At 59.3% G+C, this 49,792-nt stretch carries 41 protein-coding genes; 25 read left to right on the top strand and 16 right to left on the bottom strand.

Going from position 1 to position 49,792, the window contains the following annotated elements:
* The coding region (locus B3C1_RS16945) for a family 43 glycosylhydrolase (RefSeq protein ID WP_008486323.1) at positions 1-1,442 on the top strand (1,442 nt) is incomplete at its 5' end.
* Between the two features lie 208 nt (positions 1,443-1,650).
* Positions 1,651-4,464, top strand: a complete 2,814-nt coding sequence (locus tag B3C1_RS16940; protein WP_008486322.1) for a TonB-dependent receptor — start codon at positions 1,651-1,653, stop codon at positions 4,462-4,464.
* Positions 4,465-4,551: 87 nt separating this feature from the next.
* Here B3C1_RS16940 and rdgC read toward each other — a convergent pair whose 3' ends face one another.
* Complete coding sequence (gene rdgC, locus B3C1_RS16935) at positions 4,552-5,466, bottom strand: recombination-associated protein RdgC (protein WP_008486321.1); 915 nt, start codon at positions 5,464-5,466, stop codon at positions 4,552-4,554.
* A gap of 184 nt (positions 5,467-5,650) precedes the next feature.
* On the opposite strand from rdgC, the gene B3C1_RS16930 reads away from it, so the two are divergent.
* The 4 genes from B3C1_RS16930 to B3C1_RS20325 all read left to right on the top strand — a co-directional run bounded on the left by B3C1_RS16930 (position 5,651) and on the right by B3C1_RS20325 (position 10,193).
* Positions 5,651-7,117: an alanine/glycine:cation symporter family protein gene (locus tag B3C1_RS16930; RefSeq protein ID WP_008486319.1), complete on the top strand. Its 1,467-nt coding sequence runs from the start codon at positions 5,651-5,653 to the stop codon at positions 7,115-7,117.
* Positions 7,118-7,202: 85 nt separating this feature from the next.
* On the top strand, positions 7,203-7,976 hold the full coding sequence (gene yaaA / locus B3C1_RS16925; protein WP_008486318.1) for a peroxide stress protein YaaA: 774 nt from the start codon (positions 7,203-7,205) through the stop codon (positions 7,974-7,976).
* A 166-nt stretch (positions 7,977-8,142) separates the two neighbouring features.
* Entirely contained in the window at positions 8,143-9,393 is a 1,251-nt protein-coding gene (locus B3C1_RS16920) for a hypothetical protein (RefSeq protein WP_008486317.1), read from the top strand.
* Positions 9,394-9,407: 14 nt separating this feature from the next.
* Positions 9,408-10,193, top strand: a complete 786-nt coding sequence (locus tag B3C1_RS20325; RefSeq protein WP_156804611.1) for a hypothetical protein — start codon at positions 9,408-9,410, stop codon at positions 10,191-10,193.
* A gap of 45 nt (positions 10,194-10,238) precedes the next feature.
* Here the strand turns inward: B3C1_RS20325 and B3C1_RS16910 are convergent, their stop codons facing one another.
* Positions 10,239-11,813, bottom strand: coding sequence for an endonuclease (locus tag B3C1_RS16910; protein WP_035482595.1), 1,575 nt, complete (start codon positions 11,811-11,813; stop codon positions 10,239-10,241).
* Between the two features lie 233 nt (positions 11,814-12,046).
* Here B3C1_RS16910 and B3C1_RS16905 point away from each other — a divergent pair, with 233 nt between their 5' ends.
* Positions 12,047-13,999, top strand: coding sequence for a bifunctional 2',3'-cyclic-nucleotide 2'-phosphodiesterase/3'-nucleotidase (locus B3C1_RS16905; protein WP_008486314.1), 1,953 nt, complete (start codon positions 12,047-12,049; stop codon positions 13,997-13,999).
* Positions 14,000-14,027: 28 nt separating this feature from the next.
* Here B3C1_RS16905 and B3C1_RS16900 read toward each other — a convergent pair whose 3' ends face one another.
* Positions 14,028-14,405 carry a DUF6491 family protein gene (locus tag B3C1_RS16900; RefSeq protein WP_008486313.1) on the bottom strand — a complete coding sequence of 126 codons (378 nt, stop codon included), beginning with the start codon at positions 14,403-14,405 and terminating at the stop codon, positions 14,028-14,030.
* Between the two features lie 222 nt (positions 14,406-14,627).
* On the opposite strand from B3C1_RS16900, the gene B3C1_RS16895 reads away from it, so the two are divergent.
* Together B3C1_RS16895 and B3C1_RS16890 are read left to right on the top strand one after the other, a co-directional pair.
* Positions 14,628-14,987: a YkgJ family cysteine cluster protein gene (locus B3C1_RS16895; RefSeq protein WP_035482592.1), complete on the top strand. Its 360-nt coding sequence runs from the start codon at positions 14,628-14,630 to the stop codon at positions 14,985-14,987.
* Positions 14,988-15,169: 182 nt separating this feature from the next.
* Positions 15,170-15,553, top strand: coding sequence for a hypothetical protein (locus tag B3C1_RS16890; protein ID WP_156804610.1), 384 nt, complete (start codon positions 15,170-15,172; stop codon positions 15,551-15,553).
* 32 nt (positions 15,554-15,585) lie between these two features.
* Here the strand turns inward: B3C1_RS16890 and B3C1_RS19530 are convergent, their stop codons facing one another.
* Positions 15,586-16,077: a hypothetical protein gene (locus tag B3C1_RS19530; protein WP_008486307.1), complete on the bottom strand. Its 492-nt coding sequence runs from the start codon at positions 16,075-16,077 to the stop codon at positions 15,586-15,588.
* Positions 16,078-16,198: 121 nt separating this feature from the next.
* Entirely contained in the window at positions 16,199-17,548 is a 1,350-nt protein-coding gene (gene srmB / locus B3C1_RS16880; RefSeq protein WP_008486306.1) for an ATP-dependent RNA helicase SrmB, read from the bottom strand.
* Positions 17,549-17,685: 137 nt separating this feature from the next.
* On the opposite strand from srmB, the gene B3C1_RS16875 reads away from it, so the two are divergent.
* Complete coding sequence (locus tag B3C1_RS16875; RefSeq protein ID WP_008486305.1) at positions 17,686-18,330, top strand: tRNA1(Val) (adenine(37)-N6)-methyltransferase; 645 nt, start codon at positions 17,686-17,688, stop codon at positions 18,328-18,330.
* Positions 18,331-18,412: 82 nt separating this feature from the next.
* Entirely contained in the window at positions 18,413-19,726 is a 1,314-nt protein-coding gene (gene brnQ, locus B3C1_RS16870) for a branched-chain amino acid transport system II carrier protein (RefSeq protein ID WP_008486304.1), read from the top strand.
* A gap of 27 nt (positions 19,727-19,753) precedes the next feature.
* Here the strand turns inward: brnQ and B3C1_RS16865 are convergent, their stop codons facing one another.
* Both B3C1_RS16865 and fldB read right to left on the bottom strand, forming a co-directional pair.
* Positions 19,754-21,220: a phospholipase D family protein gene (locus tag B3C1_RS16865; protein ID WP_192813399.1), complete on the bottom strand. Its 1,467-nt coding sequence runs from the start codon at positions 21,218-21,220 to the stop codon at positions 19,754-19,756.
* On the bottom strand, positions 21,178-21,699 hold the full coding sequence (fldB, locus tag B3C1_RS16860; RefSeq protein WP_008486302.1) for a flavodoxin FldB: 522 nt from the start codon (positions 21,697-21,699) through the stop codon (positions 21,178-21,180). The genes B3C1_RS16865 and fldB overlap by 43 nt, the downstream gene beginning before the upstream one ends.
* Before the next feature lie 34 nt (positions 21,700-21,733).
* Between fldB and xerD the strand changes: the two genes are divergently transcribed.
* The 8 genes from xerD to msrA all read left to right on the top strand — a co-directional run bounded on the left by xerD (position 21,734) and on the right by msrA (position 30,558).
* Entirely contained in the window at positions 21,734-22,621 is an 888-nt protein-coding gene (gene xerD / locus B3C1_RS16855; protein ID WP_035482605.1) for a site-specific tyrosine recombinase XerD, read from the top strand.
* An 84-nt stretch (positions 22,622-22,705) separates the two neighbouring features.
* Positions 22,706-23,413 carry a bifunctional protein-disulfide isomerase/oxidoreductase DsbC gene (gene dsbC / locus B3C1_RS16850; RefSeq protein WP_008486300.1) on the top strand — a complete coding sequence of 236 codons (708 nt, stop codon included), beginning with the start codon at positions 22,706-22,708 and terminating at the stop codon, positions 23,411-23,413.
* An 80-nt stretch (positions 23,414-23,493) separates the two neighbouring features.
* Positions 23,494-25,230, top strand: a complete 1,737-nt coding sequence (gene recJ, locus B3C1_RS16845) for a single-stranded-DNA-specific exonuclease RecJ (RefSeq protein ID WP_008486299.1) — start codon at positions 23,494-23,496, stop codon at positions 25,228-25,230.
* A 69-nt stretch (positions 25,231-25,299) separates the two neighbouring features.
* Positions 25,300-26,398, top strand: a protein-coding gene (gene prfB, locus B3C1_RS16840; RefSeq protein ID WP_156804609.1) for a peptide chain release factor 2 whose coding sequence is annotated in 2 segments (ribosomal slippage) — positions 25,300-25,374 and positions 25,376-26,398 — 1,098 coding nt in all. Because the reading frame shifts where the segments join, the coding sequence is not laid out codon by codon here.
* 54 nt (positions 26,399-26,452) lie between these two features.
* Positions 26,453-27,961, top strand: coding sequence for a lysine--tRNA ligase (gene lysS / locus B3C1_RS16835; protein WP_008486297.1), 1,509 nt, complete (start codon positions 26,453-26,455; stop codon positions 27,959-27,961).
* 176 nt (positions 27,962-28,137) lie between these two features.
* Positions 28,138-28,842, top strand: a complete 705-nt coding sequence (locus tag B3C1_RS16830) for a hypothetical protein (protein ID WP_008486296.1) — start codon at positions 28,138-28,140, stop codon at positions 28,840-28,842.
* 340 nt (positions 28,843-29,182) lie between these two features.
* Positions 29,183-29,878: a hypothetical protein gene (locus B3C1_RS16820; protein ID WP_035482585.1), complete on the top strand. Its 696-nt coding sequence runs from the start codon at positions 29,183-29,185 to the stop codon at positions 29,876-29,878.
* Between the two features lie 170 nt (positions 29,879-30,048).
* Positions 30,049-30,558, top strand: a complete 510-nt coding sequence (msrA, locus tag B3C1_RS16815; RefSeq protein WP_035482583.1) for a peptide-methionine (S)-S-oxide reductase MsrA — start codon at positions 30,049-30,051, stop codon at positions 30,556-30,558.
* A gap of 44 nt (positions 30,559-30,602) precedes the next feature.
* Here msrA and B3C1_RS16810 read toward each other — a convergent pair whose 3' ends face one another.
* The 5 genes from B3C1_RS16810 to B3C1_RS16790 all read right to left on the bottom strand — a co-directional run bounded on the left by B3C1_RS16810 (position 30,603) and on the right by B3C1_RS16790 (position 37,111).
* On the bottom strand, positions 30,603-31,142 hold the full coding sequence (locus tag B3C1_RS16810; RefSeq protein WP_008486292.1) for a phosphatase PAP2 family protein: 540 nt from the start codon (positions 31,140-31,142) through the stop codon (positions 30,603-30,605).
* Positions 31,143-31,327: 185 nt separating this feature from the next.
* Positions 31,328-31,873 carry a hypothetical protein gene (locus B3C1_RS16805; RefSeq protein WP_008486291.1) on the bottom strand — a complete coding sequence of 182 codons (546 nt, stop codon included), beginning with the start codon at positions 31,871-31,873 and terminating at the stop codon, positions 31,328-31,330.
* A gap of 165 nt (positions 31,874-32,038) precedes the next feature.
* Positions 32,039-34,153: a multicopper oxidase family protein gene (locus B3C1_RS16800; protein ID WP_008486290.1), complete on the bottom strand. Its 2,115-nt coding sequence runs from the start codon at positions 34,151-34,153 to the stop codon at positions 32,039-32,041.
* 22 nt (positions 34,154-34,175) lie between these two features.
* Entirely contained in the window at positions 34,176-35,270 is a 1,095-nt protein-coding gene (locus B3C1_RS16795) for an NAD(P)/FAD-dependent oxidoreductase (protein WP_008486289.1), read from the bottom strand.
* Positions 35,270-37,111 carry a LodA/GoxA family CTQ-dependent oxidase gene (locus B3C1_RS16790; RefSeq protein WP_008486288.1) on the bottom strand — a complete coding sequence of 614 codons (1,842 nt, stop codon included), beginning with the start codon at positions 37,109-37,111 and terminating at the stop codon, positions 35,270-35,272. Before B3C1_RS16790 ends, B3C1_RS16795 begins: the two co-directional genes overlap by 1 nt.
* Before the next feature lie 383 nt (positions 37,112-37,494).
* Between B3C1_RS16790 and B3C1_RS20320 the strand changes: the two genes are divergently transcribed.
* The 3 genes from B3C1_RS20320 (at position 37,495) to B3C1_RS16780 (ending at position 39,777) form a co-directional block, all read left to right on the top strand.
* Positions 37,495-38,094 carry an FAD-dependent monooxygenase gene (locus B3C1_RS20320; protein ID WP_051012947.1) on the top strand — a complete coding sequence of 200 codons (600 nt, stop codon included), beginning with the start codon at positions 37,495-37,497 and terminating at the stop codon, positions 38,092-38,094.
* 15 nt (positions 38,095-38,109) lie between these two features.
* On the top strand, positions 38,110-39,033 hold the full coding sequence (locus B3C1_RS20315; protein WP_051012946.1) for an FAD-dependent monooxygenase: 924 nt from the start codon (positions 38,110-38,112) through the stop codon (positions 39,031-39,033).
* Positions 39,034-39,135: 102 nt separating this feature from the next.
* Positions 39,136-39,777 carry a glutathione S-transferase family protein gene (locus B3C1_RS16780; protein ID WP_008486285.1) on the top strand — a complete coding sequence of 214 codons (642 nt, stop codon included), beginning with the start codon at positions 39,136-39,138 and terminating at the stop codon, positions 39,775-39,777.
* A gap of 32 nt (positions 39,778-39,809) precedes the next feature.
* Here B3C1_RS16780 and B3C1_RS16775 read toward each other — a convergent pair whose 3' ends face one another.
* Complete coding sequence (locus B3C1_RS16775) at positions 39,810-40,274, bottom strand: Lrp/AsnC family transcriptional regulator (RefSeq protein WP_008486284.1); 465 nt, start codon at positions 40,272-40,274, stop codon at positions 39,810-39,812.
* A gap of 145 nt (positions 40,275-40,419) precedes the next feature.
* Here B3C1_RS16775 and B3C1_RS16770 point away from each other — a divergent pair, with 145 nt between their 5' ends.
* Positions 40,420-41,385, top strand: a complete 966-nt coding sequence (locus B3C1_RS16770; RefSeq protein ID WP_008486283.1) for a hypothetical protein — start codon at positions 40,420-40,422, stop codon at positions 41,383-41,385.
* Positions 41,386-41,525: 140 nt separating this feature from the next.
* Positions 41,526-43,454: a HAMP domain-containing methyl-accepting chemotaxis protein gene (locus tag B3C1_RS16765; RefSeq protein ID WP_035482582.1), complete on the top strand. Its 1,929-nt coding sequence runs from the start codon at positions 41,526-41,528 to the stop codon at positions 43,452-43,454.
* A gap of 25 nt (positions 43,455-43,479) precedes the next feature.
* Here the strand turns inward: B3C1_RS16765 and B3C1_RS19515 are convergent, their stop codons facing one another.
* Both B3C1_RS19515 and B3C1_RS19510 read right to left on the bottom strand, forming a co-directional pair.
* A complete protein-coding gene (locus B3C1_RS19515; protein WP_083858381.1) occupies positions 43,480-45,090 on the bottom strand; it encodes a GGDEF domain-containing protein in 1,611 nt (536 codons plus the stop codon).
* Between the two features lie 104 nt (positions 45,091-45,194).
* Positions 45,195-46,331: a GGDEF domain-containing protein gene (locus B3C1_RS19510; RefSeq protein WP_156804605.1), complete on the bottom strand. Its 1,137-nt coding sequence runs from the start codon at positions 46,329-46,331 to the stop codon at positions 45,195-45,197.
* Between the two features lie 173 nt (positions 46,332-46,504).
* Between B3C1_RS19510 and B3C1_RS16750 the strand changes: the two genes are divergently transcribed.
* Positions 46,505-48,829 carry a DNA polymerase II gene (locus B3C1_RS16750; RefSeq protein ID WP_035482580.1) on the top strand — a complete coding sequence of 775 codons (2,325 nt, stop codon included), beginning with the start codon at positions 46,505-46,507 and terminating at the stop codon, positions 48,827-48,829.
* 74 nt (positions 48,830-48,903) lie between these two features.
* On the opposite strand, the gene B3C1_RS19505 is transcribed toward B3C1_RS16750, so the two are convergent.
* Positions 48,904-49,713: a tetratricopeptide repeat protein gene (locus tag B3C1_RS19505; protein WP_008486277.1), complete on the bottom strand. Its 810-nt coding sequence runs from the start codon at positions 49,711-49,713 to the stop codon at positions 48,904-48,906.
* Positions 49,714-49,792 lie beyond the last annotated feature (79 nt).

The following is a 49,792-nucleotide window of genomic DNA, read 5'->3' as shown; positions in this document are numbered from 1 at the left end:
GGGCCTTTGAATTCCCCCGCCTCAAGGGGCCCAAGGGGTATCGTTGGTATCTGATGTTCACCTCCGGCAAGCAGGAAAACCTGGACGGCCAGCATCTGTCGGTGCTGGAAAGTGCCGGTGACGATCCCATGGGGCCCTACAGCTACAAAGGCTCACCCATGCCGGACAGCTGGAATATCGACGGCTCCTACCTGGAGCACCAGGGCAAGCTTTACCTGCTGTGGTCCGAATGGGTGGGCGATGAGCAGCTCAATTTCATCGCCCTGATGCGCGACCCCTGGACCCTGGCGGGAGACAAGGTGGTGCTGACCCGCCCCTCACAACCCTGGGCGCAGTCTGGCCGCAAGGTCAATGAAGGGCCTGAAGTCCTGAAAAAAGATGGCCGCACCTTCGTCATCTACTCCGCCAGTTTCTGTGACACCCCGGACTACAAGCTTGCCCAGATTGAACTGACCGGCCAGGACCCGCTGGATCCCAAGGCCTGGACCCATGCCGCCCAGCCGGTTTTTGAACGGGGCAACGGTGTTTTCGGCCCTGGCCACAACGGCTTCTTCAAATCGCCGGACGGCAAAGAGCATTGGCTGGTCTACCACGGCAACAGCAAAGAAACCGACGGCTGCTCTGCCAGTCGCAGCCTCAGGGCCCAGCCTTTTGGCTGGCATGGGGACGGCACCCCGGATTTTGGTGAACCCGTTTCCGAGCAAACCCCGGTCGCGGCGCCGTCCGGTGAGAACGGCCCCCTTACCCTGGTGCCCCAAGGGGCTTTTTGGCAACTGAACGGCCAGGGTCGGACTTTGGGGGAGGGCAAGCTGGTATTGGATCCCACCCGCCACGGCGCCTACCGGCTGGCCAACGCCAAAGGCCAGTTTTTGACCGGTCAACAATGCGGTGCCTCCTGGCAACCATGGCAAAACCAGGCCTGCCAGGAATGGACCCTGGCCAGCCAGGACGACGGCCAGTTGGCGTTAACCAACCAGGACAGTGGTGAGTCCCTGGGCAACTGGCAGGCACTGCCGGCCCAGGAGGTGGCGCTGGTGTCTGCGCAAAGCGGCAAGGTGCTGAGCCTAAGCCAGGGGCACCTGCAGGGGCGCCCGCAGGGGCGCCTGGTGCAGCGCGCTTACGACCAGGGCCAGGACCAGCAGTGGCGTTTCCAGGCAGCCGAAGCCGGCTTTGTCACCCTGGCGCCCAAGGGCAGCAACCAGTGCCTGGCAGTACAGCATCGGTCTCTGGCCGCAGGTGCCCCTGTGGTATTGGCAGACTGCGGCGCTGCCGAGAGCCAATGGCGATTGAGCCCGCAGGGCGACGGTGCCGTGCAGCTGATCAACAGGCATAGCCAACAGAGCCTGGATCTGGCCAGCTGCGGCCTTGCCGATGGAACCACCGTCAACCAGGCCCCAGTCCAGGACAACCGCTGCCAGCACTTCTTCTTAAGACAGCCCTGAGCGGCAGGACGACACCGATAAAACAAGGCAGCCGGGTGGGACCCGGCCAGCCTTGCTACGCTCGTTTTTCAATCAATTAAGCTGTTGATTTTTTTAATGAAAATGTCTTGATTGGTTAAAAGTAATACAATAAGTTTTAACTCGATGCAGTACAGATGATCCACAGGCAAGGACCTGTGCAGACAAGAAAAATACTTGGGGGAACACCATGTTCAGAAAAAGCCTATTGAGTGCGTCCATCGCCCTGGTGCTGGCGTCCACGGGGTCAGCCTTGGCCCAGGACAATGAACAAGACCTGGCCCGCCAGGCCCTGCCTGCCGACACCAGTACCGACAGTGCCGCCACCACAGACGATGTGGAGGTGATTGAAGTCACCGGTATCCGTGGCAGCTTGAACAAAGCCATGAATATCAAGCAGCAAAGCGTGCAGGTGGTGGACTCCATCGTGGCCGAGGACATCGGCAAGTTTCCCGACAACAACCTGGTGGAAGCCCTGCAACGGGTAACAGGGGTGCAGGTCACCGACCGGGCGTCTGGCGAAGCCAGCACCATTACCATCCGGGGCCTGACCGATGTCACCACCACGGTCAACGGCCGCCGTATCTTTACCTCCACCGGCCGGGCCGTAGCGGTCCAGGATATTCCCGCCGCCTTGCTCGAAAGCGTCGATGTCTTCAAAACCAGGGGCGCCCATCAGCTGGCCAGCGGCCTGGCGGGCCAGATAGATATCCATACCCAGCGTCCCTTCAACTTTGAAGGTGGCAAATTTGTGCTGGCCGCCCGTGGCATCTATGCCGACCAGACCGACAAGACGGATCCGCAGATCAGCGCCCTGGTCAGCAACCGCTGGGATACCGCCATAGGTGAAGTGGGTGCCCTGGCCAACGTCGCCTACACCCGCACTCATTACCGCGACCAGAACCTGACGGCGGGGGCTTTGGTGCCTTTCCGTGCCGACAACCTGGAGCGTATCTTCGAAGGCTGGCCCCAGGGCCTGGAAAATGGCCTGCCCAATGCGCCAGGCTCAACCTTTGACCTGGTCGACACTAACGGCAACGTCACCGAGGCCGACGTGCCTTATGTGCTGTCCCGGGACGCCATCTTCCAGAATGACCTCAACGGTGAGCGCGAGCGCCCCGCCTTCAACCTGTCCCTGCAGTGGGCCCCCAACGACAGCTCCGAGTACCTGTTCGAAGCCTTTTACAACGGCTTTCGTAACAAGAGCTTCAATTCCATGCTGTTCAGCTATGTGGACTGGTGGGGCGACTTGGCCGACGTACCGCCGCCCACCTTTTATGAAGGGACCAATGTCATCAAGTCCCGGGTGGTCGGCAGCCCGGCGGTATGGAGCAGCGGCGACTACTCGGAAAGCAAGACCGACAGCTATGTCTTTGCGCTGGGAGGCAAGTGGGACCTGACTGATGCCCTTCGCTTGAAGTCGGAGCTGGTTTACCAAACCAGCGAATACAAGACCGACTTTGTGGCGTTGCGGGCCGACGCGGTCGGTATCCCCAATGTGCGGGTGGATTTCAATGCCGACGACGGCCTGCCCGCCTGGGGCTTTGTGGCAGACGACTACAGCACCCCGGTCGATTTGGCGGCCGTGCAATGGAACATGGGCCAGTACTTCGACAACGGCGGCAAGGACAAGGGCGATTCCCTGGCCTTCACCCTGGACGGCGAGTACTTCCTGTCCAGCGGCTTTATCAGCCGTATCAGCGCCGGCCTGCGCTATGAAGACAGGGGCGGCGAGTCCCATACCAGGGGGGCCGATGCGGTGCTGCTAAGCGCCCAATCCCTGGACAGTGACCTGGTCTATCACAACCCCTACTTCTTTGACGGTGAGGCCAATGTGCCGACCAGTTGGGTGGTGGCCAATGGCTATGGCTTGATGGGGTCGCGGGATCATTACCGGGAGCTTTACAACATTCCCGGTGAGAAGCTGGTGATGAAGCAAACCTTCGACATCAGCGAGAAGTCCTGGGACGCCTACCTGGAAGCCGACTTTGACAGCGAGCTGTTCGGCAGGCGTTTCGACGGTCAATTCGGGGTGCGCTATACCACGGCCGATACCGACATGACCTTCTACAACTACCCGGAAGTGGACCCGACCATTTTCGACCTGGGCGGTACCTCCAACTCCAGTGACAAGCTGTTGCCGAGCATCATTGCCCGTTATCACCTGACCGATAACCTGATGGCGCGCCTGGCTTACACCGAGACCCTGCGCCGCCCCGACTTTGGCCAGCTCAACCCCTTTATCACCTACAACAAGGATCTGACCGGCAACAAGCGCGGTACCGCCACCGGCGGCAACCCGGCCCTCAAGCCGGTCGAGTCCAAGAACTTTGATCTGTCTTTGGAATGGTACTTTGGGGAGGGTAACGCCCTTTACGGTACCTACTTCAAGCGGGAGATCGACGGCTTTGCCTACGACTCGCGGCAACTGGTGAGCTATCGCCAGCCGGGTGAGTCGGAGACCCTGGATTACATCCTCAGCCTGCCGGCCAATACCTCCAACGGCACCCTCGAAGGGGTGGAGCTGGGTACTGTTTACTTCCCAGAAGGCCTGCCTAGCCTACTCGATGGTCTTGGCATCCAGGCCAGCGCCACCTTCTTGGATTCGTCCCAGGACATTCCCGAGTACAACTCCGAGACCGGTGAGTTGATGGGCTACACCAGCCGCAGCATGTTCGGGGTATCGGACAGCTCCTACAGCGCGGTGCTGATCTATGACCACGGCCCGGTAGACATGCGCCTGTCCTATGTGTGGCGGGAAGACTGGCTCAACAACTATGAAGCGCCAACCTTCGCCAACCCCCGTGGTGTCTACCGTCGCCCCGAGCAGAGCCTGGATTTCCAGCTGAGTTACGACCTCAGCGACCAGCTGATGCTGACCTTTGACGCCACCAACCTGACCAAAGAGATCTATCAGTCCTACTACCAGGACGAGGACCTCTACAACTTCAGCAACTCCCTGTATAGCCGCACCTTCGCTCTTGGTGTCCGCTATTCTTTCTGATCCAGTGGTTTGCCCCGGCCTTGGCCGGGGCTTTTTTCATGGCACAAAAAAGCCGGGCATTTCCCGGCTTTTCCAATGCTATTGGCCTCAGGCCAGGGCTTCGGCCTCGCCCCCCAGGGCATTGATGAGCTCGGGTATAAAGACTTCGAAGGTGCGGGCCATCAGCACGAAGTCGGCGTCGAGGCGGGCAGCCTTGTCGGCGCCATCGATGTCGTCGTTCTCTTCCCGCAGCAGGTCGGCAAACTTGACCCGCTTGATGGCCAGGTTTTCGTCCAGCACAAAGGACAGGTTGTCCGGGTAGCTGATGGCCAGCTTGGACACCAGGCGCTGGTTGTCGAGGATGGTGTTGATCTCGTCCATGTTCAGGGCCTGCTTCTTGGTGCGGATCACCCCACCTTCTTCCAGCAGGGATTTGAACTCGGCCTCGTCATCCACCTCGAAGGGCGCCGGGGCCTGGGTCTTGAGCCAGTCGGTCAGGGTCACGGCCACAGGGGTGGCGGCGGCCAGGGGGGTGACCGGCAGGGAACCGATGGATTTGCGCAGCAGCCCCAGCACTTCTTCGGCGCGGGCGGCAGAGGAGGTGTCGACGATCACCAGGTTCAGTTTTTCGCTGATGTAGGCATAAGTGAAACGGGAGCGGACAAAGGCGCGGGGCAACAGATCGGTGACGATCTCTTCCTTGATGGTCTGCTTTTCCTTGCGGCCCACGGCGCGGCCCTGGGCCTGTTGGATCTCGGCCACTTTCTCGTCCAGCAGCTCTTTGATCACGCCGCCGGGCAGCAGTTTTTCTTCCTGGCGCACACAGAGCAGCCAGTTGCCGTCGGCCTGGTGGGTCAGCTCGCCGTCTTCGCGGCGGGTCACCGGGTTGACGAAGCCGTAGCGGGCAATGTCCTGGCTACCGCAAGGGGTAAAGCGGTTGTCGGCCAACTGGTTGGAAAAGGCCGTGCTTTCCAGCGTCAGTGGCTTGGTCAGACGGTAGAGCAGCAGATTTTTAAACCACATGGCAGGTCCTTGGAAGCGAGGGAAGGGCAAGAGTATATGAAAGCTGCCGAGGGTGAAAAGCGTTTCTAAATGTCGCTTTGGTCACAGTTTTGCGGTTTGGCGGTCTAGCCGTCGATGCTAGACTCCCGCACTTTGCTCCAGCCAGTGCGGCTGGGGCCGTTGTTTCACAACCAAGCTGACAGCCATGACAGACAACCAAGATTTGCTGGGCCAGGCGCTTACCGTCGCCAACTCAGCCGTAAACTGGCTTAGTGGCCTGCTCTGGGACTCCGTACTGATCTACCTGCTGATCGGAGCCGGCCTCTACTTTACCGTTCGCCTCAAGTTCATCCAGCTGCGCCACTTCGGCCACATGTTCACCATACTGCGCCATTCCCGCCATGCCGATAAGGCCGGTGTGTCTTCCTTCCAGGCGCTTTGTACCTCCCTTGCCGCCCGGGTGGGCACCGGCAACCTGGCCGGTGTGGCCCTGGCCCTGAGTGCCGGCGGCCCCGGTGCCATCTTCTGGATGTGGCTGATCGCCTTTATCGGCATGAGCACCAGCTTTGTGGAAAGCACCCTGGCACAGTTGTTCAAGGTTAAGGACAACCACGGCAACTTCCGTGGCGGCCCGGCCTATTACATGGAGCGTGGCCTGGGGGCCCGCTGGATGGGCATCCTCTTCGCCTTGTTCCTGATTTTGGCTTTCGGCCTGGTGTTCTGCGCCGTGCAATCCAACTCCATCTCTGAAGCCATGAACACCGCCTTTGGCCTGCCCCGTTGGCTGGTGGGCGTGGTGGTGGTGGCCCTGACCGGCCTGGTGATTTTCGGCGGCCTGCGCTCCATTGCCGGTGTGGCCGAAGTGGTGGTGCCCTTTATGGCGGCCGGTTACCTTGGGGTTGCCATAGTGGTAGTGCTGATGAACGCCAGCGAACTGCCGGCGGTGTTCAGCCTTATCATCAAGTCGGCTTTTGGCCTGCAGGAAGCGGCGGCCGGTACCGCCGGTTATGCGGTGTCCAAGGCGCTGATGGAAGGCATGAAGCGGGGCTTGTTCTCCAACGAGGCGGGCATGGGCTCGGCCCCCAACGCCGCTGCCACCGCTACCCCCACTCCGCCGCACCCGGCTTCCCAGGGCTATGTGCAGATGCTGGGGGTCTTTATGGACACCCTGGTGATCTGCACCGCTACCGCCTCTATTATCCTGTTGTCCGGGGTCGATCTCAGTGGCAACGCCGAAGGGGTATCCTTGACCCAGAGCGCCCTGAGTTCCCAGGTGGGCGGCTGGGGTAACGGCTTTGTGGCGGTGGCGCTGTTCTTCTTCGCCTTCACCTCCATCATGGCCAACTACTACTACGCCGAGATCAACGTCAGCTTCCTGCGCCCCGGTTCGGACAATGCCATTCGCATCTACCGGGTGATGGCCCTGGGCATGGTGATGTTCGGTGCCGTGGCCAAGCTGCAGATCGTCTGGGATCTGGCCAACCTGGCCATGGCGCTGATGGCCATCGTCAACCTGGTGGCCATACTGCTGCTGTCCAACATCGCTTTCAAACTGGCGCGGGACTACAACTGCCAGCGCGCCGCCGGCAAGACGCCCTTTTTTGACGTGCGTAAGTTCCCCGAACTCAAGAGCCGCCTGGCCCCTGGGGTTTGGGAGCAGGACAAGTCCTGACCGAACGGCACAATCGATGCAAAGCGGCCCCCCGGGGCCGCTTTTTTGTTAGAGTGGCAGACCACCGATTCGAGGAGTTTTGCCCATGCTGATGCTGGTGTCCCCGGCCAAATCCCTGGACTTTGAAACCAGGCCCGTTACCGACCAGTTCACCCAGCCCGACCTGCTGGACCAGTCTGCCGAGCTTATCGACACTTGCCGCCAGCTGACCCCTGCCGCGCTGTCCAGCCTGATGCACATCTCCGACAAACTGGCCGGCCTCAATGCCGCCCGTTTTGCCCAGTGGCAGGCTCCTTTCAACCCGGATAATGCCAAGCAGGCGCTGCTGGCCTTCACTGGTGATGTCTACACCGGCCTGGACGCCACCAGCCTTGACGATAAGGGCTTTGCTTATGTGCAGCGCCACCTGCGTATTCTCTCCGGCCTCTATGGCCTGCTCAGGCCCCTGGATCTGATGCAGCCCTACCGCCTGGAGATGGGCACCAAGCTCGACAACCCCAGGGGCAAGGATCTTTACGCCTTCTGGGGCAACCTGGTCACCGACAAGGTTAACCAGGCCCTGGCCGACAGCGGCAACGACGAACTGGTGAACCTGGCCTCCAACGAATACTTCAAGTCGGTCAAGCCCAAGCAGGTCAAAGGCCGGCTGATCACCCCGGTGTTCAAGGACGAGAAGAATGGCCAGTTCAAGATAATCAGCTTCTACGCCAAAAAAGCCCGGGGCATGATGGTGCGCTTTGCGGCCGACAAGGGCATTAGCCGCGCCGAAGATCTCAAGGCCTTCGACTACGGCGGCTACTTCTTCAGCCCCCAGGAGTCCAAGGGCGATACCTGGGTCTTCCTGCGCCACGAGCAATAAAGCAGTGTAAGAAATCTGTAATGCTGATGTGCCTTTGCCAAGTCACTAACTGGTCACTAGGTTTAACCTTGGCAAGGAAGCCATTGTCTTAACGCCGCAGCAGCCAGCCTGTCTCTTGCTCATTTGGCTTCCTATCTCTTCTATTCAAGGATGAAAGGAAGCAACAATGAGCTACCAAATTACTAACCCACAAGAGGCCTTTAAGCGCGCTTTTCAACGCTATTCTTGGTTTGAGGCAAAACAGGCCTGGAAAGAAATCAAGCAAAGTAGCGACAGCATGAAAGAGCAACGTTTAGCGGAAAAAGTGGTGCTGACTGGCCAGGCAGCAACCATGCTGGCCTCTCTTAATGAGTTTGACCGTAGCAAAGTCCAAGACGAAATTTTATACCTCACCTATAATCCGCTGCCACTGGATGTCTGTAAGCATTGGAATAACCCTGCGAAACGACTCTTTAAATCCCGCTATCCTTTCAGTCAGTACCACTATCTTATCAACTATACGGCAGAGCCGGGTGGGGTACTGCTGATCAATGATATATTCTTTGATAGATCCTTGCATGGAAATAAAAACACAGGTTTTAAAGAAAGGAATATGATGTATGAAGTGGATAGATATGAAAACGAATCCATATCTGGACGCTTTGATGAGGAAATGAATAAATTAGTTAGCTCATCAACGACTGATATAAAACAAAACAAACGTAAGTTTAATAAGTTCATCAGCGATGTTACGGCCTCATGGGATATCAGAAGGCCCGTTTCCCGGGTCGAGTCAGAGCATGTGGCTGTTAACGGCATGCAAAACGATCTTAGGAAAGCCACTTGGTTAATGGCTACTCATGTGGAATCGGCTTATCCACAGGACAAAATAGATCTATATACCCTATTCCATAACCCAACAGAAGGTTTTATTCAAGATATCGCCGAATGCCTTTGGGATAGGAATCAGGATAGAAACTCATCCAGCAATGCTGCCCACCTGGCCGCCGTGCTTCACCAATGCCAACAGGCAGGAAAAGTGAAGAAGTGGACAGTGCATAGCCAAGGTGCCATTATTTTTTTAAGGGCAGTGCAACTGCATATGGCAACGAAAGGCACGCCCCTGGATAAGCAGAAGGTGGCTTTACATGGCAGTGGTGCCCATGTTGCCCTGTTTGAAAACACCATGGCCTCGGCTGGAATTAAATTAATCAATGTTAACAACAACCCGTTTGATGTAGTGCCAAATAAGGCGGGTAAAGCAGGTGGGAAAAGCAGCTTGCGGTTTATCTTGTCGGTGATGTTGGGTGGACCAGGCAGCAGTGCTCATACACTACCCTTTTTGGGTATAGAAACGTACTATAAACAGTTATTGTTTTTAGGTAAGAATGGCATGGCGAAATCGGTTAAGAAATTTATTGATAACTCCGTTAGGTAATAAAGGGGATTGCAGTGAGCATATTGACGCGGTTATGGGGATTAGTCGGTGGCCCTGATTTTCGTTCTGCCATCGACTATCATTTTAACCTTGAAGGGAAGTTTCTATCATTCCGCGTTCCCGTCACCCATATTGATCTCGATGATATGATGCCTGTTGATATCAATATCAATGACGAACAATTTATTGGGCAATACATCACATCATTTGGCCCTGTTATCTTTATCCCTATTAATACATGGCGTTGGAATTATTCCAGTCGTCTTTTATACAATAATGCTGCTGCTTCAGTATCTCTATCAGTGCGAGTAAGAAAAGTTAAAAGTAAATGTCCAATTCCTAATGAGCAAGCGATGAAAGAGTATCTTACCTGGGAATATGATGACTACTATGAAAATGGGGTGAATCAGGGTAAAAAAGGTTTTAATCGATATCAAAGGGAAAGAGTGCTAGATTTTTTTCAGCGTAAATATGGTTATGGGCATGAAAAAATTGACTTTTCGCAAGAAATGAAGGAACACTTGGATGGCTTGTTGAAAACAGTCCCGCAAGAAAGCGACTACCATCACTACAAAGGTGTCGATAATACTTGGGTCTATTTTTTCTTGAAAAAAGAAATGAATTTTCCTGCCAGCCATTACTGTTTCAGGCTTGATGACTATAATATTCTCGACTTTGTATTCACCTACATGTCTGATGAATATGCCCTTGACGAAAAGATATTGGATGTTCGCCACGATCTTGAAAAACGAATTATGGACACGGTGTCAATAACTTCAGGTGTCATGCTAACGAATTGACTGCTGCTCTGTTGGTAAAAAGCCGCCCTGAGGGCGGCTTTTTATTTAGTTGCAGCTGGCGCCGAAGATGGCTTGGGCCCACTCGGGGTGGTCGATAAAGGGGTTGCGGTTGTGCTGGCGCTCATAGACCCGCTCGTTGCGGCGCTCTTCCCAGGCCGAAACCGGATCTTGGGCGTTCCATTCCAGCAGGGTGCAAAGATCCCCCAGTTGGGCGCCGCTGGTACCTGTGCTGTGGACCAGGGTCAGGTCCGGTACCCCGGTGCTGTCGTTGCCTTCATAGCGCACGTCCATGTAGAACAGCATCCGCGCTACGTCACCCTTGACGGTATCTGCCGGTTCGAAGCTGTCGCTGTCGGTCTTGTTGTCCGGTGACTCGGACAGGGGGCTGCCGCCCCAGTCAAAATCCTTGTTACCACGACTGCTGTTGATGGACACGTCGGCCGGGCGCAGGTGGTGGATGTCGGTATAGGCCCACTGGCTGGAGGACGGGAAGCCGTGGCTCTTGGCCCAGACGTGTTCGCGGTTCCAGGCGTCTTGGTCGTTGGTCTGGCCGGCGCGAAAGCTTTTCGCTTCAGAGCGGCCGGAGTAGAGCAGGATCACGTTGTTGCTGTTGTTGGGGTCTTCGTCTGTGTACTCCAACTGGTCCCAGACCTGGGAGTAGGTGAAGTTGACGCTGTCTTGCAAGATGGTATTGAGCGCCGCCTTGAGGGCGCTGCCGGTCTTGCCAAGGGCCGAGGCATAGTAGCTGTCGGTGTCGCCGTCACCGCCGCCGTTATCCGAGCCGGTGTCGAAGCTGGCGCTGAGGATGACACCGCTAAAGGCGCTGTAGCCGTAGAGGTCGATATAGACGCGGCCTGTGCTGTTGACCACACAGCTTTCACCGTTGCCCGAGTTGATGGAGCGGCAGTCGTAGTCGGCGGTGGACGGCGCGCTGCCGGCTTTGACATAGAGGTCGGCATCGCCGCTGCCGCCGCTGCTGGTAACGGTCAGGGGCGCCTGGGCTACGTCAATATAGAAGTGCAGGCTGGCCTGGGCGGCGGTACCCAGGTCGGTTTGGGCCACGCCATTGGCCAGGGCCGTGGCTGGGGTCTCGTTGCCGCCACAGTCGCTTTGCAGGGGGCCGCTGCCGGGGCTACCGGCATTGGCGGCCACCTGCCAATCGTTCTGGTTGCTGGCGCTGCTGAAGGTGGCGCGGGCCAGGGCGACGTTGGTGGCGTTCAGGCTCCAGCCCGACAGGCCGCCTTCCCAGGCTACCTGATCCACCAGGCTGGTGCCGTTTTTCAGCTGCACGTAGTCGCCGGAGTTGCCCAGGGCCAGGGTCATGCCGCTGATATCGGGTTGGCTGCCAAAGAGGGCGGCAAAACCACTGGCGGAGCGGGCTACCGTCAGGTACTGGCCGGCGGCCAGCTGGCCGGCCAGGGCGAAGCTGCCGGCGTTGTCGTTGATGCTGTAGCCACTCAAATCCACAGTGGTGCAGCCAGCGTTGAACAGCTCTACGAACTCTTCGGTGCTGTCGTTGTTGGGAGCGTCGTACAGCACTTCGCTGATCACCAGCTGTGCCTGGGCGCTGCCCATCAGGGCGCTAAGGCCCAATCCCAAAAGCCATTTTGTTCTCATCATGCTCTTCCTGTGTTGACCAGTGCAAAATGCACGGGCACTTGATAAAGAGTTGTTAAAAGGAACGCAATGGCATTGGTTGCATAGTGACCAGCTTATTGGCTCTGATCTTCAAAAATTCATATAAGTCGGCATCTTAGACATAGGTCGCAGCTCAATTGCCTTTGGTATCAGACCCTGGGTCAGGGCCTGGGGGCGGTGGTAGCATAGAGGGGCTTTTGACACAGGATAAACTCATGCATAAGAAGATCGTCGCCAGCCTGGTGCTGCTGGCCCTGGGTGGCTGTGGTTCGGCCGAACAGGCGGCAGCGCCGCTGCACTTGCGGGTGATGGAGACTACCGATCTCCACGCCAACATGATGAACGTCAACTACTTCACCGGCCAGGAAGACGACACCCTGGGCTATGTGAAGACCGCCACCCTGATCCGCCAGGCCCGCAGCGAAGTAGCCAACAGCGTGTTGGTGGACAACGGCGACCTGCTCCAAGGCACCGCCCTGGGTGACTATATCGCCAAGGTCAAGGGCCTCAAGGACGGCGCCGTGCACCCCATCTACCAGGCCATGAACCCCATGGGCTATGACGTGGGCAACGTCGGCAACCACGAATTCAACTTCGGCCTGCCTTTCCTGCTGGACAGCTTGCATGGCGCCGCCTTTCCCTATGTCAGCGCCAACCTGTTCAAGGACGACGGCGACGGCAACCCGGCCAACGACCAGCCGCTGCTCAAGCAGTACCTGATCAAGGACTACCAGTTCCGTGACCAGGCTGGCCAGCCCCAAGCCGTCAAGATCGGTTACATCGGCTTTGTGCCGCCGCAGATCCTCGAGTGGGACGCCGTCAACCTCAAAGGCAAGGTCACGGTGCGGGACATGGTGGACATGGCCAAGGAACTGGTGCCGCAGATGAAAGCCCAGGGGGCCGATGTCATCATCGCCATTCCCCATGCCGGCATGACCGCCTCCCCCCGCCAGGGCATGGATGAAAACGCCGCCTACTACCTGAGCCAGGTGCCGGGCATCGACGCCCTGATGCTGGGCCACTCCCACAGCTACTTCCCTGGCGAGCGCTACCAGGATCTGCCCAACGTGGACATGGCCAAGGGCACCGTCAACGGTGTCGCCGCCGTAATGCCGGGCTTTTGGGGCAACAACCTGGGGGTGATCGACCTGGAGCTGACCAAGGGCGAGCATGGCTGGCAGGTGACTGGCAGCCAATCGACCCTGCGCCCCATCTTCAAGCGGGAAGAGGGTAAGGTGGTGAGCCTGGCCAAGAACGACGCCACCGTCGAGGCGGCCGTGGCCCCGGCCCACCAGGAAACCACCGCCTGGGTCAGCACGCCTTTTGCCAAGATCAACGGCGATATCCAGAGCTTCTTCGCCCTGGTGCAGGACGATCCGGCGGTGCAGGTGGTCAACAACGCCCAGCGCTGGTACCTGGAGCGTTATATCCAGGGTACCGAGTTTGACGGTATGGCGGTGTTGTCGGCGGCGGCGCCGTTCCGTACCGGCTACGGCGGCGCTGGCAACTACACCTTCGTACCCCAGGGAGACATTGCCTATCGCAACGTGGCCGACCTTTACCTCTACCCCAACACCGCGACCGTGGTGAAGGTAAAAGGGGCGGTGGTACGGGAATGGCTGGAGCGCTCCGCAGGCCTTTTCAACCAAATCGATCCCAAGGCCAAGGGCCAGCAGGAGCTGATCAATTCCAAGTTCGCCAGCTATAACTTCGACGTTATCGACGGTGTCAGCTACCAGGTGGACTTGGCCCAGCCCAGCCGTTACGACGGCAATGGTCAGTTAATCCACCCCGAAGCCCACCGTATCCAGCAGCTGACCTACCAGGGCCAGCCCCTGGACGCCGAGCAGGAATTCTTGGTGATCACCAGCAACTATCGCGCTGGCGGCGGTGGCCATTTCCCCGGTGTCGACAGCAGCGCCATCGTCATCGCCAGCCCCGACGAGAACCGTCAAATCGTGGCGGACTTCCTGGGCAGCCAAAAAGACGGCTACAACCCGGCGGTGGACAACAACTGGCAGTTTGCGCCCCTGGCCGGTGAGCCTCTGGTGACCTTCTGGTCTGCTGGTGGCGACCAGGCCAAGGCGGTGGCCAAAGACTCGGCCAAGGTAGAGCCCACAGGGCAAACCAACGCAGAAGGGTACGCTCAGTACCGGTTGCGCTTCTAAATCGCCAAGGCCCCGAAAGGGGCCTTTTTTATTTGAGCAAGCCGTCCTGGCGCATGCGGCGGATGTCCAGATCCTGGATCTGTTGAATGGGGCAGCGCTGGCCGCCGTAGAGCACGGCGTCCCGGTGGGCCCTGACCGAGGCCTGGCCTGAGGTGAACTTCAGTACCGGCTGGCTGGGGTCGAAAAAGCAGCTGCCAAGCACCGACATCAGCACGGCGCGGTTAGGGCTTTGCCAAAGCACCACCTGGGAGTGGTTGACGATGTCAAAGCTCATAAAGCGCGGGTTGAACAGCTCCAGGGGCCTGCCCTGGGTGTACTGCTGCCAGGGCAGGGGCTCGCTGCTTTGGCTGGCACAGCCGGCCAGGGCCAACAGGGCTGCCAGGGACAAGGATCGCAAGGCTTTCAAAACCGCCTCCTAAGAATATGGGGGTTACAGAGGTTAGACGCCAACAGGCGCCCTGGCGTGACAAAAATTCCTCTGGCCCCCGCTTCTCGGGGAGCCTTTGGCTAGTGCATAATGGCGCGCCTTGCCGTGGTTCCTCCGCTGCCAGGCGGCCGTCCGGCCTTGTCTTTTGTGTATTCAACAATATCAGACCTTTACCTGTATCAGGTGCGGAGCTTTTGCAGCATGACTGTGGCTAATCCGTGCATTACCTGTGGTGCTTGCTGTGCCTATTTTCGCGTGTCCTTTTACTGGGCCGAGGCGGAGATAGGTGGCGGCCTGGTGCCCGACGAACTGACATCCCAGGTCAACCCTCATCTTAGCTGCATGAAGGGCACCGAGAGCCGTAACGGCTGTCGCTGCGTTGCCCTTGGCGGCGAGATAGGGCAGGCCACCGCCTGTACCATGTACGAGAAAAGACCCAGCCCTTGCCGGGAATTCGAGTACTCGGGCTACCTGGGCATTGCCAACCCCGACTGTGACAAGGCCCGTGCCCACCACGGCCTGGCGCCGTTGCCCATCATCTATGTGGCACCGGCTGCGTGAATATCCCAACCCGCTTCGGCGGGTTTTTATTGTTCAAAGCCCCTGGTTATGGTTTGCTTATCAACAAGTTGTATTCCCCAAAAGGCCATTTGATGAAACGGATTGCCATCATAGTTGCCATTGCAGCCCTGTCCCAAGGTTGTAGCTCCCCTCTAAGCTTCAGGGCCCAAGCCCCCAGTTTGATGTCGAGTCAGGTTGCGACCTACCGGCTGAACGACGTCGAGAACATGAGCAGGGAAGACTTGGGTACCCTGACCAGTTCCGATTGTGTCAACGGCCTGTACGGCGAGCACCTCAGCCAGGTGGACAGCTCAGGCGCCATCGAGAAGCTGAAAGCCGAGGCCTACAGAAGAGGGGCCAACGCGGTGTCGCCACCTGTGTGCCGGGCCCGCTTTGATACCGGCAGTTGTCAGCAAGAGCTGTCCTGCAGCGCCCAGGCCTGGCACGTTGAACAGCTAACTGGCCCCAATCCGGTCAAGGATGCCCCCAACAACCTGGATGCCATGTTCAACAAGCCCATCACCAAACGTTTCCACCTCCCGCATAGCGCCACCGGCGGGCAATAAAAAAGGGCAGCCGTTGGCTGCCCTTTTTGTTGTTACACGGCTTGATAATTATCAAGAACGAACTTTTTATTTCGCTTGCAGCTGGGACAATTCACATCGAACTGTCGGTTGTCTTGCCCGCAAACGCATTGCCAACCATCATCGACTACTGAGGCATAGCGGACTGCATCGGCACCTATTGTATTCTTGATGTCTTCCTTCTCTAAAGAAGGGATTTGAGAAGCTTCCTGCTGTTGAACGGCCACTTCTTTCCCACAGAATCTGCATAGCACTGCCTCTGCTTTGATTTCTTCTGCGCAATAAAGGCACTTCTTCAATTTCCCCGAAGGATTAGGACTAACAGCCTGGTGTTGAGTTGGGTATTGGGGATGTTGGTTAGAAAGCATCAGCGAGGCTATCAGCCCAAATATGCCAAATACCAAGCCGATGAGAAACCACAACCCTGCATTATGCCCCCGGCCTGCCGCAATACTGGCTGAGATAACGCCGCAAAATACCCAAACAATGAGAACTAAAAAAGTCATTTTCTCCTCCTTGAGATGAATATCGCTTTAGGTTTAGACAATACTTTCGTAATAGGCAAATCAATCAATCGCGAAATAAAAAAGGCAGCTTAAGCTGCCTTTTTTGCGTGTTGATATGTTCTTATTCGTCGGCGGTTTTGCCACGGGCCACGTCGCTGCGCTGGCGGGCTTCGCTGCCACGGGGGGCGCCTTTGTTTTTCAGGTCGCGCTGGCGCACCTTTTTGCGCTCGGCCTGCTTGGCGTCCTTCTTAGCCTTTTTCTTGGCCAGGGCCTTTTTGGCGCTGGGCTTGAGGGTCTTGTCCTTTTTCTTTTTCACCGGCTCTTTGAACTTGGACTTGGGCCGCAGTTCGTCGATCACCCGCGCCTTGATGGGGTCTTCCTGGTAACGCTCTACCCGGCGCAGCATGGACAGGTCATGGGCTTCTACCAGGTTGATGGCCGTGCCCTTGGCGCCGGCGCGGCCGGTGCGGCCGATGCGGTGCACATAGACGTCGGCGGTGCGGGGCATGTCATAGTTGATGACATGGCTGATGTCGTCGATATGCAGGCCCCGGGCGGCCACGTCGGTGGCCAGCAGCACCGGCACCTGGCCGCTCTTGAAGCGGGCCACGGCGTTGTTGCGCTTGTCCTGGGCCATTTCCCCCTGCAGCCAGACACAAGGCAGTTTTTCGCCGGCCAGTTGGTCACGCAGTTCCGCCAACTTTTCGCGGGTCTTTACGAACACCAGGGCCTTATGGGTGTCGGGGTGGCGAAGGTGGGCCAGCAGCAGCTTGAACTTGTGTACCTTGTCGTCGCAGTAGTAGACCCACTGATGGATTTTCTTGCGCTCGCGGCGGGACGGATCGGCGCTCAGCTCTACCGGATCGGTCAGGGCCTTTTCGGCGAACTGCTCCAGGTTGTGGCCTTCGAGGGTGGCGGAGAACAGCAGGGTCTGGCGGCGCTGCTCGCACTTTTCGAGGATAAGCTCCATGTCTTTTTGGAAGCCCATCTCCAGCATGCGGTCTGCTTCGTCGAGGATCAGCAGCTCAACGGCGATGCAATCGAACAGGTTCTTGTCGATGTACTCCACCAGGCGCCCGGGGGTGGCCACCACCAGGTCAACTTCGCCCCCCAGGGCCTTGCCATGCACCTTGTAGTCGACACCGCCGATCACCGAGCCGATGCCGATGGGGGTCTTGCCGGCCAGGGCCTTGGCGTCCGCTTCAACCTGCAGGGCCAGCTCACGGGTGGGGGTGAGGATAAGCACCCGGGGCGGTTCCTTGCGCTTTTTGGGGTAGTCCAGCAGGTGCTGCAGGGCCGGCAGCAAAAAGGCGGCGGTCTTGCCGGTGCCGGTGGGGCTCATGGCCAGCAGGTCATGGCCATCCATGGCGGCGGGAATAGCCTGGCTTTGGATGACGGTGGGTTTCTTGAAGCCCAGTTCAGCGACGGCTTCAAGCAGGGCCGGGTCCAGTTCCAGATGTTCAAATGCCATGGGGGTTCCTCAGGTTGGCCTGCCATACAGACAAGGGGGCGCTGATTTTAGGCAAAGTGGCCTTGGGGTACAATCTCGCAGCTATGAGTAAAGGTTTCCAGTTCAAACAGTTTTTTGTGGGCCATGAGCACTGTGCCATGAAAGTGGGCACAGACGGGGTGGTATTGGGTCTTTGGGCTGCCTTACCCCAGGGGGGGCGGGTGTTGGACATCGGCGCCGGTACCGCCCTGGTGTCCTTGATGTTGGCCCAGCGCGGCCCGGCCCTGGCATTGGATGCAGTGGAGATTGACCCCGGCGCCTGCCAGCAGGCCAGGGACAACGTCGCCGCCAGCCCCTTTTCGGCGCAAATTTCCCTGCACCAAGGGGACGTGGCTGCCTTTGCAGGGGGGCCTTATGAGCTGGTAGTGAGCAACCCGCCCTTTTTTACCCCCCAGGTGCGCTCGGCCGACGACCGCCGTGACCAGGCCCGCCACGTGGCTGCCTTGCCGCCAGAGGTATTGGCGGCCCAGTGCCTACGCCTGGGGGCCAAGGAGGTGGCCATGGTGCTGCCCTGGGACGACCACCTGCTCTGGGCCCAGCCCCTGGCCCAGGCCGGCTACCAGCTTTACAGGCGCTGCGCCCTTTATTCGGTAGAAGGCAAGGCCCAGCCGGTCAGGGCCCTGCTGCAATGGAGCCAAAGCCCCAAACCGTTGGACGAGAACAGTCTGGTGCTCCGTGACCCCCAGGGTCAGTGGACGCCGGCATTTCGTGCGCTGGGCAGGGATTTTTACCTTCATTTTTAAACAAGGCTTGAGCCCTTTCGGCTAATCGTGATACCCCTTGTCGACTCGATTTCAAACAAGATGTGGTTGTAGGGGTTTTTGCGTGACCAAAAAGCTGAAAAGCGCTGATCTGTTGGCCTTGGGTTTTATGACCTTCGCCTTCTTCCTCGGCGCCGGTAACATGATCTTTCCGCCCATGGCGGGTTTGAATGCCAGTAGTGACCTGGCGCCGGCGATCCTGGGTTTCCTGCTCACCGCTGTAGGCCTTCCCCTTCTGACTATCATTGCCGTAGCCCTTGCCGGTGGCGGCCTGGACGCCCTGGCCAAGGTATTGCCCAAGAGGGCAGCCCTGGCCCTGTGTGTGGTGCTCTACCTGATCCTGGGCCCCTTCTTTGCTACCCCTCGTACCAGCCTGGTGGCCTATGAGCTGGGTTTTGAACCCTTCGTCGGGGGCGGCTGGGTCAGCCAAGCCCTCTACTCGGTGCTTTTTTTCGGCGTGACCTTCTGGTTGGCCATCCGCCCCGGCAAGCTGCTGGCGGTGGTGGGCAAGGTGATCACCCCGGTGCTGCTGGTATTGCTGGCTGCCATTGCCGTGATGCTGGTGGTCGCCCCCCTGGGTGAACCTGTGGCCAGTGCCGCCGCTTGGCAAAAGGCGCCTTTTGCCAAGGGCTTTTTGGAAGGCTACCTGACCATGGACACCCTGGGGGCCTTGCTGTTTGGCCTGGTGGTGGTCAATGCCCTCAAGGCCCGTGGTGTTGAAGACCGCAAGCTGCAGTTCCGCTATCTGTGCGTGGCCGGCGTCATTGCCGCCACCGGCCTGGCTTTGGTGTATATCACCCTGTTCCAATTGGGGGCCACTGCCGGCGCCGTGGTCAACAATCCCAAGGAAGGCAGCGAAGTATTGGTACCGGCCATCGAAGCCCTCTTTGGCGCCGCCGGCCTCTATGTGCTGGCGGCGGTGGTCACCCTGGCCTGTCTGACGACCGCCGTCGGCCTGACCAGCTCCTGCGCCGAGTATTTCTCGGACACCTTCAAGAAGATTAGCCATGTGCAGGTGGCGGCCGTGGTCTGTGCCTTCTCGGCCCTGGTGGCCAACGTCGGCCTGGTGCAGCTGATCAACATCTCGGTGCCGGTGCTGTTCTTCGTCTATCCCATCGCCATTGCCCTGGTGGCCCTGCGCCTGTTGGCTGTGGTGCTGGGGGAGCACCGCCGTGGCCAGCAGCAGGTGGTGGCGGTGACCGCCCTCTTTGCCCTGCTGGACGGCGTCCATGCCACCGGCCTTACCATGCCCAAGTGGCTCAACCACCTGCCGCTCTTTGAAGAAAAGATGGTATGGCTGGTGCCAACCGCCCTGGTGATGTTGTTGATGGCTTTGTTTCGCCGGGCCAGGGACGTACGCTCGGAAGTGATGAACTGATAAAAAAGGCGCCCTAAGGCGCCTTTTTCATAGTTGGCTTTCGATGGGCAAAAGCCAGAAAAAGCCATTCTTGATGTGCTGCCAGAGGCTGATCTCCGGTTCGCTGTCCTGGCATTGGCCCTGGCTGCACCAGTTGAGCCTGTCGTTGTCCAGGCTAAGGGCGAAGGCGCTGGTGGCAAGGTCTTCTGTCATCAATGCTTCCAGGCGCTGGGCCAGGGCTGGGCTATCCACCACCAGCCCCAGCTCGGTGTTGCGGTGCAAGGAACGGGGATCGAGGTTCATGGAGCCGATAAAGCTGTAGCGGCTGTCTACCACAAAGGCCTTGGCATGCAGGCTGGCCTTGGCACTGCCCAGGCTCAGGCCCTGTGGGCTGGTCAGGGCGCTTTTTTGCTCATAAAGATGAACGCCGGCGGCCAGCAGTGGCTGGCGATAGCGCTGGTAATGGCTGTGCACCGCCGGCACGTCGTTGGCGGCCAGGCTATTGGTCAGCACCCTTACCTCCACCCCTTGCTGCACCAGGTTGGCCAGCAGCGCCACCCCCTGGTCACCGGGAATAAAATAGGGCGAGCTTATCCAGAGCCGGGACTGGGCCTGGGGCAGGCTATGGCCAAGTTGGGCCAACAGGCTGGTGGCCGCGCTTCCTTCAACCTTGTCTGGGCTGTCCGCCACCAGCCTGGCTTGCCCCTGGTACCAGGGGCCAGGCCAATCTTTTAAGGCCGGGATCTGCCGGGCCTGTTGCCAAAAAGGTTGGAAAGGGGAGGGCGTTTTAGTCGCGGCGGCCAGGCTGGCTCTGAGGTCATCCAGGTTGGCGCTTTGCGGCACAGGCAGGGTTACCGTCCAGGGGCTGTTCCAAAAAGCATCGAAGCTGGCGGACAGCTCCTTGACCACGGGGCTGGCAGCCAGCAGATCCAGGTCGCGAAAGTTGCTGTCTTTGGCCTGGTCGAAATACTGATCGCCGATATTGCGGCCGCCGACAATGGCGACCCGGTTGTCGGCTATCCAGGCCTTGTTGTGCATGCGGTGGTTAAGGCGGCCTTTGCCGACAAACTCCAGGCCCTTGAGGATGGGCCTGTTCCTTAGCACCCAGGGGTTGAACAGCCGTACCTGGATATTGGGGTGCAACGCCAAGGCGGCGGGCAGTTGGTCGCTGTAGAGGTCGTCCACCAGCAATCGTACCCTGACCCCTCGGTCGGCGGCGGCCAACAACCTTTCCAGCAACAGCTGGCCGGAATGGTCGTTTTGATAGAGGTAATACTGCAGATCCAGGCTCTGGGTCGCCAGGCTGGCAAGGGCGGCCCTGGCCAGAAAGGCGTTGGCGCCATCCGGCAGCAGGGCGAAGGCAGTTTGGGGTAGGGTCAGAGCCGGGTTGGCGGCGGGGGGCAGGGCCACCTGGGCCGGTTTGTTCGGCTGCAAAGCCAGGGTGGTGCAACCCCACAGCAGGGGCAGCAGCATCAGCCAATAAGGGCGGCGTATTCTTCCAACACTTGTACGCACCAGCTTTGTACCCTCTCTTCCGTGAGTTTCCATTGGTTGTCGTCGTCCAGGGCCAGGCCCACAAACTGGCTGGCATCCTCGGTCAGGGCCTTGGACGCCTCGAAGTCGTAGCCCTGGTTGGGCCAAAAACCCACCCAGCGCACCTGGTGCTGCTCGAGTTTTTCCTTGAGCATGCCCATGGCGTCGAGGAACCAATCGCCGTAACCCAGTTGGTCGCCCATGCCATAAAGGGCGATGACCTTGCCGTCCAGTTCGGCGCTGTCCAGGGCGTCCCACTGGTCTTCCCAGTCTTCCTGAAGCTGGCCGAAATCCCAGGTGGGAATGCCCAGGATCAACAGGTCGTAATCGGCCATCAGGGCCACGGGCACGTCTTTGAGGTTATTGAGTTCCACCAGCTCGCTGCCGATGACGTCGCGGATCTTTTCTGCGACCATTTCGGTGTGGCAATTGGTGGAGCCGTAAAACAGGCCGATACGCATGACAAAAACCGGCAGAGCAAAGAATGGCGGCAGCATAGCAAAAAGCGCCGCCCCCTATCAGCCCTTTCTCGACCACCTGCTGCTGGTCGAGCGGCTGTCGGCACGCACAGTGGAGAGCTACGGCCGTGACCTGGCCGCCTTGTCCGGCTGGGCCGGGGAGCAAAGCCTGGCCCTGGCCGACCTTGGCACTGACGATCTGCGGGCCCACCTGGACTGGCGGATGAGCGCCGGTTACAAGGCGTCGTCCACGGCGCGGCTGTTGACGGCGGCCAAACGCTATTACGGGTATCTACTCAATGAAAAGCAACGCAGTGACGACCCCACGGCGCCGCTGCTGCGCCCGCGCCTGAGCCGGCCCCTGCCCAAGAGCCTGTCGGAAGCCGACGTGGATGTGCTGCTGGGGGCCCCCAACCTGGAAGACCCGCTTGGCCTGCGGGACAAGGCCATGCTGGAGCTGCTGTACGCCGCCGGCCTTCGTATCAGCGAGTTGGTGGGGCTGACCCGCGACTGCGTCAACCTGCGCCAGGGCCTGGTGCGGGTCACAGGTAAAGGGGACAAGGAGCGCATCGTACCCATGGGGGAAGAAGCCCTGCATTGGCTGGACCAATACCTGAAATACGGCCGGCCGGCCCTTATTAGCGACGGCGACGTGCTGTTCCCTTCCCAGCGCGGCCAACAGATGACCCGCCAGACCTTCTGGCACCGCATCAAGCGCTACGCCCTGGAAACCGGCCTTAGCAGCGAGCTGTCCCCCCATACCCTGCGCCATGCCTTTGCCACCCACCTGGTCAATCACGGCGCCGACCTGCGTGTGGTGCAGATGCTGCTGGGCCATGCGGATCTTTCCACCACCCAGATCTACACCCACGTGGCCAGGGAAAGGCTCAAGCAGTTCCATGGCAAACACCATCCACGCGGTTAATCGCATTGTTATTGCAACTGGGCCATGCTCTTTGTAAGTTCAGACCCAAGTCGAGGGCGCTAAGGCCCAAGCTAAGGAATCCGTATGAAGAAGCTTAAATGGGGCGCAGTGGCCCTGGCCCTGCTGGCAAGCACAGCCCAGGCCAACGACAAGGACATCAAGGCCAAGGTAGAAGCCGGTTTGGGGGTCTCGGTCAGCAGCATCAGCCAGACTCCCATCAAGGGGATCTATGAAGTGGTGGCGGCCAACAACGTGCTCTACGTCTCCGAGGATGGGGATTATGTGCTGTCGGGCAACCTGTTCAGCCTCAAGGGCGGCGACGTGGTCAGCCTGACGCAAAAGCGCCTGGACGACGTACGCCTGGCGGCCATCAAGCCCTTTGAAGACTCCATGATTGTCTTCCCCGCCAAGAACCAGAAGCACGTGGTCACTGTCTTTACCGACACCGATTGCGGCTACTGCCAGCGTCTGCACTCCCACATGAAGGAGTACAACGACCGTGGCATTACCGTGCGCTACCTGGCTTTCCCCCGTGGCGGCCTTAATTCCAAGGCGGCCGAGGAACTGGAGTCGGTCTGGTGCGCCAAGGACCAGCAAGCGGCCATGAACCTGGCCAAGAACCGCAAAACGGTCGCCACTGCGGCCTGTGACAGCAACCCCGTGCCCGAGCATTACAAACTGGGCCGCCAGCTCAATGTCACAGGTACCCCGGCCTTGATCCTCGAAGACGGCACCATGGTGCCGGGTTACTTGGACCCGGATCGCCTGGAAAGCGCCCTGGAAAACGAGTAGAGATAGCAGGCCACTTTGCTTAGACTGGTGGCCATTGAAGACTCATCAAAAAAGGGGCGGCGGTAGCCGCCTTTTTCGTCATGCCGAAAATTACCCGTCGTCCCCAGCCCGATGCCCTGCCCAACTGGCCCATGGCGCCGCTGCTGGCCCGGATCTACTACAGCCGTGGTGTGCGCTCCCCGGTTGAGCTGGAAAAAAGTGCCAAGGCCCTGGCCCCCTACCAGGCTCTCAAGGGTATGGAGGCTGCCGTCCGGCTGCTGGCGGCCGCCCTTGGCGCGCAAAAACGCATCCTTATCGTCGGCGACTTTGACGCCGACGGCGCCACCAGCTCGGCCCTTTGCATCCTGGCCCTGCGCGCCCTTGGGGCCAAACAGGTGGACTTCCTGGTGCCCAACCGCTTTGAGTACGGTTATGGCCTGTCGCCGGAGATTGTCGAGGTGGCGGTGGCGCGGGGCGCCGAGCTGCTTATCACCGTCGATAACGGCATCTCCAGCATCAAGGGGGTGGCCGCCGCCAAGGCCGCTGGCCTGGATGTGCTGGTCACCGACCACCACCTGCCGGGCAGCGAATTGCCCTGTGCCGACGCCATGGTCAACCCCAACCTCGAAGGCTGCGCCTTTCCCTCCAAGGCCCTGGCCGGGGTCGGGGTGGCTTTTTACCTGATGCTGGCGCTGCGCGCCCATCTGCGGGAAACCGGCTGGTTTAACGGCCAGGCCGAGCCCATTCGGGTCGAACCCAACCTCGCCGAGCTGTTGGACATCGTTGCCCTGGGCACCGTTGCCGACGTGGTGCCCCTGGACGGCAACAACCGCATCTTGGTGCACCAGGGCCTTAACCGCATCCGCGCCGGCCGCTGCCGCCCCGGCATCCTGGCCCTTTGCGAAGTAGCGGGGCGCGAGCCCAGGCGGCTGGTGGCCAGCGATCTCGGTTTTTTCCTGGGGCCGCGCATTAACGCTGCCGGGCGCCTGGATGAAATGTCCCTGGGGGTGAGCCTGTTGGTCACCGAGGATCAGCACCAGGCCAGGCTTATTGCCGCAGAACTGGACAGCCTCAACCGCGAGCGCCGCGAGATTGAAAGCTCCATGCAGCAAGAGGCCCTGGCGGAACTGGCCAAGCTGGACATTCAAGAGGTGCCGGCCGGCATCGCCCTGTACCGGGAAGACTGGCACCAGGGGGTGATTGGCATTTTGGCGTCCCGTATCAAAGAGCGTTTTTACCGGCCGGTGTTTGCCTTTGCCCCGGCAAGTGAGACCGAGCTTAAGGGCTCGGGCCGCTCCATTCCCGGCCTGCATCTTCGTGACCTGTTGGACGAGGTAGACACCCAGAATCCCGGCCTTATCCTGAAATTTGGCGGCCACGCCATGGCGGCGGGCTTGTCCATCCGCCCGGGTGATTTCGAGCGTTTCAATGCCGCTTTTGTCAAAGCGGCCCAGGCCAAGCTCGAACCCCATATGCTGACCGGGGAAATCTTAAGTGACGGCGAGCTGCTGCCCACCGAATTTACCCTGGAAACGGCCCAGCTTTTGCGGGACGGCGGCCCCTGGGGCCAGGCCTTTCACGAGCCGGTGTTCGACGGCCACTTCAAGGTGGTCAGCCAGCGGCTGGTGGGCCAAAAACATTTGAAACTGGTGCTGAGTCCGGTTGGAAACCCGGCCGGGCGTGAGCAGCTTATTGACGCCATCCATTTCAACGCCGATCTCGATACCTGGCCCAATCCCAATATCCAATGGGTTCACGCGGCCTATAAACTGGACATCAACGAGTACAAAGGCCGCCAGTCGGTGCAATTACTGGTAGATCACATCGAGCCGGCCTAGGAAGTAGGGGCATAAATAGGCTAAAATTCTGCCTCTTTTTAGGCGGCTGACTGACAGAGACACACGCCCATGTTTGAAGTGAACCCGATCAAGACCCAAGTACAGGACCTGTCTGCGCGGACCAGCGTCCTTAGGGGGTACCTTTGACTACGACGCCAAGAAAGAGCGTCTAGAAGAGGTCAATGCCGAGCTGGAGCAGCCCGGCGTTTGGAACGAGCCTGAAAAAGCCCAGGCCCTGGGCAAAGAGCGCGCCGCCCTGGAAATGGTGGTGGAAACCATCGACACCATGACCCAAGGCCTGGAAGACGTGCTGGGCCTTTTAGAGCTGGCCGTTGAAGCCGAAGATGAAGACACCTTCAACGAAATTCAGCCAGAGCTGGACGAGCTGACCAAGAAGCTCGAAGCCCTGGAGTTTCGCCGCATGTTCTCCGGCGAGATGGACCCCAGCAACGCCTATCTGGATATCCAGGCCGGCTCCGGCGGCACCGAAGCCCAGGACTGGGCCAACATCATGCTGCGCATGTACCTGCGCTGGGCCGACGCCCACGGCTTTAAAGCCGAGATCACCGAATTGTCCGAAGGGGACGTGGCCGGTATCAAGTCCGCCACCATCTACGTGCAGGGCGACTACGCCTTTGGCTGGCTGCGTACCGAAATCGGCGTACACCGCCTGGTGCGTAAATCCCCGTTTGACTCCGGTGGCCGCCGCCATACCTCTTTTGCGTCGGTGTTCTTGTCGCCGGAAGTGGACGACTCGGTAAACATCGAGATCAACCCGGCCGACCTGCGCATTGACGTGTACCGCGCCTCTGGTGCCGGTGGTCAGCACGTTAACCGTACCGAGTCTGCGGTGCGTATTACCCACATGCCCACCAATACCGTGGTGGCCTGTCAGCAGGGTCGTTCGCAGCACCAGAACAAGGACTACGCCATGAAACAGCTCAAGGCGAAGCTCTATGAGCTGGAGATGCAAAAGCGCATGGCCGAGCAGCAAAAGCTGGAAGAGTCCAAGTCTGATATCGGCTGGGGCAGCCAAATTCGCTCCTACGTGCTGGACGACTCGCGCATCAAAGACCTGCGCACCGGCGTCGAGACCCGCAACACCCAAGCGGTGCTGGACGGCGACCTGGATCGCTTTATCGAAGCCAGCCTCAAGGCCGGCCTGTAATTATTTGAGCGGGGCGCGGCGCGCCCCTATCCCTTACTCAATGGTTTAAATGTCATGACCGAACAAAACCAAAGCCCGGAACTGGATCTCAACGAACAGCTCAAAGTGCGCAAGGAAAAGCTCGACGCCCTGCGCAGCAAAGGCGTGGCCTTCCCCAATAGCTTCCGCAAGGACAGCAACGCTGATGCGCTGCAAGCCAAATACGGCGAAGCCACCAAGGAAGAGCTGGCCGAGGGTGAACCGGTACGCGTCAAGGTAGCGGGCCGGATCATGACCCGCCGCATCATGGGTAAGGCAAGCTTTGCCACCATCCAGGACGGCAGCGGCAAAATCCAAATCTACGTGGCCCGGGACAACCTGCCCGAAGGCTTCTACAACGACGAGTTCAAAAAGTGGGACTTGGGCGACATCATCGGCGCCGAGGGTTTCCTCTTTAAAACCAACACCGGCGAGCTGTCCATCCATGTTGAAGCCATCGAACTGCTGACCAAGGCGCTGCGCCCGCTGCCGGACAAATTCCATGGTCTTTCCGACATGGAAACCCGCTATCGCCAGCGCTACCTGGATTTGATTGCCAACGAAGAGTCCCGCCAGACCTTCATCAACCGCTCCAAAATCGTCAATGCCATCCGCAACTTCATGACCGGCCACGACTTCCTGGAAGTCGAGACCCCCATGATGCACACCATTCCCGGTGGCGCCTCCGCCAAGCCGTTTATGACCCACCATAACGCCCTGGATATGGAGCTGTTCCTGCGTATCGCCCCTGAGCTGTACCTCAAGCGCCTGGTGGTCGGTGGCTTCGAGAAGGTGTTTGAGATCAACCGTAACTTCCGTAACGAAGGTCTCTCCACCCGCCACAACCCAGAGTTCACCATGATGGAGTTCTACTGGGCCTACGCCGACTACCAAGATCTGATGGACTTCACCGAAGCCATGCTGCGCACCGTTGCCAAGGAAGTGCTGGGCACCACCGCTTTTACCAGCCAAGGTGTGGACTACGACTTCGCCCAGTCCTTTGAACGCCTGACCATGACCCAGGCCATCATCAAGTACCGCCCGGACATCACCGAGGCGGATCTTTTTGATTTCGACAAGGCCAAGGCCATTGCCGAGTCTCTGGGCATGAAGGTCAGCAAGACCGATGGCCTGGGCAAGCTGCAAACCTACATCTTCGAAGAAGTGGCCGAAGCCCAGCTGATCCAACCCACCTTCATTACCGCCTACCCGGCCGAGGTGAGCCCGCTGGCCCGTCGTAACGACGACAACCCCTTTATCACCGACCGCTTCGAGTTCTTCGTCGGTGGCCGCGAGCTGGCCAACGGCTTTAGCGAACTTAACGACGCCGAAGACCAGGCCGAGCGTTTCCGCTCCCAGGTAGAAGCCAAGGACGCCGGTGACGAAGAAGCCATGTTCTATGACGCCGACTACGTTACCGCCCTCGAGCACGGCCTGCCCCCTACCGCCGGCCAAGGTATCGGTATCGACCGCCTGGTGATGCTGCTAACCGACAGCGCCTCCATCCGCGACGTGCTGCTGTTCCCCCATATGCGCCATAAATAAGCGCCTTTGGTTGGAAAATAAAAAAGCCCCGCCAGGGGCTTTTTTATTGCCTGAGTAACTGGGAGTAAATGAAATGCTAATGTAGATTCGCCCTATATCTCTATTGAAATTTTTTGCATGCACGCTGCGTTTAAGGTAATTGTTATCTACAGGTAAGGGAACTACCGTGACGATGCATGAAAGCCATGAGTTCATTCAAGCTAGTTTTTATGTTGATTTTTCTGAGCGCTGCCACCCTATGTCATGCCGATGACATTCGTATTGGCAGTAATGGCGTTTTCTATTTTAACAATAAAAAATACCACTCTGAATTAACGACATTATATTCCGCCATCCATTTTTCAGATAGATTTTTTGTCAGTGGATTTATCGATAAGAAAGGCAACGACAGCTACTTTATAAAAGAGATCAACCCTGAAAATGGTACCTCGGTATCGTGGCAGCAGAAAAATAAAATTTTTCAATTTTATGCGTTAGCAAACAAACTCTATGCGGTTAGAGATGAGCGTCAAATCATCAAGCTTGAAGACAACCAATGGGTTTTAGAAAAAGAGATAAAACCAAGGTCTTATGTAATACAGACCGAGCCTTTGATTGCCTGCACTTGGGGGCAGGATACTTTGGACTCCCGTTACAGGTTAGACCCGGTCTGTTATTCACCGGATCTAGGGTGGCAAAAGGATGTCTTTTGGACTACCACGGCAGTAGAGCCAAAAATTTGCCACGGCCAACTCAGGGTTTTGGTCAGCTACCATACTAAGCATGCATTGCATTGGGAGGTGATGGTGATGGATCCTGAAGATGGGCAAGAGATCATCCGAGTTCCTTTCTCAGGCACAAAGCGCGGTTTGGATCTGTGTTCAATCACCTTAACTCAATGAATACTATGGCTGATATTGATAACGGCACATTGTTGGTGGCTCTCCAGTCCGTATACGAGAGTATCAATCGGTACGAGGCACTACTTGAATCCGATACGTTGACAGACCCCGAAAGCGTTGAAGATATCTTAATGATGTACGATGAGGCTTTTAAGGTCTTGAAGTCAGTTTATCGAGAGGCCCAGTTGAGTGACCCTCGACTTCCACTTATTGAAGATTTGATAAAATAGGGTTGAAAACCAATGCTGTCGTTATTTTTATATTCATCATGAGCTTTAGCTGTAAAGATTGGGTGGTTGCCATAGATTGATTTTAAATTGATTTCTTGGGGGTGAGTTAAATGGGCGTCGTTAAAATTGCTATTTTGTCGATGATGGTTATTTATCTTCAATCCTCATATGCCAACGCGCAAGTAAGTGACAGAGGTGTTGACGTCAACTTTGCCGGCAATGTCTATGAGATAGAGCTTTCTGCTATATCTATTAGCGGAGAGTATTCAGGGCGGTATTTGGCAAGTGGTTTTAAAAATAATGCAGGTTACATATCCTATTACATTGTCGAAGTTGATAAGGGAAATGGTAAATCGCGCTACTGGAAGCTGGCTGATGAAGTTTCACAGTTTATTGAGAGAAAAGGCAACCTTTATGCTGTTTCTAACGGCGGTAAGCTTTTAAAGCTGGAAGGTGATGAATGGAAGCCAGATTTTACCATCAAGCCTCGCTCCTACGTCGTTCAGTCCGATCCCTTGATTGCCTGTAGTTGGGGAGATGATACTTTGGATCCTCGGCATAGGTTAGATCCTGGCTGCTATTCACCGGATCTGGGCTGGAAAAATGATGTTTTTTGGAGCGCAACTATTGTGGAACCCAAGATCTGCCACGGCCAGCTGAAAGTCTTGGTTAGCGACCATCGCAAGCATGCTTTGCATTGGGAGATCCTGGTGATGAACCCCGAAAGCGGCGAAGAGATAGGCCAGATTCCAACCCCTGAACCAAGGCTGGGAATGGACGTCTGCAACTACGAGCTTGAAAAGTAACAGCGTAAATATCACAGCCTCCTTGACGGGCTAATCGTAAGGGCACAAGTTTCTGCGTGCCCAAACCCGGGGCACCAAGCCAACAAGCCGCTTATCGCAATCGCTATCTGTGCGTCGCCCTGGTTTCCCAGGGCTGCTAGAGTAGGGGCCATCCGTTGTCGGAGGTTTTTATGACGATGCAAACTGAAAAGGCCATCCTGGCCGGGGGCTGTTTCTGGGGTATGCAGGATCTGCTGCGCCGTTATCCTGGGGTAATTTCGACCCGGGTCGGTTACAGCGGCGGCGACGTGGCCAATGCCACCTACCGTAACCACGGCACCCATGCCGAGGCCATCGAAGTGATTTTTGACCCGAGCCTGTTGAGCTTTCGCCAACTGCTGGAATTTTTCTTCCAAGTCCATGACCCCAGTACCCTTAACCGCCAGGGCAATGATCTTGGCACCAGCTATCGCTCGGCCATCTTCTATCTGAGTGATACCCAAAAGGCGGTCGCCGAGGACACCATTGCCGACGTGGATGCCTCTGGCCTTTGGCCCGGTAAGGTAGTGACCGAACTGGTCCCGGCCGGGGATTTTTGGGAAGCCGAACCCGAGCACCAGGATTACCTGGAGCGTATCCCCAACGGCTACACCTGCCATTTTGTCCGCCCTGGCTGGGTACTACCCAAACGGGCAGGCTAAGGCTGGCAACAGCACTAAAAAAGGGCCCTTGCGGCCCTTTTTTATTACCAGCGCATGGACACCATGACACCGCTGCTGCCCTGGTCGTCAAACCAGGGGGCGATGACCAGCTTGTCGTCGAACTTGGTGGTAAAGAGCCAGGCCGCTGCCGTGCCGATGGCGGCGCCGGCGGCGACGTCCTGCCAGTGGTGCTTGTCCGCCTGAACCCGGCCTATTGCCACCAGGCTTGCCAGGGTGTAGGCGGGGACGCCGTACTTTGCGCCGTAACGGATTTGCAGGGTGGTGGCGGCGGCAAAGGCACCGGCACTGTGGTTGGAGGGGAAGCTGTCGTTATCGCTGTGATCGGGCCTTTGTTCGTGGACCAGCTGTTTGGTCACCATGCTGGTGCCAAGGGCGGCTCCCATGGACAGCCCTGCCTGCTCAAAGCCCTGCCAATCATTCTTGTAAGCCGGCATGGCAAGGGCCGTGCCCATCAGGCCTATGGTGCCGATATTACTGACGTCCTGCCAGGTATCTGAGCCGGCTTTGGCGGCGCTGGCGGTTACAAGGAGGCTGGCGGTAAGCAGGAACTTCAGGCAGGTCATGGCAATAGGGCAATCTTTTGGTGTTATGAGCCATTAACCTTGGCGCCAGTTTGTTAGCTGAACCTTAACGCACAATACGGGGCTGTGTGGTGCTTCACAGTTTTGGGGCTAAGGCTGAGGCAATGTTCAGCTGCCGTCACGAAAAAGGGGCCCACAGGCCCCCAATCCCAACAGACTAGGTTGGCTTAGATGGCGTTGGCGTCAGTTATCCGTTCGACGTTGGCCTTACCCTCTTTAACTTGCTGGAGCACCTTGCGGGTATCGGCAACTTCCTTTTCCGGCACGGGCTTGGTTCTCGCTTTATCAATGGTGACGGTATCCAGGTCGGCATTCCACTCAGGAATACGGGGATCATCGGCTTTGGCTACGCCAAGGGTAATAAAGCCAAAACCAATGTTGAACTTCAGGTAGTAGGTTTTACCTGGCTCCAGGCGACCTTGGGCAACACCCCAGGAGCCTTGCACGTATGCTAGGAAGGTATGGTCCCCAGGCGTGGCGTCGTACTGGATCATGTCGCCGGCACTCAGGGTTCCTATCAAGTTTTCACCGTCCCACATCTCGACGTTTGCACCGTCGCCCATGAAAACGCGCGGCCTTACAATGTTCACCAGAGCACTGTCCTGTTCAGGGGCGTTTTTAAACTTTGCTTCTTTCATTGCAGCAAGGTTGGCGCAGCCGCTTAAGGTTGCGGTAGCGAAAATCATGGCGGCAAGGACAAAGAGTTTTTTCATGGGGCTTCCTTATTGTTATGGCTATTCCGTCAAGCGACCAAAGGTGGTTATTGACCTAATCCTTCTAGATTAATCAGGTAGTTATTTCTGGTAAAGCGATTTTGATCGCTGGTGTTTCATCAATGCCTAGTCAGGAGAAAAGCCCCCGAAGGGGCTCTTTGGTTGTTAATGGTGGCCCATGGCGGCCACGCCCCCTTGACCGTCGGGGAGGGCGACCATGACGTTTTGCATCATGCCCTCGTCCTCGTGATCGAGGATATGGCAGTGCAGTACGTACTCACCGATATAGCGCTGGTAACGGGTGCGGGTCTTGACCACCACGTCCTGTTCCACAAAGAGGGTATCCCGCCAACGCCCGGCCATGCCGTAGTACTGACTGGCGGGATCTTGGGTGAGATCCTGCCAGTCACCGGGCTGGGTGCAGCTGGTTTTACCGCACTTTTGCACCGACACCACCTGGAAGGGGTTTACGTGGATATGGAAAGGATGGCCGGCCAGGAAGGACGTGAGGGTCCATTCGTCTACCCCACCTAAGGTCAGCACCCGGTTGACGGTGGCCGCCGAGTAGGGGCGGGCATCGGCCAACTGGTACTTGCCGGTGGCGGTGTTTTGGCTGAGGTTGCCAATTTCAAAGCGCACCGGTTTGGCCTTGGTGTCGATATTAAAACCCAGGGTTTGGCTGCCGGTGACTTCGGCGGCCTTGACGCTGGGGTGGTCCACAAAGGCGCTGAGTTTAAGGCCGTCCTTTAAATCCTTTGTTATCTGCGGTTTGACGTCAGCGGGCATAAACCTGTCGGCCGATGCCAACAGCCAGTCTTTGACCCAGGCCTCAAGGGCGCTGTTGAGTTTGTCCTCCTTGATCTTGGCCAGATCTGCGCCGGTGTCACCGGCCACCACTTCGATATAGCCCAACAGTTCGCGGCTGTGTTCCTGGGTGTCCACGGTTTGGCTTGGGTCCAGATCGCTGTCGATCACGCAATAGATACCGGGGGAGGGGAACACCATCAGCAAGTCTTCCCGGTAGCCGGGTTGAAGCAGGGTTTTTTCCTGGAGCGTGACTGCGGCGCGGGTCAGGCCGTCCGAGGCCACCGAGAACTGCGGCAGCACGCCGCCCTGGCAGACTCTGTCCACCTGTTCGGCCCTGGCCTTGAGGGAACCGGGCTGATAGGTATCGCTCATGGCCTGGGGAATGGCCTTTCTAAATTGCAGGTTGATGCTGTCCCTGACTCCAGCATGGACCAGGCGCCAGCGTTCCAGGGCGCCGGCCTTGACCTGGCGAAAGTTGGGCATCACCACGCCGTTGATGCTGGTATAGCGCCCCGACTGGTTCCAAACGGTGTTGTTGTCCGCCACCCCGAATTGGTCGTAGGCCTCGATTTGCCCCACTTTTTCGCTGGGGTATTGGCTGCCTGGCTTGCAGACCCAGTTACCTAGCTTGTCCACCAAGATGGCGCCGGGTTTGCCGTTACTGCCGGGCTCCCGGCAGGCGTAGGCAATTTGTTGGAACACCAGCACCCGTTCCCTGATGGGCTGGGGGCTCGATGCTTTGGGGTTTTGCAGCAGGGTGTCCAGATCCCCGTGCTGAAAGAGGTTGCCGCTGACCTTGGGGTAGCGGGTGCCGCGAATGATCAGTGGTCCGGCCATACCGCTTGAAACCTGCAAGGCGGTGGAGCCGTGCAGGTGGGGATGGTACCAGAAGGTGCCGGCCGGGTGGTCCACCGGGATGTTGTACTCATACTGGAAACTGACCCCGGGCTTGATGCTCAGCAGCACGTTGTCGCTGTTGCCGGAGGGGCTGATCCACAGGCCATGGGTGTGCATGTTGGTGGTATTAAAGCAGTGGCCGCCATTGTGCGCGCCCTTGCCGCTGGGGCAGGACGGATCCTTGGGGTCCAGCTTGTTGTTGAGGGTCAGCCGGAAGGTCTCGCCAGGGTAGAGGTCTACCACTGGCCCTATGTAGGGCACCGCCTTGCTGGTTACGCTGCCGGTCAGGGCCCGCAGCCGGGTAGCGTCGTACTGCTGGGTGGAGGGATTGAACAGCTGGCCGTCCACGTACTGGATATCCAGGTCGTAATAAAGCTCGGTGCCGGGGCCGCGCTGCATTGGGCTGGTGGCCTGCTGCTGGCTTTGCAGCAATTTGACGGCGGCCCCGGGCTGGGCCTTGGCCTGCATTTGCATGCTGGCGTGGGGCAGTTCAGGCAGGTCCCTGCTGGTGGCGGCCTGGAGCGACGTGCTGGCCAATAAGGCCAGCCAAAGGTGAGTGTGACGGGAGTGGAACATGGTGACCTTCCTTGGTAGTGGCTCAGGTGAAGGCGGCGGCCAGGCCCATCGGGTCCTGGCGACGCTGCCAAAAGGAGTGTTGTTCAAAGCGGCGCGGGCCCTGATAGCAGCCCAGCCAATGGCGAAGATAATGCTGGGCAACCGCCTGCATTTCCTGACGAAAGGTAGCCGCGCCTTGGGGGGTATCGGTGGTGATGGCCTTGGCGGCACTGGCTGCCGAAGCCAGTGCATGGAACAGCCCTTGGGAAGACAGGGGATCGAAGCTGAACAGGGCATCGCCTATGGCATAAAAGCCGTCCCCCGCCCGGGCCAGATGGGCGGGGTTTAACAGAGCCGTTCCGGCCGGATGGCTGGCAACGGCGGCGGGGTCAAGGCCAGCCAGTACTTCTGCCAACAGCGGATGCCGCCTTGCCCAGCGCAGCAGCATGTCCGGGTCTTTGAGCAGTTGCCTATGGGGATTGTCCCTGTCCAGGTGGTAGGCCAATATCCTTTTGCCCTGGGGCAGGGCTACCGTATACCACCAGCCTTGCTCATCGGCCTGCAGGCGCATGCTACCGTCTGGGGCTGGTGGGCAAGGCAGGAAGCTATAGAGACACAGCAGCGGGTCGGCATGGCTCTTACGCAGCCCCAGCTGCCGGCACAGGGCGCCGGCCCTGCCGCTGGCATCCACCAGCCTGGGGGCGCTGTAGCGGTGGCCATGGCAGCTGACCTGCCAAAGCCCTGCCTTGCGGCTGAGCTTGACGGGGCCACTAGACACCAACTTGGCCCCGGCAGCCTGGGCTTGGTGCCGCAGCATCTGCTCGAACTGGCAGCGGTCCAGGTGCCAGCCGGGGCCGGCTGGATCGCGGATACTGTCCCGCCATACCGGGGTGTCCAAGTCCCAGGCGGCAATGGCCGGCCCCCTGGGTTTGTGGCCTCCTTGCAAGAAGGCATCCCAGACCCCCAGGCGTTGTAACAGCGGCTGGGCGGCCCCTGGCAGGGACTCCCCGATGCGCTCCCCCTGGGGAGCGCTTGCGTGCCTTTCCAGCAGCAACACCTTCATAAAAGGGGCCAAGGCCAAGGCCAGGGCAGAGCCAGCCGGCCCTGCCCCGCAGATGATGAGGTCGGCGCTGGCCATCAGCTGGGGCTGCGACGACTTCTAAGTACCTGGCGCATGGCCTTGTCGGTGTCATGGCGCTCTTGGGCGCTCAGGTCCGTACCGCCCCTGTCTTCCACCTGCATCAGCGGCGGGAAGTCGGGGTCGTCGGTCACACCTGGTCGCGCCTCCACTATGCCCTGGCGGTCAAAGTGGCTGACCATGGCAGCCAATTGGGCGTCCTTGCCCACCCCCAGGGTGCGGTCCCAGTCCGACCTGTGATGGTAGGCCGCCAGCCGTTCGCTGCGGGGCAGATCCTGGTTGATCACCTTGAGGTAGTTGTCTTCGCTCAGCACCTGGTTGGGCACCCGGGCCGGCCAGAAGGTGGGCAGGTAGGGGTCGTAATCCCGGTCGTAGCCGGAGCGGCAGCTGGCGGTATCGGTCTGCCAGGGAATGGCCATCCAACGGGTGATGGACCCTGGAGATTGGCCATAAAGGGGTCCATTGCAGGACAGGGCCATGGCTGGGGTCAGGGTGGTGCCGTAATCGGGTTCGGGATTGTTGGCGGCGCGGTGGCGCCAGCGGTAGGGCTCTTGGTACAGGGTGGCGTGGCGTACCGGCCAGGTCATTTCGCAGCCCGGGTGGAAGGCGTCGGCGATGCAGAATTCCAAGGCTGCCTGGTCCAGCATGGCTGGCTGCTGTGCCAAGGGCACCTCGTCGATGCTGGCCGGGGGACGGTAGTGGGGGTCGTAATCGGCGTCGAAATTGCCTTCGGCCCATTGCCCCAACAAGGCCAACTGGGTGGCGGTGAGGGCGTTCATGGCATTGGGGATCTTGGGCATGGGTACATTCATGGCGTCCCCATAGACCCAGGGCCACAGGGCCATGGAAACCTCTTCCTGGCCAGGATCGCGGAAGCTGTGAAAAACGGTGCGGCGCAGTTCGGCAAAGCTTTCGCTGGGATCGGCCAACTGGCCAAGGTAGCGCGGGTCCAGGAAATGCTGGGGCATGCCGTAGCCGAAACCAGCGGCAAAGCCGGCGTTCATCCATTGCAGGTCACAAAGGGCCTTGAGGATGGGGAGGATGTCGCGGCTGAAGGAGGGGCGGCTTGGGGGCGGCAACTGGCCGGCCTGGATGGCCAGGTCCGTCATCAGGGCGTACATGGTGCGCACCGACTTTTGCTGGGGGCCGTAATTGGGTGGTGCCACCACCACCCAGGCCGGTGCTACCGCTATGGTTTTGCCGTCCAGTTCCAACTCGGCGGTGACGGGGCCGTCGCCGGTGTCGTCATACCAACTGTCGTTGTTGGCAAAGGTATAGGGAGCCTTGTTCAGATAGGAGCCGGACTGACCCTGGCCGCCGAATACCAGCAGCCGCCCGGCGGGATCGGTGCGCAGTTCCCCAAGGCCCACTGCCATGCCCATAAAGCTGCCGCCGTCGAAGCGATATTCGGGGCCAGCGCTGGCGGGGGTATCTATGGTCCTGGGCCCTGGGGTGATGGACAGCTTGTGCCGCTCGGTAAGGGCCACGTCGGCGTTGCGACGGGTGGAGGGCGGTGCCGTGGCGGCCTCGGGAATATCCAAGGCCAGTTCAAAGTTGTACCAGGCGGCCTTGTGATTGGCCAATTCCACAGTCCAGCGGATCCGGGTGCGCTCATCCATGGTCAGTTCACCCACGACCTGGCCTTGGGCGTCGTAGCCGTAAATACGAAACTGGGCCACCTCCCGCTTAAGGGCGCCACTGTTGTCCCGGTAGTAGCCGGGCGCCTGGGAGGCTGGCTCTGTTACCTGGGGGCCCAGGTAAAAGCCGTCATTTTGGGTGGAATTGCCTACCCGGGCAATGCCGATCGCCGGGTGGATCTTGGCGTAGACGATCTCAGCCATCTGTCACTCCTTTGTCAGTCTGCTGGCCTTGGCGCTGTGGCCTCGGCGGGGCGTCCCAATCTTCCCTGTGGGGTACAGCCAGATCAGTGCGAGGTCCAGCAAGTATAGGAGCAAATAAACGTTTGGCTAATTTGCCGCCTCTGGTATGGTCTGGCGCCCTCGGCCGGAGGCTGGTATAACAGGCCGGTCGAAAAAGGTGGACCGGTTTGGTGAGCCCCGGTCATGGCAGCGCGCCAGCGTTGCTTCCCATTCCAGCCCCTGGGCCGCGGACCACGACAGAAAACGGGCGTTTGTCGTTTTCCTGTCGGGTTATGGCCATCTGAAATACCCCCTCTATCCCGCTTACGACACGCCTTCATTCCACCTGTTTGAATGGAGCCATGATGAAAGACCTTCCTGTAATCGTTGTCGGCGGTAGCCTGGTCGGGCTTTGTGCCTCGGTGTTCCTGGCCTGGCGCGGCGTCCCCCATCTGCTAATCGAAAAACACCCGCAAAGCCATGCTCATCCCAGGGCCATGGGTTTTACCGAACGTACCCTGGAATACTTCCGGATAGTGGGCCTTGGGGACCAGGTTCCCCAGGCGGCCCCCGGTGTGCGGCTGCGCCGGGTCCAGGCCCAAAGCCTGTTCGGTGACTGGCTGAGTGAAAGCCTGTGGACCCCAGGCGCTCCCCAGGCTAGTGAAGAGTTGTCCCCTTGTCGGGGCGCGGCCATCGCCCAGGACAGGCTGGAACCCATCCTCAGGGACAGGGCCAGGGAATTGGGGGCCGAGCTGTGGCTGGGCTGGGAAATGCTGGCCTTCAGCCAGGACGCCGATGGCGTGACCCTCAGGGTGCAGCACCGGGAGAGCGGCCAGCAGCAGCTGCTGAGAACCCGCTACCTTATCGGCGCCGATGGTGCCAAGAGCCCGATCCGCGAGCAGTTGGGCATCAGCCGTGACGGCTGCGGCATGCTCAATACCATTAGCAGCGTGCTGTTTTACTGACCCGAAGCCGACACCGTGCTGGCCAAGGGGGTGCAGCAGTTCGAGATCCAGCAAGAAGGCCTGCAGGCCTTTTTAACCAGTTACGGCGACAGCCGCTGGGTGTTGATGTTCTATGACGACAAGGACCGCAGCGACCCCGAGCTGGCCGAGGCCATTCGCCAGGCCCTGGGGCAGGACCTGCCCTTTGAGATCCTCACCAAGGGCCGTTGGCAACTGGCTGGCCTTATTGCCCGGCACTACCAGCAAGGGCGGGTTTTCCTGGCCGGGGATGCTGCCCACCAATTGCCACCGACCCGGGGCGGCTTCGGTGCCAATACCGGTATAGAGGATGCCTTCAATCTGTGTTGGAAGCTGGCCTGGGTGCTCAAGGGGCACTCGGCCGAGACGTTGCTGGACAGCTACGATGCAGAACGCCAGCCCATCGGCTGGCTGCGCTACCAGCAGACCTTTGTGCGCCCCGACTACGCCAAGCACCTCAAGGGGCAGGCCCTGGACTGCCCGGTACTGAGCGACCAAGCCATGGAGTTTGGCCAGCTGCACCGCTCTGGCGCCGTGCTGGGAGCCGGGGCAGAGCTGCCCGCTGCCCGCCACCCCAGCCACTGGGCCGGCCAGCCCGGGGTCAGGGCGCCGCACCTTTGGTTGGCCCAGGGGCAGTCCAGCCTGGATTGGTTCGGCGACGGTTTCGTGCTGGTGGCCAAGGACGAGCGCTGGCGGGACATCGCCGCCACTGTGGCCCTGCGCCTTGGCTTGCCTTTACCCTGTGTGGGCACTGAGCTGGATCTTCCCACCCAGGAGCGGCTTGGCGAGGCCTTTGGTATCGACAGCGGCGCCGCCTTGGTGCGCCCTGACGGCATAGTGGCCTGGCGAGTGCCACAAATGCCGGCCGATGCGGTGCGGGTGCTGGGCCAGGCCTGGGCCCAGGCGGCTAGCCTGCATTGAAGAAAAGGGCCTCTGGGCCCTTTTCTGTTGCGCCTTGGCAACCAGCAAAGGGGCTAAAGCCAGCTATGCTGGGGGAGCTTTCATTCAACAAGGACAGCCCCCATGGCCATTATCTACGGTGTCTATTTTTCCCCTTTCGTGCGCAAGGTGCTGTTGGCCCATGCCTTCAAAGGAGTTCCGTTCGAGTTCAAATTCATGGCGCCTGGCAGCCCTGACCCGGATTTTTCTGCCGCCAGCCCCCTTGGCAAGATCCCCGCTTACCGCACCGATGACGGCTTCGGCTTTGCCGACTCCTCGGTGATCATCGCCTACCTGGAAAAGACCCACGGCGCTAACCCCCTTTATCCCGAGGCAGCCAATGACTATGCCCAGGCCCTGTGGCTGGAGGAGTTCTGCGACACCAAGCTCAGCGAGGCCACCGGTGGTTTGTTGTTCCAGCGTTTTATCGGTCCCCGTTACTTCAACAGTCCGACCGACCCCGATCGGGTTCAGGAGCTGTGCGACAGCCTGATCCCCAAGGCCTTGGACTACATGGAAGGGCAATTGGGCGGCGGCTGGCTGGTCAACGACAGCCTCAGCGTGGCCGACATCAGCCTGGGCACCAACTTGATCAATCTGGATATTGCCGACTATCCCCTGGACCATGGGCGCTGGCCGAAACTGACCGCCTTTCGTGCCCGCTTCCTGGCCTTGCCCCAGGTACAGGCGCAACTGGCCCAGGAAAAGGCCGCCTTTAACGGCTGAACCACCAAGGCCCGCTTGGCGGGCCTTTCTTGCTAGAGGCCGGTATGGATGCTGGTGTCGAACTTGTCGCGCTTCATGGAGATCAGGGTGCGAAATTTCTTCACGTTGTCGTCGGCATAGAGGATGCGGTCACAAAAAGCCTCGTAGGCCGGCATGTCCGGCACCATCACGATCAACACAAAGTCCACTTCCCCCGTGACCTGGTAGCACTGCTTGACCTCGGCAGAGGCCTGCACCCTTTGCACGAAGCGCTGGTTTTTGGCCTTGTGGTCACGCTCCATTTCCACTTCCACCACCATATGCAGGTAGGGGCCCAGCTTTTCCGGTACCAACAGCGCCACCTGGCGGTTGATATAGCCTTTCTCCCTGAGCCGTTTGACCCGCTTTAGGCAGGCCGGAGGGGACAAGCCCACCTGCTGGGCCAGCTCCAGGTTGGTCAGACTGCAGTCGTTTTGCAGTTGGTTGAGTATGGTGCGGTCTATCCTGTCCAGCTGCATGGTTAATTAAATTTCTTAGATGTGTTTATAAACGTATTTTATGAAAAGAAATTCCTGTTTTGGGAGAAATAATTTTCCGGCCCTTCCATAGAATAGCGGCCATGACTGAGTTGGACACGGGCCAGGCCCGTGTGAGGTTGACACCGTGCTGCACCGCCTGGGCCGAGAAGCCCTGACCCTTGCCACCCGCACCTTTAAGGTGTACCTGACACTGCTGAAAATCATGGTGCCGGCCCTGGTGGTGATCAAGGCCCTGGACATGGCAGGGGCCACAGCCTGGCTGGCCTGGTTGCTTTCCCCGCTGATGCAGTTGATGGGTCTTCCCGACAGCCTGGGGGTGGTCTGGGCGACGGTGATGCTCACCAACATCTACACTGCCATGGTGGTGTTCTTCCAGGTGGCGGGCAACGAACCCCTGACCACGGCCCAGTTGACGGTGCTGGGTACCTTGATGCTGTTGGCCCACTTCCTGCCGGTGGAAGGGGCTGTGGCCAAAAAAGCCGGTGTCCCCTGGCGCCTGACCCTGGCACTGCGTATCGGCGGTGCCCTGGTGCTGGGAATGGGGCTCAATGCTTTTTACAGCGCCACCGGTTTTTTGCAGGAGCCGGGCAAGGTGCTTTGGCCCTTCAGGACCGATCCGGACAGCAGCCTGGCCACCTGGGTGCTGGAGCAACTGTCGACCCTGGTGCTGATACTTCCCACCATCTTTTGTCTGTTGGTGCTGCTGCGGTTGCTGGCACTGCTGGGGATCGAAAAACTGATCCACTGGCTGCTTTATCCCCTGCTGCGGCTGATGGGCATAGGCCGGGAAGCGGCCAATGTCACCATAGTGGGGGTGACCCTGGGGCTGACCTACGGCGCCGGTGTGTTGCTGGAAGAAGCCCGTTCCGGGCGCCTGTCCAAAAGGGACATCTTGTTGACCCTGTGTTTTTTGGGGCTGTGCCACAGCGCCATCGAAGACACCCTGCTGGTATTGCTGGTGGGGGCCGACCTGTCCGGTATCCTTTGGGCGCGGCTGGCCTTTGCGGTCCTGGTGATAAGCCTGTTGGCCCGTTTACCCCTGGGGGTCCTCAAGCCCTTACCAACGGTGCCAGATTCGCCGCAATCGTAGCGCCCTGCTAACGTTGTTAACAGCCACCTTACAGCCCGGCCCTTTGCCGGGCTATTTATGGCGGCTTCGCTCAAGATCTGCGCAGTCCGGTCGACTTTAATAGAACACTTCGTCCCTACAGAAACCTCGGCAGAATAAAGATGAACAGTCTATCCCGAACCATGGAAAACCTGTCCGTTGCTACCAAGCTGGCCATTGGCTTTGGCATCGTCTTGGTGCTGGCAATGGTGATCGCCGGCGCTGGCAACCATGGCCTCAACTCAGTGCTCGAGCGCAGTGAGAAGGTCAATATCGGCGGCGACCTCAACGACATGCTGATGGATTCTGAAGTGAATCGCCGGGACTTCCTGGTGAGCGGTGAAGCCAAGCATATCGACGCCTTCAACAAGGCCGTGGACAGGGTCAAAGGCAGCATCGACAAGAACATGGCGCTGTTCCATGACCAGGACGACCTGGACCGCCTGACCCTTATCAAGAAAACCGCCAGCAATTACCAGCAGGACTTTGCCCAGTTCGTGGCCCTTTCCAAGGAAAAGGACCAGGTGCGTGGCAGTTGGGTCAAGATAGGCAACACCATGGTGGGCAAGGTGACCCAGCTTAACGAAAGCCTGGTGAACATGGCCGAGTTGACTGCCGACGACGCCGTGGTGCGCAATGCCCTTATCTCTGCCGACATCAATCAGCGGGTGGCCATGCTGCGCTACCACATGCGCGGTTATATCTTCGATGAGAGCGCCAAGAACTTGGACGCCGCCATGACAACCATGGCCGAGATTCAAGACCTGGCGGCAACCCTCAATGTCGGCACCAGTGACATGAACACCCTGACCGAGGCCCTCAAGGCCCTGTCTGGCTATCGCGAGCATGTGGAGCGGCTCAACAAGGTGGTCAGCGCCATGGAACAGCTGCGCCGCAAGCTGAACCAAGGGGCCGAAGTACTGAGCAGCGAAGTGGACAAGATGATGGCGGAGCAGTCCCGTAAGCGCCAAGCCGACGGGGACAGGGCCAACCTGACCCAGGGTGTGGTAGTGGTGCTGGCCCTGATCCTGGGTGCTGCTGCCGCCTGGATCATCACCGGCCAGATCGTCGGCCCCCTGCGTGAAACCGTCAAAGCGGCCCGCACCATCGCCAAGGGCGACCTGACCCAGCGCATCAACACCCAGCGCAAGGACGAACTGGGCCAGATGCAGGAAGCCATGGCTCACATGAACGACACCCTTCGGGACGTTATGGGCCAGATCGGCTCCAGCGTGGCCCAGTTGGCGGCGTCCGCCGAGCAGCTGTCGGCAGTGACGGAACAGAACAGTGCCGGCATGCAGCGGCAAAGGGCCGAGACCGATCAGGTGGCCACCGCTATCAACGAAATGACCGCCACAGTACAGGAAGTGGCCCGCAACGCCGAACTGGCCGCCGTGGCCGCCAGCGAAGCCGACCACACCACAGGTGACGGCAACAAGGCGGTGGGCAAGGCGGTGGAGCAGATCGAAACCCTGTCCAGAGAGATAGAGATCACCGCTCAGGCCATGGCTCACCTGAAGAACGAGAGCGACAGCATCGGCAAGGTGCTGGACGTGATCAAGGCGGTGGCAGAGCAGACCAACCTGCTGGCCCTGAATGCTGCCATCGAAGCGGCCCGTGCCGGCGAGGCCGGCCGGGGCTTTGCGGTGGTGGCCGACGAAGTGCGGGGCCTGGCGCGTCGTACCCAGGAGTCTACCGAAGAGATTGAAGCGCTGATCGCGGCCCTGCAAAAGGGCACCCAGGAGTCGGTACTGATGATGGACAAGAGCCGTCACCTGACCGACGACACCGTCTCTCTTGCTCAGCAGGCCGGGGTCATGCTCACCGAGATCGCCAATGCCGTGTCTCGCATCCAGGACATGAATCACCAGATAGCCACTGCCGCCGAAGAGCAGAGCACAGTGGCCGAAGACATCAACAAGAGCGTGGTGCAGGTGCGGGAGATCGCCGAGCAGACCGCCTCTGCCTCCGAAGAAACGGCCAATGCTACCGAGAGCCTGGCGGGCCTGGGGGCCGAGCTCCAGTCTCTGGTGGCCAGGTTCAAACTCTGAAAAAAGCGGCCCAAGGGCCGCTTTTTTATTGGGCCTGGACCCGGTTTCGGCCCAGCGACTTGGCCTGATACAAGGCCTTGTCTGCTCCCCTCAGGGCGGCGCTCTTGCCGCTGATGCGGCTCAACGGCGCCAACCCCACACTGACGCTGATGGCTGGTAGCCCGGGCAAGGCCAGCGCCGCTATCTGGGCACGTAGTTTTTCACACAGGGCCAGGGCCTTGTCTTTCTCCAGGCCCCTTAGCAGCAGTAAAAACTCTTCACCACCCCAGCGGAACAGGCTGCCCTGGCCGTCCAGCGCCTGGTTCATGGCCAGGGCTACGGCAGCCAGTACCTGGTCACCCTTATCATGGCCCAGGCTGTCGTTGATCACCTTGAAGTGGTCCAGGTCCAGCAGTGCCAAATACAGCGGCTTGTCCTGGCGGCTGGCCAGGGCCTGGTTGAGCTGCAGGTCGCAGGCCCGGCGATTGGGCAGGCCGGTCAAGGGATCGGTATGGGCAGCGCTGTCGAGCTTGCGGGCCAAGCGGGTCAGGGCCTTGTTGCGGGCTTTAAGGTGCGCCACCCGCGCTTCCAGGGGGTGCTGCAGGCTGTGGCGGTAACGCTGCCAGGCAAAGGCGGCCAGACCCACCACCAGCAAGGTCATCATCAACAAGGCGGTACCGGCCTGGCTGGGCTTGGCCTGGCCGGAAAGGGTGCTGCCGGAGGGCAGCCGGTCCCTGTCTATGGCGAACCTGTCCAATTGCTGGCCGTCAAAGCGGGGGTAGAAGTCGCCGCTTTCAACCACCGCTGGCTTGCCGGCCAGCCTGTCCAGCGCCATGGCGGCCACTTGCAGGCCCTGCAGGTAGGGGTCGTTCATGACACCACCTACCACGCCCAGGCCAAGCAAAGGCCCCCACATGGCAAAGAGGGGCACCGGGGTGTCGCGGCTCAATTGGGGAACCACATCTTCGTAGGAAAAATACTGACCCTTGGCGTCTTTGTGGATGATCAGCAGCAGGGCGGCGGTGTCCGAGGGCAGGGCTGCCAGGCGGCTGCGAAGCTGCTCCAAATCCAGCTCGTCCCAGACCTCGATTTCGGCCTTATGGCCCTGGCGCCGCCAACTCTCGGCCTGGTCCTTGGCCTTGGCCGCCAGGAAGCGGCCCAGCTGGCAGGAGCCGGACAGCAGCACGATGCGGCGGGTATTGGGTAGCATCTGTTCGATCAGTTGCAGATTGGCGGCGATGGCGTCCCCTTCCACCAGGCCGCCGATGTTGGCCGATAGGGGCTGTTGGGGCGGGATATTGACGCCCATGAACAGCAGCGGCACCTTGCCAAACAGCGCCTTGCCTGGCCCACGCAGCAGCTCGAAGGCGGCATCGTCTGTGGTGATCACCAGATCCGGCTGGTGTTTACGGTACTTGCTGGCCAGCCAGTACAGCAGCAGATCTTCGTCCACCTCGCCGTCAAAACGGCGAGCGTCCATGAATTCTTCGTGCAGGGCTTCCACCGGCAGGTGCCCGGCCAATCCGTCTTTGATGCCCTTTTGAAAGCCCTGGGTCCAACTGTACTGGGGATGATAGGAATGCAGCAGCAGTATACGGGGGGGGGTTGCCCAGGCAGGGCAAGCCAGCAGTAACAACAACAGCAAGCGGCACATCATGGTCTTTTTCCGGAATTACTTCAGCGTGCCAAATCCCGTTGAACGACCGCTTGAGTGCTTATGGTTTGTGCGGGCAAAAACTATACGAAGCTTGGCGGCCAGCTTCAAGTGCCGTAGGCCACCACTTGGCATTTTCCACCCTGCTTGGCTTGGTATAGGGCCAGATCGGCCAGGCGATAAAGGTTGTCTCCCCTGGCCTGGCTATTGTCCGCTACCCCGAAGCTGGCGCTGATCTGTACCTGGCCCTGTTCGCTGTGCAGGGGGCTTTGGCCCAGGGTGGCGATAAGGCGGCTGGCCAAGGCGCTGGCCTGCTGCTTTGAATGCCCCGGCAGCAGGATCACGAATTCCTCTCCGCCCAGGCGGGCCAGCAAGTCTTCCCTGCCCAGCCCCTGCTGCAATAGCTGGGCACAGTGGCGAAGGGCCTGGTCACCCAGCACATGGCCAAAGCGGTCATTGATACACTTGAAATCGTCCAGATCCACCAGTACCAGGCTGTAATGGCTTTGCTTGTCCTGATCCAGTTGCTGTTGGCGGTCTTGGAATACCCGGCGGTTAAGCAGGCCGGTGAGGGGGTCGCGGTCGGCCAGCAGGCGGATTTTGAGGATCAGCCGGCCAAGGGCGCAGCCCACCATGCTGATGTTGATCAGCAGCCACAGGGACAAGTAGAGCCAGGCCACCTCGGCCCCGATATTGCGGCCCACATCCTGGTCAGGAATATCGTGGAAGACCAGCACAATGGCCCGAAACAGCATGAACAGGGCCACCAGGGCGAAAGGCCAGTTCAGCCAGAAACTGACCGACAGGCCGAACCAATGGCGTATGGCCAGCAGAGACTCGAATAGCAGCCGTGAAAAGATGTAGGCTGCCGCCAGGGAGAAGGCGACCCCCAGCCAGCGGTGGTCCTCTTCTTCGGCGCCTATGGCCCCTATGGCCACGCCATAGACCAGCAGTACCAGGCAGTGCTCTAGGCGGGTCACCCGGATCTTCATCAGGTACTGGGTACCAGAGCGGATCAACACCAGGGCGGCGATATTGAGAAAGTCAGATGCCAGCCAGCTCAGGTCAGGGCCTCGCCAAAACATCATCTGCACCCCGGCCACCAGCAGGCTGTTGGCCAGGGCAAAGCGTAGCGACGCCCTTGGGGCCACTTTCATTGGCAGGGCCATGGACAACCAGGCAACGGCAGCAATGGCGGCGATAAGAATTAGAACAAGGAAAAGTGTGCTTTGCTCGGCGCTCACACAGGGCCCTGGAGTCGTCAAATGCCGCCCGAGGCAGCGTGGTTACTGGGGACTAGGACAGGCATCCTACCATTGCCTTTAAGCGACGTCTTAATCAGAGATCTGAATTTTGATCTTTGATTACTGTTTTTATAAACAGTATTCTTAAGCCAGTATTTTGGTTGGAGTTTTTCTTGGCCCAAGGTTTCCTGTTGTCCCGCCACCACCGCGATGTGGGTGGCCAAACCGAGATCCATCTCTGGCTGACCACCCCGCATGGGCCGGCCAAGCTGGTGGTGGAAGGTGAAAAGCCGGTGCTGATGGTGGCAAGGGAACACCTGGCCAAGGCTAAGCGGCTGCTGGGAAGCTTGTTGGCGGAAAGTCGCGAACTGGGCTTTAACAATTTCAGCCATCAGGCGGTGGCCATGCTTTATTTCCCTTCCCTCGAGGCCCACAAGCAGGGCCAGGCCCAGCTCACCAGCAACGGTATTGAAGTGTTGGAAGCGGACATCAAGCTTCATGACCGCTACCTGATGGAGCGCTTTGCCCGGGGCGGCATCCTCTTTGACGGCGTCGCCGAGCAAAAGGCCGGTTACAGCCAATGGCGCCAGGTGCGCCTAAAAGGGGGGGACTACAGCCCGGATCTCAAGGTGCTGAGCCTGGATGTGGAGTGCTCCGCCAAGGGCGAGCTCTACTCGGTTGGCCTCTACGGCCACGGGGCGGCGCTGGTGATCATGGTGGGCCCGCCCCAGGAAGCCCCATGCCAGATGCGCTGGGTGGCCGACGAAAAAGCCCTGCTCAAGGCCCTGGAAGCGGAAATCACCCGCCTGGACCCGGACATTCTCATCGGCTGGTCGGTGGTGGCCTTCGACTTGCGGCTGCTGGCCAAAAGGGCCGAGCGCCACGGCATGACCCTGCGCCTGGGCCGGGGCGGTGAAGCCCTTTGGATACGGGACGCCACCGGCGACGGCCAGGCCTTTGCGTCTTTGCCGGGGCGGGTGGCCATCGACGGCATCGATGGCCTGAAGATCGCCACCTACAACTTCGAGAGTTTCAGCCTGGAATTTGTGTCCCAGGCCTTGTTGGGGCGCGGCAAGAAAACCGAGGATGTGGACAACCGCCTGGCCCAGATCACCCACGACTTTCACCATGACAAGGGCAAGTTGGCCGCCTACAACCTGGAAGACTGCGTGCTGGTCTGGGACATCTTCGCCCACACCCGGCTCCTGGACTTTTTGGTGCTGCGCAGCCAGCTGACCGGCCTGGAGCTGGACAGGGCAGGGGGGTCGGTGGCGGCTTTTACCAACCTCTACCTGCCCAAGCTGCACCGGGCCGGCTTTGTAGCCCCCAACCTGCCGGCCGGTGGCGGCCTGGCCAGTCCCGGTGGCTATGTAATGGACTCGCGCCCGGGGCTCTATCGCAACGTGCTGGTGCTGGATTTCAAGAGTCTGTACCCCAGTATTATCCGCACCTTCAAAATCGACCCCCTTGGCCTCATCCTGGGCCTTGAGCAAGAGGACGCCATCCCCGGTTTTCGTGAGGCCAAGTTCTCACGTCACCAGCATTTCTTGCCGGATATCATCACCGAACTTTGGCAGGCCAGAGATCAGGCCAAGCGCCAAAAGGACGCGCCCCGCTCCCAGGCCATCAAGATCTTGATGAACTCCTTCTACGGGGTATTGGGCTCGGGAGGCTGCCGCTTTTACGACCCGCGCCTTGCCAGTTCCATTACCCTGCGCGGCCACGCCATCATGCAGCAAACCGCCAAATGGGTGGCAGAAGCCGGGCACCAGGTGATCTACGGCGACACCGACTCCACCTTTGTGCTGCTGGCCGAAGCCCTGAGCCACGAGCAGGCCGACGCCATAGGCCAGCAGCTGGCGGCGGACATCAACCACAAGTGGCAGCAACATCTTAAGGACGAATTTGACCTCGAATGCCACCTGGAGCTGGAGTACGAGACCCATTACCAGCGCTTTTTGATGCCCACCATCCGGGGCTCTGAGGCCGGCTCCAAGAAACGCTATGCCGGCATGACCGCCGACGGCGAACTGGTGTTCAAGGGATTGGAAACGGTGCGCACCGACTGGACGCCCCTGGCCAAGCAGTTCCAGACCCAGCTCTACCGGCTGGTGTTTGAAGACAAGGACCCCAGCGACTTTGTGCGCCAGTCGGTGGAGGCCACCCTGGCCGGGGAAAGGGACAGCGAATTGGTTTATAAAAAGCGCCTGCGCCGTAAGCTCGACCAGTACGTGAAGAACGTTCCGCCCCATGTCAGGGCGGCCCGCCTGGCCGACGAGCACAACAAAAAGCTGGGCAAAACCCTCAAATACCAGGGCAAGGGCAGTATCAGTTACCTGATGACCCTAAACGGCCCCGAACCGCTGGAATACCAGCAAAGCCCCATCGACTACCAGCACTATATCGACCGCCAGTTAAAGCCGGTGGCCGAGGCCATATTGCCCTTTGTGGACCTGGACTTTGAACGCCTGGTGGGTGGCCAGCTGGGGCTCTTCTAACAAAGGCGCTTTAAAAGCCCCTTTGCCACTGCTCTGTGGCAAAGGGACATGGAAGGATACCGCTTGGGTCTATCTTACAGCGTTGACAGGGTGTCCAGTGCCTGAACGTTGCCCTGTTCGGCGGCTTTTTGCAGCCAATACCGGGGCTGGGGGCTGTCCAGGGGCAGGCCCTGGTTGAGGTGCAGCAACATGCCGAGCTGGTACTGGGCCTTGGCTTCACCTTGCTCGGCCGCTTGCTGGTACCAGTGCTCTGCCTGGCCCAGATCTTGGGGCACGCCCCGGCCTTGCAGGTACAACTGGCCCAGGTTGAGCTGGGCTAACGGATCGCCCTGGCGGGCGGCGGCGCCATACCAATGGGCTGCTTCTTGCAGGTCAGGAACCATCAGCGCGCCGTTTTCCAGCAGCAGGGCCAGTTGCCGTTGGGCGCAGGCCAGGCCTTGTTGGGCTGCCTGCTGATACCAGTAGCTGGCCTGGTGTGGATTTTGGCGAAATCCCTGGCCTTTTTCCAAGAGCCAACCCAACCAATACTGACCCTGGGGGTTACCGGCCTGTGCGGCCGATTTTGCCCAGTGGGCCGCTTCCCTGAAATCAGACATCTGCGGGCCACTTTGGAGGATCAAGGTCTCGGCCTGCTCGGCCTGGGTCTGGGGGCTAGCTTGTTGTAAGACGACCTGGCCGGCCAACCATTCACCCTGGTCCGCCAGATAGCGTGCTGCCCGTTTGTCCCCCTGGGCTTTTTGGGCCAGCAGCAACCTCTGGGCGCCGACAAAGTCAAAGCGGTAAAGGGCTTCTTGGTAGCTGGTGCGGGGCTGGGTGGTGGGGGCTTGGCTGGCGCAGCCGCCCAGCAGGGTTAGGGCAAGCAGCAATGACAAGGGGTAGCGCATGACAGACTCGCAGCAGGACAAAATACACAAGCCAATAAAGGCGACCAGGGGCGATGATGACTGAAGTAGCGATAGTGTT

The organism is Gallaecimonas xiamenensis 3-C-1, from assembly GCF_000299915.1.
GTDB lineage: Bacteria > Pseudomonadota > Gammaproteobacteria > Enterobacterales > Gallaecimonadaceae > Gallaecimonas > Gallaecimonas xiamenensis.
Note: the sequence above shows the minus strand (reverse complement) of the source record. Positions and strands in the feature narration are given on the sequence as shown.

What these genes read in the sequence shown, in the direction of transcription:
- B3C1_RS16940 (WP_008486322.1), top strand. Translation starts at nt 1,651, where the DNA reads ATGTTCAGAAAAAGCCTATTGAGTGCGTCCATCGCCCTGGTGCTGGCG.
- rdgC (WP_008486321.1), bottom strand. Translation starts at nt 5,466, where the DNA reads ATGTGGTTTAAAAATCTGCTGCTCTACCGTCTGACCAAGCCACTGACG.
- B3C1_RS16930 (WP_008486319.1), top strand. Translation starts at nt 5,651, where the DNA reads ATGACAGACAACCAAGATTTGCTGGGCCAGGCGCTTACCGTCGCCAAC.
- yaaA (WP_008486318.1), top strand. Translation starts at nt 7,203, where the DNA reads ATGCTGATGCTGGTGTCCCCGGCCAAATCCCTGGACTTTGAAACCAGG.
- B3C1_RS16920 (WP_008486317.1), top strand. Translation starts at nt 8,143, where the DNA reads ATGAGCTACCAAATTACTAACCCACAAGAGGCCTTTAAGCGCGCTTTT.
- B3C1_RS16910 (WP_035482595.1), bottom strand. Translation starts at nt 11,813, where the DNA reads ATGATGAGAACAAAATGGCTTTTGGGATTGGGCCTTAGCGCCCTGATG.
- B3C1_RS16905 (WP_008486314.1), top strand. Translation starts at nt 12,047, where the DNA reads ATGCATAAGAAGATCGTCGCCAGCCTGGTGCTGCTGGCCCTGGGTGGC.
- B3C1_RS16895 (WP_035482592.1), top strand. Translation starts at nt 14,628, where the DNA reads ATGACTGTGGCTAATCCGTGCATTACCTGTGGTGCTTGCTGTGCCTAT.
- B3C1_RS16890 (WP_156804610.1), top strand. Translation starts at nt 15,170, where the DNA reads ATGTCGAGTCAGGTTGCGACCTACCGGCTGAACGACGTCGAGAACATG.
- B3C1_RS19530 (WP_008486307.1), bottom strand. Translation starts at nt 16,077, where the DNA reads ATGACTTTTTTAGTTCTCATTGTTTGGGTATTTTGCGGCGTTATCTCA.
- srmB (WP_008486306.1), bottom strand. Translation starts at nt 17,548, where the DNA reads ATGGCATTTGAACATCTGGAACTGGACCCGGCCCTGCTTGAAGCCGTC.
- B3C1_RS16875 (WP_008486305.1), top strand. Translation starts at nt 17,686, where the DNA reads ATGAAAGTGGGCACAGACGGGGTGGTATTGGGTCTTTGGGCTGCCTTA.
- fldB (WP_008486302.1), bottom strand. Translation starts at nt 21,699, where the DNA reads ATGCGTATCGGCCTGTTTTACGGCTCCACCAATTGCCACACCGAAATG.
- dsbC (WP_008486300.1), top strand. Translation starts at nt 22,706, where the DNA reads ATGAAGAAGCTTAAATGGGGCGCAGTGGCCCTGGCCCTGCTGGCAAGC.
- recJ (WP_008486299.1), top strand. Translation starts at nt 23,494, where the DNA reads ATGCCGAAAATTACCCGTCGTCCCCAGCCCGATGCCCTGCCCAACTGG.
- lysS (WP_008486297.1), top strand. Translation starts at nt 26,453, where the DNA reads ATGACCGAACAAAACCAAAGCCCGGAACTGGATCTCAACGAACAGCTC.
- B3C1_RS16830 (WP_008486296.1), top strand. Translation starts at nt 28,138, where the DNA reads ATGAAAGCCATGAGTTCATTCAAGCTAGTTTTTATGTTGATTTTTCTG.
- B3C1_RS16820 (WP_035482585.1), top strand. Translation starts at nt 29,183, where the DNA reads ATGGGCGTCGTTAAAATTGCTATTTTGTCGATGATGGTTATTTATCTT.
- msrA (WP_035482583.1), top strand. Translation starts at nt 30,049, where the DNA reads ATGACGATGCAAACTGAAAAGGCCATCCTGGCCGGGGGCTGTTTCTGG.
- B3C1_RS16810 (WP_008486292.1), bottom strand. Translation starts at nt 31,142, where the DNA reads ATGACCTGCCTGAAGTTCCTGCTTACCGCCAGCCTCCTTGTAACCGCC.
- B3C1_RS16805 (WP_008486291.1), bottom strand. Translation starts at nt 31,873, where the DNA reads ATGAAAAAACTCTTTGTCCTTGCCGCCATGATTTTCGCTACCGCAACC.
- B3C1_RS16800 (WP_008486290.1), bottom strand. Translation starts at nt 34,153, where the DNA reads ATGTTCCACTCCCGTCACACTCACCTTTGGCTGGCCTTATTGGCCAGC.
- B3C1_RS16795 (WP_008486289.1), bottom strand. Translation starts at nt 35,270, where the DNA reads ATGGCCAGCGCCGACCTCATCATCTGCGGGGCAGGGCCGGCTGGCTCT.
- B3C1_RS16790 (WP_008486288.1), bottom strand. Translation starts at nt 37,111, where the DNA reads ATGGCTGAGATCGTCTACGCCAAGATCCACCCGGCGATCGGCATTGCC.
- B3C1_RS20320 (WP_051012947.1), top strand. Translation starts at nt 37,495, where the DNA reads ATGAAAGACCTTCCTGTAATCGTTGTCGGCGGTAGCCTGGTCGGGCTT.
- B3C1_RS16780 (WP_008486285.1), top strand. Translation starts at nt 39,136, where the DNA reads ATGGCCATTATCTACGGTGTCTATTTTTCCCCTTTCGTGCGCAAGGTG.
- B3C1_RS16775 (WP_008486284.1), bottom strand. Translation starts at nt 40,274, where the DNA reads ATGCAGCTGGACAGGATAGACCGCACCATACTCAACCAACTGCAAAAC.
- B3C1_RS16765 (WP_035482582.1), top strand. Translation starts at nt 41,526, where the DNA reads ATGAACAGTCTATCCCGAACCATGGAAAACCTGTCCGTTGCTACCAAG.
- B3C1_RS19515 (WP_083858381.1), bottom strand. Translation starts at nt 45,090, where the DNA reads ATGATGTGCCGCTTGCTGTTGTTGTTACTGCTGGCTTGCCCTGCCTGG.
- B3C1_RS19505 (WP_008486277.1), bottom strand. Translation starts at nt 49,713, where the DNA reads ATGCGCTACCCCTTGTCATTGCTGCTTGCCCTAACCCTGCTGGGCGGC.